Raw genomic sequence first — 57,671 nt, forward strand, 5'->3', positions numbered from 1 at the left:
ACTGAGCTAGTATCGCATTATAAAAGGTCTTTCACCTTTCGATTACCGCTTTCGCCGTAACCTACAAATTGGAGCGATACATCGGGTTCGAACCGATGACCTCAACCTTGGCAAGGTTGCGCTCTACCAACTGAGCTAGTATCGCAATCTGAAAACGTCTTTCTCCGTTCAGGGCTGCGAATTATAAGAGCATTTTTTTGTGATGCAAGTCCTTAATGCAAAATTACGAAACTTTTTACTCAACTGCTGTAAAAGCACACAGATTTGCAAAAAAAACGGCTCTTATGTCCCTGAAAAGTTAGATAAACGTGATCATTTTATTCGACTAGATGTTAATAATCGTTTTTCGGTAGTACTGCAGCTCGGCGATCGACTCTCGAATATCGTCTAACGCAAGGTGACTTCCCGACTTAGAAAAACCATCTAACACTTCAGGTTTCCAACGACGAGTCAGCTCTTTCAGAGTGCTTACGTCAACATAGCGGTAGTGGAAGTACTCTTCTAACTCTGGCATGTGCTTGTATAGGAAACGACGGTCTTGACCAATGCTGTTGCCACAAATTGGTGACTTACCTTTTGGTACCCATTTTTCAAGAAAATCAATGGTTTGTTGGATGGCATCTTGCTCTGAAACCGTGCTTTCTTGAATTCGCTTCACGAGGCCGCTGCCAGTGTGAGTCGTTGTACACCACTCGTCCATCTTGTCCAATTCACTCTGAGGTTGGTGAATAGCCAAAACAGGTCCTTCAGCCAGGATGTTAAGCTCACTATCAGTAACGATAGTAGCAATTTCAATGATTTTATGAGTTTCAGGATCAAGTCCTGTCATCTCTAGATCAACCCAAATAAGGTTCTGATCGCTAAAGGACATAAGGCGTCGCCTATTTGTTTATGTGTAAAAGAGGTACTATACCCAAATAACTATACTCAAACTAGCTTTAGGACCATCGAAATCACGTGGTACCAGCAACATCCTGTTTGAGTCCCCAATCATCAAGTTAGATGTGTTAAGTGAAAAATTGTGGCTAAAAAAAAGAAGTTAACCAAAGGTCAAGTACGTCGTGTACGTAGCAACCAGAACAAGCGACTCAAGAAAGAAGATTCTATCCAATGGGATGAGAACATGCTTGGCGGAACCAAAAGCGGACTCGTGATTACGCGCTTTGGCCAACATGCTGATATCGAAGATCTTGAAACTAACGAAGTTCATCGTTGTAACTTACGCCGTAGTATCGAGACTTTAGTTTCTGGTGACCGAGTGACTTGGCGCGCAGGCTTAGAATCAATGGCCGGTATTTCTGGCGTTGTGGAAGCGGTTGAGCCGAGAACTTCAATGCTGACTCGCCCTGATTACTACGATGGCCTAAAGCCAGTAGCTGCGAACGTCGACCAAATGGTTATCGTATCGGCTGTGCTACCAGAGCTATCACTTAATATTATCGACCGTTACCTAATTGCTTCAGAAACGGTAAACATCGCGCCACTTGTTGTGCTGAATAAGGTCGACCTGCTGACTGATGAGCAGATTGCTGAATACCGTGAAACACTGAAAGAGTACGAGAAGATCGGCTACAAAGTGATGTTCGTGAGTAAAGAGTCTGGCTACGGCATCAAAGAGCTGGAAGCTGAACTTAAAGACCGTATCAACATCTTTGTTGGTCAATCGGGTGTGGGTAAGTCAAGCCTAGTGAATGCATTAATGCCAACGCTAGACATTGAAGAAGGCGAAGTCTCTGAGAACTCAGGTCTTGGTCAGCACACAACCACGGCAGCTCGTTTGTACCACTTCCCTTCTGGTGGTGATCTGATTGATTCACCAGGAGTGCGTGAATTCGGCCTATGGCACCTAGAGGCCGACGAAATCACTGAAGCCTTTATCGAGTTCAAGCCTTACCTTGGCGGTTGTAAGTTCCGTGACTGTAAACACATTGATGACCCAGGCTGCATCCTGCGCGAAGCGGTAGAAAACGGAAAGATCAGTCGATTACGTTTCGACAACTACCACCGCATCATTGAAAGCATGGCGAGTAACAAAGATAACCGTCAGTATTCACGCAACAAAAAAGCCGATCTCTAATCGCGTTTTTGTGAACAAATGTGTGCATTTACTGACAATTGGCGCGAATTTAAGTAACATCTCGCGCCTTAAACCGTCATCGACAGATTTAATTGAAAAACAATTAGCATTGGAAAATTAATACAATGGATAAGATTAAAGTTGGATTGCAGTACTGGATTCCACAACATGGATTAACTCGCCTAGTCGGCAAACTTGCGTCTGCTAAAGCGGGCGGCTTAACGACAGCGATCATCAACTGGTTCATCAAGCAATACAAAGTGAACATGGATGAAGCTCTGCATAGCGATCCAAAACACTTTAAAACATTCAATGAATTCTTCGTGCGTGAATTGAAAGAAGGCATGCGTCCTATCGCTGAAGGTGAGTCTGTTATTGTTCACCCTGCAGATGCACGTGTGAGCCAATTTGGCCCAATTACTGACGGTCAACTGATTCAAGCGAAAGGCCATAACTACTCAGCTCGCGAGCTATTGGGTGGTGATGCTGCGCTAGCGGATGAATTTAAAGACGGTGAATTCGCAACGCTTTACCTGTCTCCAAGTGATTACCACCGCGTGCACATGCCATGCGACGGCACACTGCGCCAGATGATCTACGTTCCAGGTGACCTTTTCTCAGTTAACCCGTTAACGGCAGAAAACGTTCCAAACCTATTCGCACGTAATGAGCGTGTCGTTTGTATCTTCGATACGGAATTTGGCCCAATGGCACAAGTGCTGGTTGGCGCAACGATCGTAGGTAGCATCGAGCAAGTATGGGCAGGTACCATCACCCCACCTCGTGGTAACTCGGTTTACAAATGGGATTACCCTGCACAAGGTGACAAAGCAATCATCTTGAAGAAAGGCGAAGAGATGGGCCGCTTTAAGCTTGGTTCAACCGTTATCAACCTGTTCGCTAAAGATGCGATCAAGTTTGACGACACTATGCAAAATGGCGAGAAAACGGTTCTTGGTACACCTTTCGCGCACATTGCTGGCAAAGAAGCGCAAGCAAATGACGATGTTGTTACCGATTCTGCTGAGAACACTGACCAAGCTTAACAATTTGAGTTAACTCATTTAAGCTTTCAAGGCGCGTTACTTTTTCTATTTCAGAGAAGAACGCGCCTTTTTCTTAACTCTACCGATTCATTTGCTACTCAAGCTCTAACAACTCAATCTTTCAAACCCTGCCCAGCCACCTGATGCTTCTCACTCTTGTCTCTAATTGCCCAGATAAAAGATTGACCAAAAACAAAACAACTGTCGAAACCTTAAACAACTTTTTGATTTTCCAACCCGTCTCCAAGTACCAGAAATCCAGATAACTTACTCTATTTGAAGATATTTTATTTATAGGGTCTTTGTACATGCCTAAACTCAATGTTGGCGTTCTGGTCAAGCTGTTGATTTGTTTTGCGATTCCCTTAGGCGTGTTATTCATGCCGATAGATTCAATACCAATCGATGATCTCACGCTGATTCAACACCGCCTGTTGGCGATATTCTTATTAGCAGCCCTGCTGTGGGTGCTTGAACCTGTTCCGGTATTCGCCACTTCCATTTTGATCATTGCGCTTGAGCTGGTGATGATATCTGACAAAGGTTTACACCTATTTAGAAATCCACCAGCGGGGCACGATCTCGGTGAGTTAATCAAATATACCGACATCTTCGGTGCATTTTCGTCACCGATCATCATCCTTTTCATGGGTGGTTTTGCTCTTGCGATATCCGCATCCAAGTATGAACTCGATAACAACCTAGCTCGAGTGCTACTTAAACCATTTGGTACAGAGCCGCGCTTCATTATGCTCGGCTTAATGCTGATCACCGCCGTGTTCTCAATGTTCATGTCAAATACCGCAACGACGGTAATGATGCTTGCGCTGCTCGGCCCTATCGTGGCATCTGCACCAAAAGGCGATATGGGTATCAAAGCGCTCGTGTTGTGTATTCCAATTGCTGCCAATACTGGCGGTATCGCAACCCCAATCGGTACACCGCCCAATGCCATCGCGCTGCAATACCTAACGGGTGAAAATACCATCGACTTCCTCAGCTGGATGATGATGGGCTTACCCTTTGTGATCATCCAACTCACCATCGCTTGGTTTCTTCTACAAAAACTCTTCCCTTCTAAAGAAAGAAACATGGTGCTCAAGCTTGATGGACAATTTAGAAAGAGCTGGCGAGCGATTGTGGTTTACATCACCTTCGCTGCGACAATCTTATTGTGGATGACCACCAAACTGCACGGCATGAACACCTATGTCGTGTCTATCATTCCACTGGCTGTGTTTACGCTCACTGGCATCATGGGCAAAGAAGAACTCAAGCTGATTAACTGGGATGTGTTGTGGCTGGTCGCAGGTGGTATTGCGATTGGTATTGGCTTAGATAAAACAGGCTTAGCCGCTGCACTCGCACACGCAATTGACTATGAATCGCTGTCACCTGCAGCTGTGGTACTGACATTGTCTATCGTGTGTTGGTTAATGGCGAACTTCATGTCAAACACTGCGACGGCCAACTTGCTGATGCCGATAGCCGCTGCAATTGGTGCTTCCATGGAAAGCCTAGTTGCGATTGGTGGTCTGCAAGGCTTGCTGGTTGTGGTCGCCTTCTCTGCGTCACTTGGCATGATTCTGCCAGTATCGACACCACCAAACTCACTGGCCTACTCGACCGGGCTTATCGAAAGCAAAGACATGGCGAAGATGGGCATCATCTTAGGTATTGTGGGCTTGCTGATGGTTTACCTCGCCCTGTTTATCATCACCTAGCACGTTAATCCCTACTAATGCCCTTCCAGATAGTAATCACGTCTTTGCTATCTGGAAGGTTTAGTGCATATTGAATCCCCCACTTCTACATTTTGACACGGACGTACACTTCAATGGGATTCGAATGGCTGGCTCTTGCTGCCGCTTTTCTTTGGGCTATCGCGAGCCTGATGTCAGTAAAGCCTGCTCAACACTTAGGTTCTTTCGCCTATAGCCGTTGGCGCATGGGTTGCACTGCTATCATCTTATCGATCATGGCTTGGTTTACTGGTGGCTGGTCAACGGTCGAAGCAGACCTAGTCACGCCGATGATGCTGTCTGGGCTAATTGGCATCTTCATTGGTGATACCGCCCTATTTGCCTGTTTGAATCGAATGGGACCGCGCCAAGCAGGTTTGCTGTTCTCTTGTCATGCCGTGTTCTCGGCGATTCTTGGTTACTTCCTGTTTAGCGAAAGCATGACTTCGGTTGAGCTGATTGGCTCAGCGTTGGTGTTCAGTGGTGTATTAACCGCGATATTCTTTGGTCGTCGAGGACAGGCTAACAATCAACTCGAAACCATTAAAGGCACTGTGTGGATTGGTGTTGCACTGGGAATTACAGCTGCGATTTGCCAAGCACTGGGTGGCATCATCGCCAAACCCGTGATGCAAACCAGTATCGACCCAATTGCTGCCTCTGCCATTCGAATGATCACCGCCTTTGTTGCCCATTCCGCATTTCGCTTAACGGGCGCCAAGCTCTCACGCGCAATCAACCCAATGAATGGTCAAATATTTGCGATTACCGCAGTTAACGGGTTTTTAGCGATGGCGGTGGGAATGACGCTGATCTTGTATGCACTGCAAGAAGGAAATGTCGGCATGGTTGCTCTGTTGTCTTCAACCACACCTATCATGTTGTTACCAATACTTTGGCTGTACACCAAACAGAGACCAAATGCCTACGCTTGGATCGGTGCCATTGTTGCCGTTATTGGCACTGGTATCCTAGTAAGATAGTGGCACTGGGATTCTGGTCAGTTAGCCAAACAGTAAGTAAGACTAACTGAATAGAGAGCTAAGAGCGCGGGAAAGGAAAAGCCGTCACGTCATCGATGTGGTCATAACCTAACGCCAGCATGATCAGACGATCAATACCTAAAGCAACACCCGCACAGTCTGGTAAGCCCGCTTTTAATGCCTCAATCAAGTGATGGTCAATCGGTTGAGGCGATAAGCCCATCTCAATACGTTTGGCATTGTCATCTTCAAAGCGCTTGAGCTGCTCTTGTGGTTTATCTAGCTCATGGAAGCCGTTTGCTAACTCGATGCCTTTGAAATACACCTCAAAGCGATCCGCCACTCGCGAATCCTCAGGATTAATCTTAGCCAATGCCGCTTGTGAAGCCGGAAAGTCATAAACAAACGCAGGGACTTGTTGCCCTATTTTGGCTTCAACCCCAATACTAAACAGCAACTGCAGCAAGGTATCACGATCTTCTTCAGGGTCAGCTATATCGCTGAGCCCAAGTTTTGCTGCGGCTTGCTTTAGCGTAGCCATCGAATCTTCCAGGGGACACACACCTAACACGTCAATAAAGGCTTGTTGGTAAGTCATTCGCTCTGCTGAGCCCGATTTAAGTACCTGCTGTAACAGCAAATCCATTTCATCCATCAGGTCATGGTGATCAAAGCCAACGCGATACCACTCCAACATGGTGAACTCAGGGTTGTGGTAACGGCCATTTTCTTCGTTACGGAAAGACTTACAAATTTGGTAAATACAGCCACTGCCCGCCGCTAATAGACGTTTCATATGAAACTCAGGGCTAGTCATAAAGAACAGAGGCTGACCGTGCGCATAACCCGGCCCTACGAATTCAGTTTTGAAAGTATGCAAATGCACGTCCGTCACCGTGGCGTGGCTCATCGCAGGCGTATCCACTTCCATCACGTTTCGCTCAGCAAAGAACTGACGAATTTGATTAAGGATATCAGCACGTTGCTTTAACTGTTTAATGGTTGCGGCCGGTTGCCATGTAGAGTGCATTATTGAGTTCCATATTACTGAATTCTAGGCGACGAAAATTACCACCTTTCATCGCTTTTGTAAGCTTCTATCTTTCTATTCGTGAAAGCAAAATGTTGTTTTAATGAAGCCAGAAAATTACGTTCTACAATACAATTATCAATACAGATTTCACATCAACATTGATAACAAAAATCATACTCAACAAGCCGTTAACACCCGTCCTGTGGGTTAATCGTTATCAACAATTCATTGCCGTGATTGCAGTCACATAACCTATAATTTCTATGCCTCCATATGCATTACCGACCTAAAAACCCAAATGCATCAACTTTTCGAATACCTTCCTCTCTTACACTGAACCTACCACTTAAGGCTTAGGGGTGCTAAATGGTTCCTACAATTTAGAACCTCCTAAATAGGCTTTTTATAATTACAAGCGGAATACTCCGCATCACACTGGAGAATAACTGTGAAGACAATTACCACAGATATCGCAGTCATCGGCGCAGGCGGCGCTGGTCTTCGTACAGCTATTGCTGCGGCTGAAGCTAATCCTGAACTGGAAGTAGCACTGATTTCTAAAGTTTACCCAATGCGTTCGCACACGGTAGCGGCAGAAGGCGGTTCAGCAGCGGTAATTAAAGACGAAGATAGCCTAGATAACCACTTCAACGATACTGTTGGCGGTGGCGACTGGCTATGTGAACAGGATGTTGTTGAATACTTTGTTGAAAACTCGACTCGCGAAATGATCCAAATGGAACAATGGGGCTGCCCATGGAGTCGTAAAGAAAACGGTGAAGTAAACGTACGCCGATTCGGCGGTATGAAGGTAGAGAGAACGTGGTTCGCAGCGGATAAAACCGGCTTCCACATGCTTCATACTCTGTTCCAGACTTCGATGAAGTACGACACAATCAAACGATTTGATGAGTACTTTGTGGTGGATTTGCTCGTTGAAGATGGCGAAGTACAAGGCCTAATCGCGATTCACATGTCTGAAGGTGAGCTTGTTACCATCAAAGCAAAATCTGTTGTTCTAGCAACCGGCGGCGCAGGTCGTGTTTACCACTGTAATACCAACGGCGGCATCGTAACTGGCGACGGTATGGCAATGGCTTATCGCCACGGTGTACCACTGCGTGATATGGAGTTCGTTCAATACCACCCAACAGGCCTACCGGGCACTGGCATCTTGATGACCGAAGGTTGTCGTGGTGAAGGCGGTATCATCGTCAACAAGAACGGCTACCGTTACCTGCAAGATTACGGCATGGGCCCTGAAACTCCAGTGGGCGAGCCGAAAAACAAATACATGGAACTGGGTCCACGTGACAAAGTTTCTCAAGCATTCTGGCACGAGCAGCAGAAAGGCAACACCATCAAGCACCCACTTGGTGATGTCGTACACCTTGACCTTCGCCACCTGGGTGAAGAGTACCTGCAAGAGCGTCTTCCGTTCATCTGTGAGCTTGCAAAAGCGTACGTAAACGTCGACCCAGCAAAAGAGCCAATCCCGATTCGCCCGACCGTTCACTACACCATGGGTGGTATTGAAACTAACGGTACCTGTGAAACTCGCATTAAAGGCCTATTCGCTGTTGGTGAATGTGCTTCAGTTGGTCTGCACGGTGCAAACCGTCTAGGTTCTAACTCTCTGGCTGAGTTCGTAGTGTTTGGCCGCGTAGCCGGTGAACAAGCCGTGAAACGCGCGGCTGAATTCAAAGGCTGGAACGAAGAGTCTATCGCTAAGCAAGTGAAAGCGGTTGAAGATCGCATCGCAGGTCTACTAAACCAAGAAGGCGACGAGAACTGGGCTGACATCCGTACTGAAATGGGTCACACCATGGAAGCGGGTTGTGGTATCTACCGTCAAGAAGACTTGATGCAAAAGACCATCGACAAAATCACTGAACTGAAAGCTCGCTACAAGAAGATCAGCATTAAAGACAAAGGCAAAGTGTTCAACACTGACCTACTTTACGCTATCGAGGTGGGTTACGGCCTTGAAGTTGCAGAAGCGATGGTCCACTCAGCGATTCTTCGTAAAGAGTCTCGCGGTGCGCACCAACGTCTAGACGACAACTGCACAGAACGTGATGACGTGAACTTCCTGAAACACTCTCTATCTTTCTACAACGAAGATGCAGCACCAACCATCGACTACAGCGGCGTTAAGATCACCAAATCTCAACCTAAAGCTCGTCTGTACGGTGAAGCTGCAGAGAAAGCCGCTGCCGCTGAAAAAGCAGCAGAAGAGAATGCGAAGAAGAGCGAAGAGGAGCAAGCATAATGTCAGCGAATCGAATCCAAAAAATTGAAATCCTGCGTTATGATCCTGAGCACGACGCAGAACCTCACTTTCAAACCTTTGAAGTGCCATTTGATGAAACCATGTCAGTACTTGATGCGATCGGTTACATCAAAGACAACCTAGATAAAGACCTGTCTTACCGTTGGTCTTGTCGTATGGCGATTTGTGGTTCTTGCGGCATCATGGTTGATGGCGTGCCAAAACTGGCGTGTAAGAGCTTCTTACGTGACTACCCGAATGGCTTCAAGATTGAGCCTTTAGCTAACTTCCCAATCGAAAAAGATTTGATTGTCGACATGACGCCGTTCATCGAGCGCCTTGAAGCGATCAAGCCTTACATCATTGGTAACGACCGTAAGCCAGAAGACGGCACGAACATCCAAACTCCAGAGCAAATGGCGAAATACAAACAGTTCGCTGGCTGCATCAACTGTGGTTTGTGTTACGCAGCATGTCCTCAGTTTGGTCTAAACCCTGAGTTCATTGGCCCTGCGGCACTTGCTCTTGCTCACCGCTACAACCTAGATAGCCGTGACAATGGTAAAGCCGAACGTATGAAGCTTATCAATGGCGACAACGGCGCTTGGGGCTGTACGTTTGTAGGTTACTGTTCTGACGTTTGTCCGAAGAAAGTAGACCCAGCGGCTGCAGTAAACCAAGGCAAAGTTGAGTCTTCAATGGACTTCGTTATCTCGATGTTCAAGCCTGATGGATCGCAAGTAAAAACAGCAGAGGAGGCATAATATGAGCAATCGTAAGCCTTATGTTCGTGAGATGAAGAGAACGTGGTGGAGCAACCATCCGTTCTACCGCTTCTACATGCTACGTGAAGCGACTGTACTGCCTTTGATTCTATTCACTCTGTTCCTAACCTTCGGTTTGGGTGCACTAGTGAAAGGGCCTGAAGCTTGGGCTGGTTGGTTGAGCTTTATGGCTAACCCTATCGTCGTTGGTATCAACATCGTGGCACTGCTAGGCAGCTTGCTGCACGCTCAAACCTTCTTCAGCATGATGCCTCAAGTAATGCCAATCCGTCTTAAAGGCAAATTGGTTGATAAAAAAATCATCGTACTGACCCAGTGGGCAGCGGTGGCTTTTATTTCTTTAATCGTTCTTGTTGTGGTGTAAGGAGCTTTCGTTATGAACACAAATTACAAAGTAAAACCTGTTAACCACAACCCACAACGCTCTGATGAGCCAATCTGGTGGGGCCTATTTGGCGCTGGCGGTACTTGGTTTGCGATGATCACACCAATCACAGTTCTAGTGTTAGGTATCTTAGTGCCAATGGGCATCATCGATGCGGACGCAATGAGCTACGAGCGTGTGTCTGAATTCGCCACCAGCATTATTGGTGCGCTATTCATCATCGGTACGCTAGCACTGCCAATGTGGCACGCAATGCACCGTCTTCACCACGGCATGCACGACCTTAAGTTCCATGTCGGTGTTGCGGGTAAAGTGGGCTGCTACTTCGTTGCAGGCCTAATCAGCGCATTGTCTGTTATCTTCATTTTTATGATTTAACAGTTAAATAGAAAACGCCTAGGTTTGACCCTAGGCGTTTATTCTATGCTAGATGATAAGTCTATATGCGTTACGGCTATTCAAACCCCACAAATCGCATCACACCTGAGGTTATCTCCGCTTCTCCCTCTGCCGGCGCAGGGTTGCTCCAGGTTGGATCGCTCCAGAAGGATTTAGTCGTAATATACTCTCCATCTTGATCAACCTTATTCCAGGTGTCTTTGGCTCCTATAAATTCCTCTTCGGTTATGGTTAAGGTCACCTCACCATTCAAAATCACCCAATCGAACCCGAACAATCCCTCATCATCGTCAAAGTAGCCAGTACCGTTACTATGGAACACAACCTCTTCTTCAACTACAGCCATGACGGTGCCATTTATCTCCCAAAGATCGATGAGCTCCCAACGAGAACTTTCACTGCCATTACCTGTGAAATCAGACTCTATAAACTGAGCACCACCAACGGTACAGTTGGCGACTGCGCTGTCATAGTCCGAACGAGTGCCAAAGTCAGAGGGTTGGTCCGTAAAATCATCCCACGGTGAATCACCATCCTCACAGACCGTTACTGTTCCCTCGTAGGTAACATTTGTAAGCACCTCCTCTGAACCATCCCTAGAGATAGTTAATTCATCATCAGTTTGTGATAAAAGTACCCATTGCTCGGTTGAGGTATCTTCATAAGTTATCATCATGGTATTAGCTGAAGTTTTCATCCAACTGTTCCCATAGGTCTCAGTGCCATCATTGCCGATATAGCTCATACTGCCGTTATCATGGAAAAAGAGGGTGTTACCATCGTACTCCATCAATACCAAGTTAGTCGGGTCAAACTGCAGAGCGTTTCTATCTTGTTGCACCACGGTATCTGCCCATATCCAACTTTCAGTCACACCGCCTAACGTTTCTTCCTCGAAGAACTTAATTGACCAAGTTTGCTCCATTGACTCTAATAACGCCCAGTAAGTCGTGAAGCTCTCCGATTCATCAGAATAGCTAACCTTAATAAAGCCATCTTCTATGACCCAGTCATCGATATAGTCACCACCCTCACTCTTCAATACATGTACAGTACCATCAGCATTGAACAAGTAATCACGAGTATCTCCATTGCCTTTAACGCGTTGGAAGTTTAGACCCTCGACCATCTCACTGGTAATGTGAGTTCGACCGCCACAATCCGTGATCGCCGTTTCGTAGTCACTCATACTCGGGATAGGTTGCCCCTCAACAGGTTCTGCATCACCGATGTAGCACTCTTCAAGCACAATCGGACGATCTTGTTGAATAATAGTATCCATCCAGATATAGCTACTTGATTGACCGTCCACAACTTCGTTCTCATAGAACTTGATTGACCACGTATCATCCAACGAATCTAACAGTGCCCAGTAAGTCGTGAAGCTCTCCGATTCATCAGAATAGCTGATCTTAACCAAGCCATCTTCTATGACCCAATCGTCAGTATAGTTACCGCCCTCTCCCTTCAATACATGCACTGTGCCATCAGCATTGAACAAGTAGTCACGAGTATTTCCATTGCCTTTAACGCGTTGGAAGTTTAGACCCTCGACCATTTCGCTGGTAATGTGAGTTCGACCGCCACAATCCGTAATCGCAAGCTCATAGTCAGCCATGATTGGGCTTGACTGATCATCGCTATCACCCAAGTAGCAGGTAAATAGGTAATCGCTCAACACTACACCATCTTCTATAGACTGTGCGGCAATACCATTGAAAGCGTACATAGTATCGTCCGACGGTTCAGCACTTGGCGCCTCAATCTCACCTACCGTAAGTTCGCCATTGTACATGCTAAAGATCATGGTAGGCGTATCCCCCTCTCCCATGTAGGACATAGCCTCAACTGGTACGGTAAATTCGACGATATCTTCACCGTGTAATGTGTAACGTAAGTAATCCGCAGTAGCGACGCGACTTGCCGTTCCTGCGTCCCAATCAAAGAAGTAATAATGCGCCGTGCCATCACTCACTAACTCGATATCAAAGTCTAGATGGAGGCCAACAGAGGTAGTAAGATCTGTGGAAACCGACTCACCGACCGACTGCGACACAATAATGTCGTCCAGACTTGTAATAGAGCTACCATCCGTATCATAACCGACGTCAGAGAACCTCACGTACGGACTACCACCCTCCCATAGGAAGTACTGGTTTACGGCTGGAGAGAAGGTAAACATTACCGCTTGTGAGCCTTCAGCGAACCTCGCCTCTTCCATGAAGTCGAACCACTCAAAGTAGACTTCATACAATGCCATACCCGATAGGTTTACCACTTCTGATTCTACTGAATAATAGAAACTGGAATTGTCTTCTGGATAGGCAATAAGTTGCTCTCCAGAGAAGTCTATCGTATAACCTACCGGAGTTTGCCAGCCGTTTTCAGTGAGCTGTACGTCCCCCTCAGCTTCAAGTGGTAGCTGGATAAAGGATTGATCACCACGGTACTGTATGAGTTCCGTAAGGGTTAACGTATCACCGCCATAACTCAAGGTTTCTTTAAACAGAATATCTACGAACGATAGTTCGCTCCAATCGCTGAAGAATCCGTAAAGAGTCCCCTCTTGCTCCGCAAACTCTTGGGCGGTAATAGTCCACTTATTTGGGTCGGTTGGATAAAGGTCTTCACCGTCATAAACGCCGTCTTCATCTGAATCAGCATTATTCGGATCTAAACCTTCGGTTGCATTCTCATGGTTATCGCCTAAACCATCACTATCAGAATCCGCCCACTCTAATGAGTCATAAGGGAAGGCATCGCTATTGTCGCCAACATAGTCACCATCACTATCATCCCATTCATTTGGATCATTAGGGAAAGCATCCTCGTAGTCTTTAAAGCCATCGTCGTCGCTATCTTGATTTAAAAACTCTGCAAGATAATCTTGCGCAGCTGTCTCGTCTAAGAAGAACACTCCTAGACTGTTATGCCAACTAAACGCTTCCTCCGTTAGGTCCATGCTCCAAGTGTCTATGCCCCTGCGATAGTAAGCATTGTGCCAAGGCCAAGGATTCTCAACATCCGGGACCATAAGCACCATATCAACGTCATTCACTCCGGTGAACGAACCAGGAACCACACCACTATCACCAAGATCCAGTGTAACCAATGTTGGAGTACCAGTATCAGTGAACAGATAGTCTTGTGTTACGACGTGCCATTGAATTGCCCCATTGTCATCGTATTGGAAACTGCTTGTAGGTAACAGCGTAGCGTATCGGCTCAGGCCTGGAATGATTTGGTCATCAATAAGCTCCAACTCTGTGCCAGCAACACGGGCATCCTCTACCTGTTGTGGTAGATCCACAACAGCTTGTGTTCCCCACTCATCAAATGAGGTAGCAACCCAAAGGCCATTAGATTGTTTCTGGTAAACGCGATAGGCCTGTCCGACGTTATCTGTGTCAGTCGTAAATGAATAATCAGTTAATGGGTAGTGCTGCCACTCTATGTGTTTATTTTCTTCCACATCACTGACAGAACGAGACACGGCATTCCATTCTTGGAACAAGGTATTGATTGGATCACTATCGACAATGAGTAGTGTGTTCGTTTCCTCGTTTAGAACCGAACGCTCTCCACTTTCAAGAACATCACCATTGATTAGCACCTCTTTGCGGTAATAGTTCCAGTACGAGGTGAGCTCGTCCCACTTACCATCGTTAAAGTTAAAATCGGCGTATTCATGGAACTCACCATCCTCCGGATTCGCCCATACTGGTGTCGAATATTCGTAGACATAGCTGCCATCAAGATGACTTGTAAAGCGAAGTTCAACGTTGATATTGCCGTCTGCATCCCAATCCTGCTTAGACTCCACGAAACTCTGCACGTAATCCTGCGTTACAGTGGTTAAAGTCTGAGCCCATTGAGCTTGATGGGTTTGAACATCGTCGATATCAAAGCCATTTACCGTGTATTCGGTTAACGTTTCGACCGCTTGAACGCCCTCTGCGACGTCCTCAAATTCCACTGATACACTATGTATTGTATCTATTTGAGATAAGTCATTTGGGTGAACTCTAGATGTTAAGGCTACGCCTTGTTCATAGACACGACCATTACCGCCGAAACCGCCCTCAAGAGATGCATCACCCTCATCGATATAGCGCCAATACGTCTCGCTTGTTTCGGTTCTAGTACCAATTTCAAGAGACATGCCTTCGTAACGTGCAGTACCATCGAGGTTATAGTCGTACGCAAAGGTCTGGATACGAGTAAAGTCATCATTTAACAGGTGATCGACACTTTGTGTCGTGCCATATACCACGTCATCAGCAGTGATATATTGAGTAGTTATGGTGGTAACAATCTCTCCGCTATTCAGTGTCTCAACCATTTCTTCGACCTCAATATCCAGTGTAATGATATCGCGATCTGTTATGTTTAAAACTGCTACATCAGTTGCACTAACATTGGCCACAACATCAGCAATTGACTTATTTCCATCCTCTGGATGAACATCGGCATTATTACCAACGCCATCACCGTCCACATCGACCCATTCGGTCGCATCGGTTGGGAATTCATCAACATCATTGTTGTAACTGTCGTTATCCGTATCGTTTGGATACGGGTCATCCTCGTTATCGCCTAAGCCATCATCATCCGTATCTGCCCATTCGGTCGCATCGGTTGGAAATTCATCGGCATTATTACCAACGCCATCACCGTCCGTATCTAAGGACTCGTTGGGATCCGATGGGAATTTATCGGCATTATTACCAACACCATCACCGTCCGTATCTGCCCATTCGGTTGGGTCATTATCAAATACATCTTGATTGTCACCATAGCCATCAGAGTCATTATCAGCCCACTCAGTTGGATCTTGTGGGAAGACATCATCAATACTGTCTACCCCATCCGAATCATGGTCACCAGCACGAGAACGATCCGTTGGAAACGCATCATTGGCATCAGGGTAGATGTCATCTTCTCCGTCCACCGTATCATCATTTAGGTCGGCATTATTACCGATCTCATCACCATCGGAGTCCAGACTTTCATCGGGATCATTCGGAAAGTCATCTAAGTCATTGGGGACGCCGTCATCATCTGTGTCATTAGAAAAATCGACACCCTCTGTCGCACCACCAACATTATCAAATGTCTTATCGCTATCACCTGCAACTTCTTCAATTTTCTTTTTGATTTCATTATTCACAGATGCAGTCACAGAGATAAACTTAGTCCCTTTATCTTCACTTTCAGCAACTTCTTGCAACTCTTGAGGAGATGAAGGCAAAACATTTGAATCAACCAAGTTTTCAGCGGCATAAGCGGCAGCCTCAAAACCTGACTCAACAAAATCACCTAAGATTTCATCTTCATCTAAGCCTAGCTGATCAGCGACTTGCTGAATGGCAGCTTGCTTTGCTGCTTCAACCGCAGCAGCATCGTCAGAATCTGTAGTGTTTTGCTCGATCAATACGTGAACTAGCGTACTCAAAGGGGTGACATCTTTTTCACCTGGAGGGGCTGACATAATATAGTCGTCAGACACCGTAACATCAGGTTCATCTTCATCAATCGTCTGCCCGGAGATCGCTTGCACAACGACAGGGTACTGTTCAGGGTTGTCGACATCGGTGACGTCTAAATCTGCAACTCCGCCATCACCAGAAATAGCATTAGGCTCACCGTCGTCTAAGACGTAGTTACCGTTAAGGTCTAACCAAATTCGAGCATGACGTAAATAACCATCAATTGCAGTCACACTGTATTTAGTCGTTTCAGCTGGGGAGCTGGGAGTCGAGGGAGTCTCACTCGGAGTCGTGGTTGACACGGTTGTATCATCGTCATCACATCCTGAAAGCCCGACGATACTAACCAAACCAAGAGCCAACGTAATTGCATTAAGTCTCATATTAATATCCACATAGTTGCTTAATAACATCGCGTATAAAGCTAGTAGACTCTACTCATTCTAACAATATTGTAATCAGCTTCCCTTCCCACCACACACATTCACAAAATCAATATTAAACAGTCACATATTGAATTGAGAGATTTTTGTTGCGATATATAAACGCCAACAACACCTTGTAAATCTATAAGTTAGATAAAATTTTTGATTTTCATCCAGAATACAACCAAAATATGATGCTGGTCACACAATGTAACCTTGTGACCATTGTGAATCGCATCTGGCTTACTCACTCTTGATTTTCCAGCTCTTCGTATCCCGCATCTCGTATTACTCGTATCTGCTCTTCCCCAATCTTGAGGTACAAAAAAAGGCCGCCTAAGCGACCTTTTTCAGATACTTGAAGTCAATTACTTCACACGACCAACGTATTCGCCAGTACGAGTATCAACTTTAACAACTTCACCGATAGCGATGAATAGAGGTACGCGAACTACCGCGCCTGTTGCTAGAGTTGCAGGCTTACCGCCAGTACCTTGTGTGTCGCCTTTAAGGCCAGGATCGGTTTCTGTTACTGCGATCTCAACAAAGTTTGGTGGAGTTACTGTGATAGGGTTATCATTCCACAACGTTAGAGTACATACGTCGTTTTCAACTAACCATTTAGAAGTCTCGCCTACTGCTTTTGTATCAGCAGCGATTTGCTCGAATGTTTCGTTGTTCATGAAGTGGTAGAATTCGCCATCGCTGTATAGGTAGCCTAGTTCAACGTCTACAACGTCCGCTAGTTCTACTGTATCGCCTGACTTAAATGTTTTCTCTAACACTTTGCCTGACAGCAGTTTACGAAGTTTAACACGGTTAAACGCTTGGCCTTTACCTGGCTTAACGTATTCATTTTCGATAATTGAGCAAGGCTCGTTATCCATCATGAATTTTAAACCGCCTTTGAATTCATTGGTGCTTACTGACGCCATGATTTTCTCTTCCACATCTTTGAGTTAATTTCAATGCCGCATATCATAACCCGAAAAGTCGAATCTGTTGAGCAAAACTGGCTCAAACAACTATCGAATGCGATCTCTGACCCGACAAAACTGCTTGAGGCATTGGAAATAGACCCAACACCATGGCAAGCAGGCTTCGCTGCTCGTGAGTTATTTGCACTTCGGGTACCTCTTAGCTTTGTCGAACGAATGGAAAAAGGCAACCCACACGATCCATTGCTACGACAAATTTTACCGCTAAGCGAAGAGTTTGAGGTACACCAAGGCTATTCCGCCGATCCTTTGGAAGAGCAAGACAACGCCATTCCCGGGCTACTGCATAAATACAAAAACCGCGCACTGATGATTGTAAAAGGGGGGTGCGCTGTAAACTGCCGCTACTGCTTCCGTCGTCACTTCCCTTACCAAGATAACAAGGGCTCGAAGTCTGTTTGGCAAACCAGCCTCGACTATGTGGCGGCTCACCCAGAGATCAACGAAGTTATCTTATCGGGTGGCGACCCTTTGATGGCAAAAGATAGCGAACTCGAATGGCTGATCAATGCCATCGAACAGATTCCACATGTAAAGACCGCTCGAATTCATAGCCGATTACCGGTTGTGATTCCAGCGCGAGTGACTGACGAACTCTGCCAAACATTGACTAACACTCGCCTTAATGTAGTGATGGTCAGCCATATTAACCATGCCAACGAAATTAACTTAGAGCTCAAACAAGCTTTCCACAAGCTTAAGTTAAGTGGTGCTACTCTGCTCAACCAAGGCGTGATGCTTAAAGGCGTAAACAACAGCGCTAACTCATTGAAAGAATTAAGCGAAAAGCTATTCGACGCCGGTATTTTACCTTACTATATGCATGTACTTGATAAGGTTCAGGGCGCAGCGCACTTCTATATTTCAGATGAAGAGGCGAAGCATCACTTTAAAGGATTAATCTCTGAGGTTTCTGGCTACCTAGTACCTAAGTTAACCCGTGAGATTGGCGGACGCAGCAGCAAGACACCGCTCGACCTACACATTGAATAGAGAAGTTGTATCAATGAAACACAATACCTCAGTTGCTCCACCAGCAACCACATCTCAACCAGCGCTTAGGTTCAGCTCAAGAGGTTTCACCATCATCGAGCTGGTCGTGGTGATCGTGATTCTAGGTATTGTGTCGGTCACTGCAGCTTCTAAGTTCCTCAACCTTCAAACCGATGCTCGTATCTCGACATTAAACGGCCTTAAAGGCGGAATGGAGGGCGCAAGTGCTATGCTTTATGGTAAGACATCAGCATTGGGCTTAGATAAAGCAGCTAGCGCATCGATTAATGTTGAGGGTGACGATATATTGGTCGCTTACGGTTACCCTGCAGCGATGAACGATCAAACTTGGTCACAGCTCATCGAATCAACCTTTCTAGATGCTGTTTGGGATACGGGTCGAGCTGACTGGTTCTTTACCAACACAGATGCGAATGATGGCATTATTCTTTATGCGCCTTCTAGCCGAAAAAAACAGGCTGATAACTGCTACCTTGAGTACCAAGAAGCGACAGAGACCACGACACCAGCCTTCACCTTAACAACAAGCGGCTGCTAGGTTTTAAGTAATCTTTATCAATCGTTAAGACAAAAAGTTTTTGTTCGATCGTCCGGTCTATTATTAGCATACTCGGCTCTATTCTAAATTTTTAGGAGGGGTGATATGTCACAATTTATAGAACAAACTCTCAACCTTGCCCCCTTTAGCTGGGCAGGCCTCGCTGCATGCATGCTGTGTGGTTCTTTAATCGGAATCGAAAGGCAAACACGCGGTAAACCCGTCGGAATCCGAACGTCGATTCTGATCATCAGTGGTACCTATTTCTTCCTCACCATGGCGATCAGCCTATCCCCCAACACACTCGATCAAGCTCGTGTGCTTGGTCAGATAATTACGGGTGTTGGATTTCTTGGGGCTGGTGTAATGATGACACTGGATGGCAAGATTCATGGCGTGACTTCAGCCGCAATTATCTGGGTACTCGCAGCATTAGGTATGATGATCGCACTAGGGCATCTTTCCCAATCGGTCATTATCACGCTAATGGCGCTAGTGATTCTGCTTGGTGTCGATAAAGTGGAAAACAGCTTCCAAAGCTTACGTCGTGGCGTTCACCAAAAGTGGATGCGAAAAGGTCGCGTGAAGAAATAGCGCAGCACTTGATAGCCTTAGTGGTAATGCCAATGATACAAAGAAGCCTAGTCAAACGACTAGGCTTCGCATTATTTTGGGAGAACTTAATACACCTGAATGCACACCTGATTCTTACCCGCAGCCTTTGCCTTATAGAGCTGCTCATCAGACGAACGAATACTCTGGTTTTCCCACAAGTGCCCTACGCTGTCGAACTTATACAAAGAGTAAAGCGTCGCGCCACCAGACACTGAGATACTAATCTTGTCACCCGTAGGGCATCGATAACTCTGTAGGCTAATGTCGTTTTGAATTCGCTCAAAGATCGATGAAAGCAACTCAGACGATTCACCCGTAATCGCGACAACAAACTCTTCGCCACCAAATCGAGCCACGATATCTTGCTGTCTAACGCTGTTCAGCATCAACCGAGCAACATGGCAAATCACCTCGTCCCCCACTTTATGGCCATGCTGATCATTAACGACTTTGAAATCATCGATATCAAACACGCCAACACCAATAATCGGCTCTTCATCTTGCGCCAGTAATCGAGCCTCAAAACCACGTCGATTCAGCAAGCCCGTTAATGGGTCGCGCATTGCTAGCTCATTTAAACGCTGGTGCTCTTGTCTTGTATAGAAGCGCCATAGCCATAAAACCGAGAGCAGATACAAAACCAACAGTATCGAAAGCTGAATCTTCTCCATCTCCAATACATGCAGAAAGTGCTCGCTCTTATCTTCTTCAATACTCAGATATAGCTGGGTGTTAATGTCATCAACATACAGAGGCTTGGAATACGTAAAATCCATAAACCCGTATTTGTTTGCGCCTCGAGTACTGGTGACTTTATAGCCATGGGTAGGGTTCGATACTAGGTTCGAGACATAACCATCGACACCCAACACCCCTTTAAACTCACCATTAACGTAGATTCCTTTGGTTAAGGTCACCACTTTCTGACCTGTCAGGTAGTCATCATATTGGCCGGTATACACCACTTGGTCTTGCCCTTGAGCTAAGCCAAAGCGAATCGTGTTCACCCAATAAGGCCTGCTATTCACAACCGAATCAAAGGTGTCGCCCTTAATGTAACTGGCAAAATCAGAAGGCGAAGAGATAATGAATTTCTCTTTTGAAATGAAATAAATCGCAGAGATGGTATCAATGGTATTGGCAAAATAAGCCATGGTCGGCGCGATGAACAGGCGCTTACCCGCTTCGGTATAAAGGTCCGATTCCGGGTTGCACATCTCGCGAGGGCCAGAGAACATAAAATCAAAACGAGGGGCATGTTGCTCCTCACTGGTGAAGTAACACGTCTCACCCTCGATCTTTTTGTCATGCGAGAATACGTAGGTATCCCCATGCAGTGGATAAAGCGCAGTGATGTTGTACTCAAGCGCATTTATGATCTGTGTGAGCTCCGCTAAAGAGCGTGTTACGCCTTGGTTTTCCATTCCATACTGTTTATCTGATTCTTCCGCTGAATCAACGAGCAACAAGCTCAAAACTACTAAAAAACTGGCGGTCAGGCCTAAGAAAGCCTTTTTAAAATCAACGGTATGGTGGTTAATCAAAGCATATAAATCATCATTAGGAGTTTATCGCACATTGTACTCATAAGTAAAAATACTGCAATAGAAAATATAAAACAATATGCTTATCTATTTTGGAGGGGCGTTTGGATATCTATAAGAAAATGTTGAGTTGCAATAACGCCTAAGTCAGATGCACTTAGGCGTTATGAATCACTATAGTAACACTAAGCCTTACTTAGCAAAGTTTACAATCGGGAAGCACGGGAAGAAACCGTTGTCAGCACAGTTGATCAGACCAACTTGTACGCCTTCGATTTTGTTGGTTTTGTTGAAGATACCAACCTGAACCGTAGACACTTCTGAAAGGTTCGCTGCACCAACATCAACCATAGTGTTACCTTCTGAGTAGTTTACAAAACTCACGTTCGCGCCTTTCACATCATTAGTAATGTTCACAGCACCCAGGTTAACACCGGTTGTTTTACCCGTATTCCAGTTGAAGAAACCCAGAGATGCACCGGTCATTTCTTGGTTCACTTTTGATGCACCAAAAATACCAAGGTTCACACCTGTGGTCGTTTGCGTCTCAGACATACCAACAACGGCAAGATCGACACCTTTAAGGTCGTTTACTTGTCCGTGAAGCAGAGCCAAACGCACACCGCCAACCGCATCTGAATCAGGTGCGTTGAAACCGTTAATCGTTGAAAACATAACAGGCGAAGAAGCAAATGCTGCCGGTGCCATTACTGCTGCCGACACAGCAAGTACTGAAAGTAGTTTTTTCATTGGGGAGTCTCCACTGACTTATTGTTAACTTGATTAATCCATTTTTAATCAAGCATTTATTGTCCTTTATTCAACAGCTACCCATGTTAAATCAATGTAATAACTGTACTGTTGAATATAAGCCGCTAAATCATAAAGAGCAATGGTTAAGAGCAGATGCGGGATTCGAGTGAACGAGATGCGAAAAGCAAAAAAAACAGAGACCGAAACCTCCGCTCTAACGCTTATTATTCCAAACAAAAATCTAGGCGAGAAAATCAACATGTTTCACAAGCTTATAGCCCACACACTTATTGCCGCATCTAAAGCGATGTCATCCTAAAAAATTTATTGATAAAAGCTCAACAGACCTCAGGTATTCAAAAACTAATGTTCGTAAAATTCTGAAAATAAACTAAATTCTAATATAGGAATAGAACGATATGAAACAGCGGGAATAGCATGATTAAGGAACCTACGAATAAACAGACCATTAAAGCGATTATTTCGCGTGGTTTTTTGGCTATCGTGTTATTTTTAGGCCTCTATATCTATGTTAGCCATGCTCTGAAGAACAAAGAGCAGGACATGATTAATCTCCAGCTCAGTCTTTCTGAAGCTTATAGCGTTATGCTCTCTGTCAGACGACAAGAGCAGCAGTTTGTTTCCACAAGGCAACCAGAGATTCAAGAACAACTCAATATAAAGCGAAGTCAGCTGATCGAAAAGCTGGCTGAGATCGATGGGAAAATCGTACGAAGCGACCTCAATATTTCTTTTAATTATGCCAAAGTTGTCGAGTATCTCGACGAGTACCACACAGCCTTTTCATTATTAGCCCTTGAGTTAGCCAGCATACATGGTCAAGGGGACCAAATTGGGCTCATTGAGAAACTTAAAAACGCAGCGTTGACACTTGAGCGCTTCGTACATGAAGCCAATAATAAGCAGCTTGAAGAACTGTTTATCGGTACGCAAGATCTCATGTATCAGTTTTTTACTGGTTTTGAGCAGAAAACATTAGATCAGATAGTCGATTCACTATACAAGATCCAATACGAAGTCGAAGAGAATACCCGAACGATTACTGCACTGGCTTCGTTTAATAATTTCAAACGCCATTTTTGGCGATTACAGCGCGGGTTAAAGAGTGTCGGGTACAGCTCTGACAGCGGTTTGAAAGGAGAACTCACGAGCAGCATTTATCATGTTGAAGATGAACTCAATTTGCTGTTCACCGAAACTCCTAAGCGAATCGCAGAGAACTTGATACAGGTAAAGTGGTACCGCTATATATCAACAGCCGCATTAGGAGGGGTGACGTTACTGGTGCTGCTTTATGTTGTGTGGCGTGCCAGTCAACTTGAAACTCAATTGATTGTTTCACAAGAGAAAGCACGACAAGCAAACCGCGCAAAAAGTGCCTTTCTTGCCAATATGTCTCATGAGATACGGACACCGCTTAATGGCGTGATTGGTATGTCAGAAATACTGGCAGAAACCAAACTATCCGCAGAACAAAAAGACTGCCTTGGGACTATCTATACCTCTTCTCAAACCTTACTTATGTTGATCAACGATGTTCTCGATCTGTCCAAAATTGAATCGGGTAAACTGGAAATTAATCCACATACGACAGACTTAAGAGAGCTGCTGTTTGATAGCGTGACTCTGATTTCTTCTAAAGCTTATCAAAAGCAGATTAAGTTGGAAGTTGAAATTGATGGCGAGCTCCCAGAGTACATTCATGTTGATGGGAATAAAATTCGCCAAGTGTTGATGAATTTAGCCTCAAATGCGATCAAATTTACAGAACAAGGCTCTATCGTATTCACCGCTAAACGGCTTCCATCATTGGAAACAGAGTGTGTGGTCGAGTTTTCTGTTCGAGATACGGGTATTGGTATCGCAGCAGACCAACAAGAGCACATTTTCAAAGCGTTTTGCCAAGAAGATACCAACATCACCTCCAATATTGCGGGGACCGGATTAGGGCTTAGTATTTCGTCACGTATGGTGGAAATGATGGGAGGCTCGATAAACGTTGAGTCAGAGAAGGACGTGGGCAGTTGCTTTCATTTCCAATTAACCGTAGTGCCATCAGATCATTCTGAACATAAAAATCGTAAACAAACCGTTGTCTATTATTCAGATGCGCCATCGAAACTTTTACTCGATGACTTGTTCCGCCTTGGTTACTCACCACAACTAAAATCAATCGAAACAAACTTGGCGGCAACTGACCTCCCAGAGATCGCTTTGATGGAAGATATTAACCAAGCCAAAACACTGCATCGCTTAGCACCAGAGGTGAAAATCATCATAGTGAAAGATAATCTTAGTGATCCTATGAGTGAGTGTCATTTTATCTCAGGCTATGTGACTCTTCCTATGCTCGGTTCCCGCTTAAGTAGCATGTTGAACTCCGTGCTTGAAAGGTCACAGCCACAACCCCCTCAACATCAACCTGAGCCGATAGAAGCGACTGTACGTCAAAAAGTCCTCATAGTTGAAGATAACCGCGTAAATCAGAAGGTGGTATGTATCAATTTAGATAAGTTAGGGATTGAATATTGGGTTGCCAATGATGGACAAGAAGCGATTGATTTATATAAAGAGCATCATCAAGACATCGGCCTTATCTTGATGGACTGCATGATGCCGAATGTAGATGGCTTTGAGGCAACAGAGCGAATCAGGCGCTATGAAGAAAACCTGCAACTTCAGGCAACACATATCCTCGCTTTAACGGCATCCGTGCTCGATGATGATATTAAACATTGCTTCGAGTGTGGAATGAACGATTATCTTCCAAAACCATTTAAGCGTGACATGATGCTGCAAAAAATTGATGAACAACAGTTTACGCACAAAGCAGGCTGACCAAGGAGCTTTGGAAAAAAAGAGTGATGGTGAAGCTGAAATACAGATACGGGATGCGAATAAATAAGGCTTAAGAGCAAAAAAACGGAGACCGAAGTCTCCGTTTTCTAAAGCTTATGTGTGACTTTCTCTGCTATAGAGAAAGGGGGATGATTACATCATGCCGCCCATGCCACCCATACCGCCCATGCCACCCATATCAGGCATTGCAGGGCCAGAATCTTGTGGCTTATCAGTGATCATCGCTTCTGTTGTGATCATAAGACCAGCAACTGACGCTGCGAACTGAAGTGCAGAGCGAGTTACCTTAGTTGGATCTAGGATACCCATTGCAATCATGTCGCCGTATTCGCCAGTCGCCGCGTTGTAACCGTAGTTACCTTCGCCAGCACGAACGTTGTTAGCAACAACAGATTCTTCATCACCTGCGTTCTTAGTGATTTGACGGATAGGCGCTTCCATTGCACGTAGTGCAACACGGATACCGACGTTTTGCTCTTCGTTGTCGCCTTCAAGGCCAGCAACTTTAGATGCAGCGCGGATAAGTGCAACACCACCACCAGCAACCACACCTTCTTCAACGGCAGCGCGAGTTGCGTGAAGTGCATCTTCAACGCGGTCTTTCTTCTCTTTCATCTCAACTTCAGTTGCAGCGCCTACTTTGATTACTGCAACACCGCCAGCTAGCTTAGCTACGCGCTCTTGAAGTTTCTCTTTGTCGTAGTCAGACGTTGCATCTTCGATTTGTTGACGGATTTGAGAAACACGACCTTGGATCATTGTTTCTTCGCCCGCGCCATCGATGATGGTTGAGTTTTCTTTAGTGATAGTTACACGCTTAGCTTGACCTAGGTCTTCTAGCGTTACTTTCTCTAGGTCTAGGCCGATCTCTTCAGAGATAACCGTACCGCCAGTTAGGATAGCGATGTCTTGCAGCATAGACTTACGACGGTCACCGAAACCAGGCGCTTTAACAGCAGCCACTTTAACGATGCCACGCATGTTGTTCACAACTAGAGTTGCAAGCGCTTCGCCTTCTACATCTTCAGCGATGATAAGAAGTGGACGAGATGCCTTAGCAACTGCTTCTAGAGTCGGAAGAAGTTCACGGATGTTCGAAACTTTCTTGTCGATAAGAAGAATGAATGGGCTTTCTAGATCAACAGAACCCGCTTCTTGGTTGTTGATGAAGTAAGGAGATAGGTAACCACGGTCGAACTGCATACCTTCAACTACGTCTAGCTCGTCTTGTAGAGCCTGACCTTCTTCAACCGTGATTACGCCATCACGACCTACTTTTTCCATCGCTTCAGCAATGATGTTACCTACTGTCGAATCAGAGTTCGCAGAGATAGTACCTACTTGCGCGATAGCTTTTGTATCTGCACATGGAACAGAAAGGCCTTTTAGCTCTTCAACTGCAGCGATAACTGCTTTGTCGATACCGCGCTTAAGATCCATTGGATTCATGCCAGCAGCAACGGCTTTTAAGCCTTCAGTGATGATTGCTTGAGCAAGAACTGTTGCTGTAGTCGTACCGTCGCCCGCCGCGTCATTCGCTTGCGAAGCCACTTCTTTAACCATTTGCGCGCCCATGTTTTGGAACTTGTCTTCAAGTTCGATTTCACGTGCAACTGAAACACCATCTTTAGTGATCGTTGGTGCGCCAAATGATTTGTCTAAAACAACGTTACGGCCTTTAGGACCTAGTGTTACTTTTACTGCGTCAGCCAGAACGTTTACACCTTCTAGCATTTTAATACGTGCGTCATTACCAAATTTAACGTCTTTAGCAGCCATCTTAATTTCCTTTCAAATTCTTTGTTTCGGGGCGTCTCAGCGTTATCGCGTCATTCTGAACAGTGAGGGACGAACGTGATTCAGAATCTACTCAAATCGCACTCTGTTTAGATTCCAGATAATTCGTTCCTCATTTCTGGAATGACGATATGAATCATCCAATACTGGCTCTGATAACTTTTACTGAGAGTTAAATGAAAAATAGATTACTCGACGATCGCCATGATGTCGTTTTCAGACATAATCAGAACTTCTTTGCCGTCGATTTTTTCAGTTTTCGTGCCGTAACCTTCAGCAAAGATAACGGTATCGCCAACTTTTACGTCCAACGGTTGCACTGAACCGTTTTCTAGAATGCGGCCTTTGCCGACAGCTAGAATGATACCGCGAGTCGATTTTTCTGCGGCAGAACCAGTTAGAACGATGCCACCAGCAGATTTAGATTCAACTTCTTGGCGCTCAACGATAACTCGGTCATGTAGAGGACGGATATTCATCGGTCTTATCTCCTGATAATTTCCATTTAAATTTTGATAGTTGCCACGATTAGCGTGGGTCAAACAATATGTTGGGGGCGATGTGAAAGATCCCAAGGGGGGAACGAAAAAATTGTGAGCTAAAGTGCAGATTCTCACCCCTCATCTTTCCCTGCTTTTCGTTTACTCGTATCCCGCATCTGTTTATCCTACGCTTTTGGTTTCTATCGGCGTTTTGCATGCAAGATAAGCACGGGCTATTAACTGCCCCAATTGAGAGTACATTGCGTACCATGACCATACCGACCATATTCGGTATGGTGGCGATCTTGATGTTTAACTTGGTCGATACCTTCTTTATCTCACTGCTCGGCACACAAGCACTTGCAGCAGTGAGCTTTACCTTTCCAGTCACCTTTGCCATCAACTGCATCACCATGGGGATTGGTATTGGCTTATCGACATGTATCGGTCGATTGCTTGGCCAAGGCAGCGCACAAAATGCAGCACGCTTTACCTGCCATGGATTATTACTCGCGCTACTTCTGGTCTGCTGCGCTTCCGCTGTTGGCATTATCTCACTCGACCCCTTATTTACTTTATTGGGTGCCGAAGCGGAGTTACTGCCTCTGATCTCTGAGTACATGCTGATCTGGTATATCACCATTCCCCTATTAGTGATCCCAATGGCAGGCAACAGCGCTATTCGTGCCAGTGGCGATACCAAAACGCCTGCTAAAATCATGATGCTGGCAGGGTTAATCAACGGCGTTCTCGACCCTTTGCTTATTTTTGGATACGGCCCCTTCCCTGAACTAGGGATTCAAGGTGCTGCAATTGCAAGTGGTTTCAGTTGGTTTGGCGCTTTGTGTTGCTCGCTGTACATCTTGATTAAACGAGAAAAGCTTCTGGCTTTACCGAATATCAAAAACATCCTTAGCGATTGGTATCAAATACTGACTATCGGCACTCCTGCGGCACTGTCCAATGCGCTCAATCCATTAGCGGGTGCCATCATAATGATGATGTTGGCCAAACAGGGAACCGAAGCCGTTGCTGCTTATGGTGCTGCTCAGCGTATTGAATCCATTCTTATCATTGTGTTGATGTCTCTGACTTCAGCCCTTACGCCTTTCATGGCGCAGAACTTTGGCGCAAACAACTCTCAACGCAGCTTTAAGGCATTGTTTCTCAGTATGCGTTTTGCTGTGATGTTCCAAGGTTTGATTTTCTTAATGATGGTGCCGTTGAGCATCCCCTTAGCTGCCCTGTTCTCTCAAGAAGAATCCGTACGAGGCATTTTGTGGCATTACTTGTTGGTCGTCCCCTTTAGCTATGGATTCCAAGGTATTGTGATGATGCTGATCAGTGGAATGAATGCCATGCATCAACCACTCAAAGCCTTTCAATGGAGCTTCATGCGTTTGTTTGTGTTTACCTTGCCCTTTGCGTGGATAGGCAGCCAAATTGATGGTGTCGAAGGGTTGTTTATTGGTTTAGCCTTGGGGAACATCATGGGTGGTATTTCAGGGTATTGCTTTGCACTTCGTGTGAGGGCTAAAGCAGATGCGGGATACGAAGAGGGATAGTACAAACCAAAAACTGAAAGACAAACGCTGACTACGCAGCGCTTAGTCCATCTTCGTTATATTTATGTCGCTAGAGCAAAGTTGATCGTATTTACCTTCGCTAGATTAACGTTCTGTTTTGCTTGCCACAGATCATAGTGATCCTGCATTGTTAACCAACTCTCCGGGGTTCTACCCAGTGACTTAGAAAGACGTAAAGCCATTTCAGGAGAAACTGCACTTTGGCCTTTAAGAACACGATTCAGCGTAGAAGGGGATACATCAAGCTGCTTTGCAACAAAACGACAGCTATAACCAAACGGTTCCATATATAGGTCATAAATAAACTCACCTGGGTGAGGAGGGTTGTGCATACTCATTAGTGATAATCCTCATAATTTAAAATATAGGCATTACCATCAATAAATTCGAAAGTAATACGCCAATTACCATTTACTGTGATTGACCAAATACCATCTCTATCCCCTTTTAATGGGTGAAGCTTAAAGCCAGGTAGATCAACATCATCAATAATGGTTGCAGTATCTATAGCTGCCAACTGCATCCTAAGCTTACGCTCATGCTTAACTTGAATACCGGCTTTACTGCCAGTCTCAAAAAACTTTTTGAGACCTTTATGCTTGAATGTTTTAATCATACAGAGAGTGTAGCGTGTTGCGCATCATGAATCAAATTTCAAGCAGCTTAAGAGCAGATGCGAGATTCGGGTAAACGGGATGCGAAGAGCCTCAAAAACAGATACGAGATTCGAAGAGCTTGAGAGCAGAAAAAGACTAAAAGAAGGAAGATGACATGGAAGACACCACTTACAAAATGTTCTATGACGCACCAATTGGCAAGATGATCATTGTTAGCAATGGTGTGTCGCTTATTGAAATTGACCATGTAAATCACGAAGAGCGAATGATTAGCAATCCAGATGACCTTTGCCAACTGGCAGCGAAACAGTTAGATGAGTACTTCGCAGGTCATCGAATAGAATTCGATTTGCCATTAAGAGCGATAAAAGGCACTGACTTTCAAAAAGTAGCTTGGCAGGCTTTAACAACCATTCCTTATGGCGAAACCATCAGTTACGGTGAACAAGCGAAAATAATGGATAACCCAAAAGCCGTAAGAGCTGTGGGTGGTGCAAATGGCAAGAACCCATTTAGTATTGTTGTGCCTTGCCATAGAGTCATCGGCGCGAATGGAACATTAACCGGCTACACCGGCGGTATGAATCGCAAAGAGTGGTTGTTAGATTTTGAGCGTTCGATCTTAAATAAAAAGAAGTAAACCTTATCTCACTAGATCAATGATATAAAATTTCGCCATCAAGAAGCGCCATTATCACCAGACAACACATAGTCTATATTTAAAATTTCATACAAAGAGGTGATAGTAATGTCCACTGATACGATTGAATCTTATGAAGATCGAAAGCGTAGAGATGGAGCTATAGCGCTAATGAAACTATTATCGTTTTCTATTGATGATAAAAAAAATGACCGAGTCAATTCAGGTACTCAGATTCGAGATAAACTGGCAAAACGTAAACAATCGGTTCAAGAATCAACATCACCGTTACGCTGATAATAATACGTTCGGTTACTTTAGTTTAATCCCATAAGTGTCAATATGGGCAAGTAACTCGCTTGATGTAATTCTATGCTTAACGAGCAAGTCAACCTTGAATGGAAGCGACGACTGTTCTAAACGATCTTGCAAGCCTGCGACGACACTTAACGAAATCCCGTGCCCCTCGATAACAATATCGATGTCGGAGTTATCTTTATAAGTTCCAAGGGCTCTAGAACCGAATACCCAGGCATGAATGACTGCGGCATGACTCAAAACAATATCCTCAATCAGCTGATACTGATGAGGCTTAAGGCCGACCGAGTCTGGTTTACCCAAATAACTATCGATCACATTTAACCTCTTGTTCGCATTGACCCTCTTGATCACATTTAAGCTTTAAATAGAGTGTGACTTGCCCTATCACTGGTGAAAATGACTCTAAGATCAGTGACTGAGCTTCAAGGACATTTTCCTCATCATAGGTGTAGGACAATAAATTTCGTTTTATGAGTGCTTCAAGCATAATCTCACACTGCTCCGAAGACAGGTGCTTAGCTTCTAAGGCCGTACGAAAAACGCTCCTCGGCGAAGCCACATCAAACCCTTCAAACTCAAGTAAGTCTTTAAGGGTCTTCCATGTCAGTTCGAAAGAAAATTCAAAAGTTTGTACTAACCCAGCGAGCTCTAACTCATTGTAGCTATCTTGTGAGCACGCTCTCTCAAGCCTTTGCTGCGCTTTCATTAAGTTTTGCAGTCGTTGCTTCCAGCGGCCTGGGTTTGAGTTCATATAAACAGCCTAGAGATAAGGTAAAAGATAAGTATAGTATGAGCCTTAAGCTACCTAATCATTCAAGCAATGTCACTCTTTCGATATTCATCAAGACTGTTCTTTTCGTCTTTTGTTTAAGGTCGTGCCCTTATGTTCTCCCCCTGCATGTTTTTCTTACCCAATACCTGTCCTTAAGCTCTTCGCTACTCGTTTACTCGCATCTCGTTTACTCGTATCCCGTATCTATACTCAAATTCCAGATACAAAAAAACGGCCACACTCGCGTGCAGCCGTTCTAGTATTCGATGAAAGTTAAAAACTATTTATCTAAAACAGTAATTACTTAACGATCACATCACCTGACATTTCAGCCGGGATTGCGATACCAGACAGAGAAAGCATCGTTGGTGCTAAGTCAGACAGCTTGCCGCCCTCTTTGAATTCAACGTCTTTGCTGCCCACGTAGATAAGTGGCACTGGTAGGTTAGTGTGCGCCGTGTGGATGCCGCCCGTTTCTGGGTTTACCATCATTTCCGCGTTACCGTGGTCTGCGGTGATAAGCAGTTGGCCATCGGCTTCTTTAATTGCTTCAACCACTTTACCCAGACATTCGTCTAGCGACTCTACCGCTTTAACCGCTGCATCGTAAACGCCAGTGTGGCCAACCATGTCACAGTTAGGGAAGTTACAAACGATAGCGTCGTATTTGCCGCCTTTGATTGCTGCAACTAACTTTTCAGTTAGCTCTGGTGCGCTCATTTCTGGCTGTAGGTCGTAAGTTGCTACTTTTGGAGAAGCAACAAGTTGACGCTCTTCGCCTTCGAACTCGTCTTCGATACCGCCATTGAAGAAGAAAGTCACGTGCGCGTATTTCTCTGTTTCAGAGATACGTAGCTGCGTTTTACCTTGCTTCGATAGCCATTCACCGTAAGTGTTCTCTAGAGAAGCCGGTGGGAATGCACATAGAAGCGGGATGTCTGCTGCGTATTGAGTCAGCATCACGAAATCGATCGCTGGGAATACGTTACGAGCAAAACCATCGAAATCAGGAACGAATGCACGTGTAATTTCACGAGCACGGTCAGCACGGTAGTTCATGAAGATTACCGCATCGCCATCAACGATAGCGGCAGACTCTTCGCCTTCTGCTTTGATTTCAGTCGCTTTTACAAACTCATCGTTTTCATCACGAGCGTAAGCCGCTTCTAGGCCAGCAACCGCTGTATCAAACGTGAATTCTGCTTTTGCTTGAGTCAGCAGGTCGTAAGACTCTTGAACGCGATCCCAGTTGTTATCACGGTCCATTGCGTAGTAACGACCAATAAGCGAAGCCACACGGCCTTTACCTAGCTTAGCGAACAGTTCTTGGAAGCGTGCTAGTGTGTTTTCTGCGCTACGTGGCGGCGTATCACGGCCGTCTAGGAATGCGTGTAGGTAGATTTTCTCTGCGCCACGTTCTGCTGCCATTTCAACAGCTGCGTAGATGTGATCTTCATGAGAGTGAACGCCACCTGGAGACATAAGGCCCATGATGTGAACCGCTTTCTCAGCTTTCACCGCTTTATCGATAGCGTTCACTAGCGTTTCAGTTTGGCCGAACTCACCATCTGAAATTGACTTAGTAATACGAGTAAGATCTTGGTATACCACGCGACCCGCACCAATGTTGGTGTGACCCACTTCAGAGTTACCCATTTGGCCATCAGGTAGGCCTACATCTAAGCCAGAAGCCGAGATTAGCGTGTTAGGTTGGTTAGCAATAAGACCGTCTAAAACTGGAGTCTTAGCGTTCGCGATAGCGTTGTCTTGGTTGTCTTCACGGTAACCGTAACCGTCAAGGATCACTAGAGCCATTGGCTTCTTAGCTGACATAGGACTGACCTCGTTCAATTCAAAATAAATCGGTATAAAAACAAATTAGCGTAATTTTACTACAGTTTACAGTCAAAACTGTAGTGGAAGATCAAGAAAGGGCGCAGGTAGGATGATCGAATGTGAAAAAAAGCGTCATTTTGTGTTTAAGGGTCGCATAAACCTTGAGCAACAGTATTTAGGGAAATATCGCTGTCGTCATTCTGTATTAACACTGAGTTACATACTAAAACCAAATGTCACATTCAAAATGCACAGAACAAAACATACTCAACCAGGTGTACATATTGATGGTTTTAGCGTAAGATACACGCAAATAAACTCCTACAAAAAATTGGCTAGAGTTCATTATGTTATTAGAGCTATCATTTGTTGGCTTCTTCTCCTTTTCCTCACTCTTTTTGATGAGAAAAGTGGCAAAATCCATTGGCTTAGTGGATAAACCGAATGAGAGAAAGTTACACACTGGTGCGATCCCATTGGTCGGTGGTATTGCGATCAGCTTAACCATTGGCCAATTCATCGTTACCCATCCAGACGTCATCCCGCATAGCCCACTCTTTTTAGCTTCTGTTATTGCTCTTATTATTATCGGGGCGCTTGATGACAAATTCGACATTAGCTTCAAAATACGACTGGTGGTGCAAGCAATTCTCTCCATCGGCATGATGTATTTCGCCGACATTCGATTAGATAACATTGGTAACCTGTTTGGTACTGGCGACCTGCATTTAGGCTTCCTGAGCCCTGTAGTAACCATACTCGCAGTGATTGGCGCGATTAACGCGTTCAATATGGTCGACGGCATTGATGGATTGTTAGGTGGGCTTGCTATTGTAACTTTTGGCGGTATCGCCGTTTTACTTCAAGTCGACAGCCAACATGGCTTAGCGTATTTATGCGTGGTGTTCATTGTCGCAACCATCCCTTATATCTTAATGAACTTAGGCATTCTTGGGCGTGAGCGTAAGGTTTTCATGGGAGATGCTGGCAGCATGATGATTGGATTTACTGTAATTTGGTTACTGCTGGGCGCAAGCCAAGATCCATCAGAAGCTATGATGAGACCAATAACTGCACTGTGGTTAATTGCTGTTCCGCTGATGGACATGGCTGCCATCATGTTCAGACGCGTACGCCGCGGTGACTCCCCTTTCAAGCCCGACCGTGAACACCTACACCACATCTTCCAACGCCTTGGTTTTACATCGCGACAAACCCTGGCCATCATTTGTGCTATCGCAAGTAGCTTCGCTGGCTTCGGTATCTACGGAGAGTTCCTAGAAATTGCTGAATCGACCATGTTCATCCTGTTTATGATTTGTTTTGCTTCATACACTGTAGCTATGAGCTATGTTTGGCGCATCACCAGCTGGATTAGAAGTTTGCGCAACCTTCCAGAAAAAGTCTACTAGTGATTAACAGTGTATTAATGGCTTAGGTTTTCAAGTGAAGATGATTAATAGCAAAAGCACTCAAGTCTAAAACTTCTCAAGCTAAACGCAAAAGAGCCCAATCTCGATATAAGATTGGGCTCTTTTTCTATATTTGTCTTAGTTTGAGCTATTGTAACTTAACTGCTTTAACTCTCTAATTTACCCAGCTAAGCACTGCGATAGTAGACTTGTCCGTTAACGACACATCAAACTATTTCGCTTCTAACTTCTTCCACTTTCTTACTATCTTCGCCATTTTAAACGAGTGTGTCATCGCGTAGGTGTGGAGGAAGAAACACACAACAATGGTGTAGAACATGATGTATTCTGGCACTTGGAAGTATTCGCCCAATAACCCCAACGTTGAGTACAGCAACTGCACCAAACAGATCACCACTAACGACTCACGAGGGGTAAAGCCGATACGCTGCATAATGTGGTGAAAATGCTCGCGGTCAGGTTGGAACGGAGAGTGCCCTTTTCGAATACGACGGATCATAATGGCCATCATATCAATCAAAGGCACCGCAATTAACCACAATGCCGTCACCGGACGAATCGTATAGTGACCGTGTTCAGGTTGAGTACCTCGGATTAAAATCCAAATCACAAGGAAGCCGATCATCATGCTACCGGCATCGCCCATGAACACTTTTCGCAGCTTGCCAAAATAGCCCAAATTAAACAGCACAAAAGGTAATAAAATCACCACCATCACGGCCATAAAGAAGGTGTAGAACTCAAGCCCATGAGCATAGAACAGCACACCTAACGAGGCAAACACCACTATGCTTAAACCACCCAATAGCCCGTCAATACCATCAACCATGTTAAAAGCGTTAATTGCACCGATCACAGCTAATATGGTAACAACATAATCGATGGCAACCGGAAAGTCCCAAACACCAAACCCAAACGCATTACCAACATGAGAAAGCGTTAGCCCGGTATAATGCATTACGATCAGCGTCAAGACAGCTTGCACACCCATGCGAAGTTTAAAACTGATATCGAAGCGGTCATCTGCCACACCGATCAGCACCAGTATCGTTAAGCACGTGGCGATTACCTCTATGTTATTGATTTCTGACGCACTCACGTAGAAGAAGTACAACAAGGTAATACAAAGGGAAATACCGCCCACCAAAGGAACCACACCCTCATGATGTTTTCTAGCATTCGGTTTATCAACTAAGCCAATGGCGTAGCCCACTTTGCGCATGCAGTACAACACCGCCAACGAAAGGAAGAAGAACAGAGAAAGTTCGACAAAGTATTCAAACAATGACATTAATTTAAGCCTTGGGGTTTGTTATTAAATAGTATTTTTATTGCGTTTTTTACAAATAAACCAAGATCCCCACCTATTGGGGAGGAGCAAGCTCGAAGTAAAACTGTCTCAATTCCGTCTCAGCACTGAGACACTCATCAGACTAAGTGATGGTTTTTATAATGAAAAAGAGGATCACAAAGGATCCTCTCTAATAGGTGAGACGACTGGGACACAATCTCCATTTCAAAATGCAATACCGACCCCGTTGTCTTAGTAAAGACATATTGAGAAAATGCACCAAAAACAAACATCGTCATTCTGGCAAATGCCAGAATCTTAGAGGGCACAAACTTAGCCAGTACTAAATCAATCCCTAACAAAAGTCACTCAAACGCTAACCAAACCCGTCATCCCCGAGCGCTTTTCTCGGCCAGCACACTGGTCCGGGAGCGAGGACTCTATCACAAGCAAAATCCCCTACTAAAAACTGTAGGGAATGACACCTACTCTCCCCCTATCACTAACAATGAATTCAGTACCGGTATAAAGAAGAACTCTCAATAGATTGTACAAACTAGCAATTCAACTTAGTCAACCCTTGCATAACCGGCAAATACGCTGCACCAAGCACCCCACTAGAATCCCCATGCATTGCTTTCACAATAGGTGTTGAAGCCTTACCACCAAAGGTATATTGAGCTAATTTAGCTTGAATAATAGGATACAAAACATCTTGGTTCGACATACCACCACCAAGCACTATCACTTCGGGGTCGATAATATTAACTATGGTGCCCAGCGCACGCGCCAGTTGATCACAATAGTGTTCAATATGCTGAATACAGGATTGCTCTCCTAAATGAGCTTTAGCAAAAATATCAGGTGCTGACAAAGGTGAATGCTTTAAAGCCCACGTTCTTTCAAAGCCTGTACCCGAAAGAAACAGTTCATTGCAGTTCCATGCACCGCAGTAGCACTGAGTAGCAGGCCCATCTACATCTTCTGAGAAGTAAGGCAAAGGATTGTGGCCAATCTCGCCCCCCAATCCATGCTGGCCATCGACAATAGAACCATTAATAATGACCCCACCACCACAACCGGTACCCAAAATCACCGCCAAACAGGAGTTAGACGCCTGCTTTGCAGCACCGGTTTCGTACTCAGAAATCGCTAGGCAATTTGCATCATTAGTTAAGGCGATAGGAATCTGGGGATAGGCTACTTTTAGATCGCTCAAGAAGTCTTCACCGTTAAGGCAAACAATATTCGCGCCTTGCATCAGCCCTGTTTGACGATTAACCGACCCAGGACTGCCAACGCCAATCGACTGTATGGATTCACGTGATAACAACTCATCGATAACCAATCTGACTGAGGTAAAAAAGCCCGGATAATTGCTCTTTACTGTTGGCTTTCTCAAGCGATGAACAACGTTATTAGTCGAGGGAGAGACGATCACTCCCTCAATTTTTGTACCACCAATATCAAGCCCTAGCAACACAATATTTCCCTATGTCCTTTGTAATTATCTAGCATTAATTATTCACTCTAGCCAAAAGGCCAGTGCCACAGTATTGGTACTGTGCCGTATCAAAAGGAATAAATACCGATTCACCCGCTTTCAAGGTTAATTGCTTGTTTGCACACTCAAGGTGTACCTCACCCTCTATACAAAACACTATTTCAGCACTTCGAACGTAAACGCTTCGCTTCGTTTGTTTTGCCTCTAACACATCGAACCTAAAATCATCTACTGGCACTGGAAAATGAAGGTGACCTTCTCGCACCATCGGTTCCGTTAACAGTTCGCCTTCAAGAATAGGCTCAAAGCGAACGTTGGAAACTAGCTCTTCTACATCAATATGCTTGGGTGTGAGACCCGCGCGTAGCACGTTATCAGAGCTCGCCATCACCTCTAAAGCAGTACCTTGAACATAGGCATGGGGCGTTTCTGCATGCAAGAACATCGCCTCACCCGGTTGCAACTCGACAACATTCAGAAATAAAGGAGCGAATAATCCGTTGTCGTTCGGATACAGTTTGCAAAAGTGTTCACTATAATCCAGCGCTTGCTTCGCTTTATCCGACAGGTTTGGCTTACCAAAATTCGCTTTAAGCTGAGCCAAGGCCTGTTTCTGCTTATCTCCTGCCAATGTAAGCAAGGTAGTAAACAGTGTTTTTAGTCCTAACGCATTGGGAGAAGCCTTGAACGCATTCACATCTTCAGCTAGAGCTTCAATGTTCACCTCATCAAATAAGGCAATAATGGTTTCAAACTCTCGAAACCCATTCATCGCCTTATACTCTGTAATGGCGTACACCAATTCAGGCTTATGGCTTGGATCTTTGTAGTTGCGGTTGGCCGCCGTAAACTCAATGCCTTGCGCGTTTTCACGCTCAAAACCTAGCTCAGAGTTGCGCTTGTTAGGGTGCACCTGAATCGAAAGTGGCGTCTGCGCAGCCAATACTTTAAACAAATAAGGCAATTGTCCGTAGCGATTAGCGCTATAGTCACCCAACACATTTTTGGCATCGTTTGTAATATAATCAGCCAGAGAAGTGTCTAACTCATCTAATCGAGAGCAGCCATTTGGATGTGCCCCCATCCATAATTCTGCCTGAGGCTCATTGTCCGGGTTATCAAACCCAAATAAAGTACTGAGCGAGGTATGACTACCCCACGCATAGTTTTGAATAACATTATTTAATTTAAACATCATAATATTCGAACTAGCTTAATTTTCGTTCAAAGAAAATAACCTTTGGTATGTTGATGCACCACTTCCGAATCTAGCAATTCCTCAACACTCCACCATTGATACGCACAGTGTTGTTCTACTGGTAAATCATTTATATCGATATCTACAGTAAGTTCATAACCCAAAACAACATAATGAGTACTAAAATCCGTTCCCGAAAAATTATCAGTGTAAAAATGTTGGTATGGACCTAAAAATGTCGCACTGGCAATTGAGTATTCCTGCCCTAACTCAACTGACGTTAGTCTTAAAAATGCTTGTTCAAAATTTTCATCTTTAAGAATACGACCACCAGGGACAAACCAATACCCCTTCGCAGGGCGATTAGTACGCTCTCCAAGAAGCACCTGCCCTTGTTCATTTTTAATGATGAGATCGATAGAGACTAAGGGAGTAGAGGCCACAACCGTTTTGAAGGATTCTAATTCCAGTTTCATGTGAAGTAGTCCCTAATACACAGAGATTGGAGAGTAAAGGCCACTCGCCTTGCTTTAAGCCCTTACCCTTTATAACTACAGCGTTTGCACTTTGGCTAATACAGAACTCACAATGTCACTTGCTTGTTTCATAGTGTCAGATTCCGCATAGCAGCGAAGCTCTGGCGCGTTGCCCGAAGGGCGTAAGTGAACAATATCACCGCTACTCAATGTGATGCGCAAGCCATCAGTGGTGTTTACACAGTCAACAGATTCATTGAAACCGAGCTCTTCGATAAGCTCTTGAGGGTTTGCTTTACCCTTGGCCAAAATCGCTAAACTGTTTTCAGTAGCAAAGTTTTGAATTCGGTCACTATGACTAAAACGTTGTGGTAGCTCATTAACAAGCTTGGCAATGCCTACCTCTTTACCAGCCGACAACAGCATCAATGCAGGCAGTACCGCATCTCGAGTTGGCAATGCTTTTAACGTTTGTCCGTTTATCTCAGTATCACTGCCTAACAAAAAGCCGCCATTTGCCTCAAAACCGGCAATGCAGTTGTACTTTTTAGAGAGCGCTTCAAATTCGGCAATTACATAAGGTGAGCCAATCTTCGTTTTTGATATGGCTTTAAATGCACTTGATTGCTCAATAATGGTGTTACAACTTACTGGAATAGCCAGCGCTTCTATTCCCATCTCTTGAGCACATAACAGACCAAGGATATCTCCACGTAACCACTCGCCATTTTCATATGCAACCAATGGCCTATCACCATCACCGTCAGTAGAGAAAATAAAGTCAAGGTTGTGTTCAGAAGACCAGGCTCTTGCTTTTGCTTTGTCCACTTCAGCCACTGCTTCGGTATCGATAGGCACAAACTCATCGGTACGCTCTAGAGAAACAACCTCTGCACCTAATGCTTCAAATAGGCCTTGGTATAGATCGCGACCCGCACTCGAATGCTCATAGATACCAATGCGTTTACCGGATAACAATTGTGCATCAAACAGGTCAGTGTAGCGACGAACGTACTGCTTTGCCGCCTTATCTGATACTTTTAATTCGCTCAATTTAGGCTCTTCAAAAGCAACCTCAGCATTCAATATTGCTTGTTCGTCCGCCTTTGTGATCTCACCGTCTGGACGATAAAACTTTATGCCATTGCGATCAAATGGAATATGACTACCGGTGATCATTATGCAAGGAATACCATCCTGCATTGCAGAGAATGCCAACGCAGGTGTAGGGATCACGCCATAGTAAACAGCGTCCAATCCCATTGCCTCAATAGCCGAAATAGTGGCCTGAGCCATAGCAGGACTACTTGGGCGATTATCTATGGCAACAGCAACGATATTAAAATCAAAATGTGATTTAATCCCATCGATAAAAGAGTGAGCAAAAGCGGCACATGCAGCAGGGGTAAACTGCTCTACTAAGCCTCTAGCGCCACTAGTGCCAAACTGGATACCGGACTCTGCAATAACTTGATTGGAAACTAGCATGTCTACCTCTTAAAAAATTGTGGGATTTTCGAAACATTCTTAATAAACAGCGCGCTAGGCCAAAATAGCTGGTTATCTTTTAGCGCTTGAATGTCTTCTTTGGTTTTTTCAATGATGTTCGCTAGGCTACGATTACTCGCACCACCGACACGCATCTTGGTAACTACCTTAGGAAGGTAAGACGCAGTAACATTATTTACCCATAAGTAACGCAGAATAGAATCATAATCAGCAGCAATCTTATAATCTAAGTTAAACAGGCCGTACTTTAGATATAAGTCTCTCTTCATGAAAAAAGTAGGGTGCGGAGGCATCCAGCCAGAACGTAGCTTTTGCTGCTCATACTGCCCTGAAGTCCACTTACGAACCACCTTAGTAGTATCTTCTTTAGATACATACTCAAGGTCAGCGTAAACGGCTTCCGAGTTATCTTGTTTAAGGGTTTCAACAAGGTCACTGACAGCTTCTGGATACGCAAGTAAATCATCTGAGTGTAAAAACCCAACAATATCACCTGTCGCATACTGTATACCTTTATTCAAAGCATCATAAATGCCTTTATCTGGCTCTGAAATAAGCTTACTTACTCGAGTACTCGTTGATTTAACAACCTCTAAGGTAGAGTCTTGAGACGCACCATCGATAATAATATACTCAATATTTGGATAGCTCTGGCTTTCAAGAGAAAGTAAAGTATCTCGTATAGTGCCTTCACTATTGAAAGTCGCAGTTATTATTGAAACATTCATTTATTTATCCAATATACCTTTAATTATTTTCGCTAAAAATTTTTGGCCTTCATCATTATAATGGATACGATCTCGATAATAGTCTTCCGAGACACCATTATCTAACTCTAAGGTGTATTCAACGCCATTACCTTCCAAAAAATCAATTATTTTCTGACCAAAATAATTATATTCCCCAGAGATCACCTCGTCTTTATCGGGGTGAAGTACAACATGTAATGGAATTTTCAACTCTCGTGCATAATTAATAATATCGAGCCATCCAGAACTTAATTCTAGTTGTTGTTCAAGCTCATCCAACTTGCCTTTGCCAGTATTATTTACTAATTTAGATTTTAATAATGGAATGAAGTATTTAAAAAAACCATCTGTTATAGCTGACATTGGTTGCTTACAAGGGTAATTCAATGTACATACTACATTTTTCCCCTCGATATAGTCATAATAATCATGACTGCTAAAAACCAGAATAACTTTTTTAAAGTGTAAATCTGAATTATCTTTCCAGTATTCAAAAGCATTTTCTGGACCCCAAGAACCTGCTGATATATTTAACGTACTAAACTCAGGAAATAAAATGGTTGTTGCTAAACTATTATGATCAGTTAAGACACCTCCATTAACAATAGAGTCCCCCATAATTGCTATATATTCTTCACCGTTAATTAACTCCTCACTCCTCATGCTAAAGCTGTTGGTAGTAATCTCATTTTTAAAACGAGTTACATTAATATTTGGCGAATATATATACTCATATTTATCACTAAATACATATGTAGGAACCTCGCCTAAACCAATATATTCCCTAGCAATAAACTCAACAACAGCAATAAAAATTAAAATGAGAAGAGCAAACAACTTCCAGTTTAATAAAGCCCTCATCAATAACCTACACCATATTCTTCTAAACGAAAAATATCATCTTCTTCCAGATAATTACCAGTGCGAACTTCTATTAAGTGAAGATCAACTTTTCCGGGATTTTCTATCTTGTGTGGTGATCCTATTGCGACATAGGTAGATTCGTTTTCACTCAAAATATAGGACTTCTCGCCATTAAGTACTTTTGCCGTTCCCTGAACCACAACCCAATGCTCAGCACGATGGTAATGCATCTGTGTTGCGGTAGACTCACCAGGTTTCACAATCAAGTGCTTAACATGAAAACGCTCGCCATCGGCTATCTCATCGTGAGATCCCCACGGGCGATAAACCTCGCGATGTTGTTTACATTCATTACGATTCTGTTTTTTCAGCTCGTTGACAATGGACTTCACATCTTGAACTTTATCTTTATGAGCAACTAAAACGGCATCTTTGGTTTCAACCACAACTAAGTCATCTACGCCTACAGTAGATACAAGCTTATTTTGAGAGTAAATAAAGCTGTTTTGTGTGCCCGTAGTGATCACATCACCATGTGCAACATTACCGTTTTGGTCTTTATCCGCCACTTCCCAAAGAGAACTGAAAGAACCTACATCGCTCCACTGTGCGTCCAAAGGGACCACGACGGCATCGCTGGTTTTTTCCATTACCGCGTAATCCACTGAATCGCCAGGGCATGCTTTAAACGCCTCTTCATCCAGTCGAATAAAGTCTAAGTCAGACGAGCATCCTGCAATAGATTTCTTACAAGCTTCAAGAATATCAGGCCTATGTGCTCCAAGCTCCTCTAGGTAACGGGATGCTTTGAACAGGAACATACCGCTATTCCAGAGGTATTCTTCTGAAGCCACATACTCTTTCGCAGTCTCTAAGTTTGGCTTTTCAACAAAGCGCTCAACATCATAGCCAGTGCTACCTGCGCTGTTACCCAGCTTAATATAACCATAACCTGTCTCTGGGCCTGTCGGTACAATACCAAAAGTAACGAGCTTCCCATCTATGGCGTGCACCTTCGCTTGCTCTACAGCATCAGCAAATTTCACTTCGTTTTTAATAACATGATCTGCAGCCAAAACCAAAAGCAATGGATCATCACCATCATTAACCGCTTGAAGCGCAGCCAAGGCGATTGCCGGCGCTGTATTGCGACCAACAGGCTCTAGCACTATGCCACTATGAGCAATACTATTATTACGAAGCTGCTCAGCGACGATAAATCGATGTTCTTCATTACAAATCAGAAACGGAGATTTATGTTCAATCCCATCTAATCGTTTAATCGTCTCCTGAAGCATAGTGTCATCACTAGTCAAGCTAATAAATTGCTTAGGATAATGAGTTCGAGACAGTGGCCATAAACGACTACCAGAGCCGCCAGCCATTATTACAGGTAAAAGCATATGATAAACCTAGCTGATATCTTGTTTGTTGTATTTATTATAAATCTAACAGGTTAATTAAAACCAAAATAGAAAATCTTTTATATATGAAAGGAAAACTAAGAGAAGCGTCATGCCCGAAGTCTTTTCTGGGTCAGCACTCTGGTCGGGCATCTAAAGTCGACCAAGGTCCTTGGCCCTGGGCCCTAGGTTCTAGGTTCTAGGCCCTAGAACCCAGCACCCAGAACCTTTTCATCATCCCCTAAAACTATCCTGATTCTCCAAGAACCACTGATAAGTAGTCGACAAACCTTGTTCTAAACTAACGCTATAATTCCAACCAAGGCTAGCAAGCCTAGACACATCCATCAACTTACGAGGCGTACCATCTGGCTTAGTAGTATCAAAAACAATCTCCCCCTCAAAGCCAACCACCTTAGCCATCGTCTCCGCCATTTCACGAATGGTGCAATCTACACCCGTACCCACATTAATGTGAGACAGCATAGGCTCAGTGTTCGCCTGATAAGTAGCATCATCAAGTTCCATAACATGGATTGATGCTGCTGCCATGTCATCAACGTAGAGAAACTCGCGCATTGGAGTGCCTGTACCCCACACAACGACTTCTTTATCGCCATTTAACTTCGCTTCATGGAAGCGACGCATAATCGCAGGGATTACATGTGAGTTTGCCGGGTGGAAGTTATCATTCAAACCATAAAGGTTGGTTGGCATCACCGAGCGGTAGTTGCGGCCATACTGACGGTTATAGGACTCACACAGTTTAATGCCTGCAATCTTCGCAATCGCATAAGGCTCATTCGTCTCTTCAAGCACACCGGTCAGCAGAGCGGTTTCTGTCATCGGCTGCTCAGCAAACTTTGGATAGATGCAAGAAGAGCCCAAGAAAAGCAGGTTTTGAACATCGTTGATGTGCGCAGCATGGATGATATTGCTTTCAATCATCAGGTTCTGATAAATAAACTCTGCTGGGTATGTGTTGTTGGCGTAGATTCCGCCAACCTTTGCTGCTGCAAGGTAAACTTCATCGATGTTTTGCTCTGCAAAGAACCCATTCACTGCAGCCTGGTCAGTTAAGTCCAGCCCTGAGGAAGTACGAACAATCAATTCAACATCATCACGCACTTCTAGTTGACGAACGATAGCCGAGCCAACCATACCACGATGACCAGCTACAAAGACTCGCTTCTTGTTCAAAGTAGTCATTCCAATTAGCTCTCTACCGAAATAGACACATCAAAACCGTTCGCTTTCAATAGTGCGTGTTGTTTCGCTTTATTCACATCCGCTTGAACCATCTCAGCACACATCTCTTCAACGGTAATCTCAGGAACCCAACCTAGTTTCTCTTTTGCTTTAGTAGGGTCACCAAGCAAGGTCTCCACCTCAGCAGGACGGAAGAACTTAGGGTGTACTTTAACAATCACATCACCCACCGATACCGCAGGCGCTTTTTCAGAATCAACCGCCGTTACTGTCGCTATCTCATCCACACCAGTACCCGTGAATTCAAGCTCAATGCCCGCTTGAGCTGCAGACATGCGCACAAACTCACGCACAGAGATTTGCTTACCCGTCGCAATCACAAAATCATCCGCAACATCTTGTTGCAGCATCATCCACTGCATACGAACGTAATCTTTTGCATGACCCCAATCACGCAGTGCATCCATATTACCCAGTTGCAGGCATGGCTCTAACCCTTGAGAAATGTTCGCGATAGTACGAGTAATCTTACGGGTTACAAACGTTTCACCACGACGAGGAGATTCATGATTAAACAAAATACCGTTACAGGCATACATGCCGTACGACTCGCGATAGTTCACTGTGATCCAATAGGCATACATCTTAGCCACTGCATACGGAGAGCGCGGATAGAAAGGCGTTGTCTCACGCTGAGGTATTTCACGAACCTCACCATAAAGCTCTGAAGTCGAGGCTTGATAAAAACGAGTTTTTTTCTCCAAGCCATTAATACGAATCGCTTCAAGAAGCCGAATGGTGCCCATGGCATCAACATCCGCGGCGTACTCTGGAGATTCAAACGACACCGCCACGTGAGACATGGCACCCAGGTTATAAACCTCATCTGGCTCAATCTCTTTGACCAAACGGATAAGGTTTGAGGAATCGGTCAAATCACCATAGTGAAGATGTATTTGATCGCTATTTTCGATGGCGTTGTCAATACGCTCAGTGTTAAAAGAGGAGGCACGGCGAATAATGCCGTGAACTTCATAGCCTTTCTCTACCAGAAGTTCAGCCAAATACGAACCATCTTGGCCCGTGATACCCGTAATTAGTGCTTTTTTCATTTGATAACTCGTTTTTTAACTTTTTGAGCAGGATTGCCTTGGTAAATACCAAAAGCCTCTGTGTTGTTTGTAAGTACCGACCCAACCGATAAGACAGTACCTTGACTCAAGGTCAATCCAGGACAGACTGTCGACTGAGCCCCGACCCAAGAGCCTTCCTCAATGACGATACCCTTCGCCATTAAATCAAAAGTAGCCGAAGTATAGTCATGATTACCCGTCAACAGATAACAGCCTTGAGACAAACAACAATTCGCGCCAATTGACACTTGCGCCAAATTGTCTATCCATGCCTTCTCACCAATCCAAGTATGGTTTCCTACAGACAATTTCCAAGGATACTTTATATTGACGTTAGGCTTAATAACCACCCCTTCTCCTACTTGAGCACCAAAAAGTCGCAATAATGCGACTTTAAAGCGAATGGGGAACGGTAAACCCGTTTGAAACACGGCACAACTGACTAACATCCATATTGCAATCTTCACGGGATGACCCGGTTTGTAATCCAAGGTCTGATATCGACTCAGGTCCACGGGTGAATGCTTAGGCGAGTCCAATTACAAATCGCCCTCAAACAGGTCTCGCGTATAGACCTTATCTGCAACGTCAGCCAGCTCCGCGGCCATGCGATTTGATACAATCACATCACTGCGCGATTTCAGCTCTTCAATATCAGTAATCACTTCAGAGTGAAAAAACTCGTCCGTTTCTAAAAGTGGCTCATACACAATCACTGAAACGCCTTTGGCCTTCAGTCGTTTCATAATGCCCTGAATCGACGATGCACGGTAGTTATCCGAACCGGATTTCATAATCAGACGGTAGATACCCACGGTTTTAGGGGCAAGCTTCAAAATGCTGTCACTGATAAAATCTTTACGTGTGCGGTTTGCATCCACAATCGCTCCAATGATGCTGTTTGGTACATCCTGATAGTTGGCCAGAAGCTGCTTGGTGTCTTTCGGTAAGCAGTAACCACCATAACCAAAGCTTGGGTTGTTATAGTGAGTGCCAATGCGAGGGTCCAAGCCAACACCCTCGATGATTTGCTTGCTGTTTAGGCCATGCAACTCAGCATAAGTATCCAGCTCATTAAAGTACGAAACACGCATCGCAAGATAAGTGTTGGAGAACAGCTTAATCGCTTCGGCTTCCGTGCTGTCCGTGAACAGCACGTCGATATTCTCTTTCTCTGCACCCTTACACAATAAGTCAGCAAACACCTTAGCACGTGCTGAACGTTCACCCACAATCACACGGCTTGGATTCAGGTTATCGTAAAGAGCAGAACCCTCACGCAAAAATTCAGGACTGAAGATGATGTTCTCAGTGTTGAACTTTTCTCTTACTGATTTAGTGTAACCTACAGGCACAGTAGACTTAATCACCATGGTCGCATCTGGGTTCACTTCCAGTACGTTTGCAATCACCGCTTCAATCGATTTTGTATTGAAGTAGTTAGTGTCAGGATCGTAATCGGTTGGCGTGGCGATAATAATAAAATCGGCACCTTGATAAGCAAACTCAAAGTCCGCCGTTGCCACCAAATCCAACTCTTTTTGCTCTAAGAATTCGGAAATCTTTTCATCGACAATCGGTGATTTTTTATTGTTAATCTGGTCGACTTTGTCTTGCAGTAGGTCCAATGCCACAACAGTATTGTGCTGCGCAAGCAACACCGCATTAGAAAGACCGACGTAGCCCGTACCTGCGATTGTGATTTTCATGCTTAAATTACCCCTTTAAAATATTCGATCGTTTTCACTAGGCCTTCATTCAAAGGAACTTTCGGCTCCCAGCCCAATTTCTCTTTTGCCAATGAGATAACAGGTTGACGCTGCAGTGGGTCATCTTGAGGCAAGTCTTGGAACACCAATTCTGAGCTTGAACCGGTAATATCGAGCACCTGCTGAGCCAGTTCTAACATGGTGAACTCTTTCGGGTTACCAATGTTCACTGGACCTGTAAAGCCGTCTTCTGAATTCATCAAACGGATCATTCCGTCAATCAAATCATCCACGTAACAGAAGCTACGAGTTTGCTGACCATCACCGAAAATGGTGATGTTCTCACCTTTGAGCGCTTGAACAATAAAGTTAGACACCACACGGCCGTCATTTGGATTCATGTACGGACCATAAGTATTGAAGATACGCATTACTTTAATATCGACGTTGTGCTGGCGATAGTAATCAAAGAACAGGGTCTCTGCGCAACGTTTACCTTCATCGTAACACGCGCGAATACCGGTTGTACTTACACAGCCGCGGTAAGATTCAGGTTGAGGATGCACTTCTGGGTCACCATAAACTTCACTAGTTGAAGCTTGAAGAATTTTAGCACCCGTGCGCTTGGCCAAACCCAACATGTTAATCGCACCCATTACTGACGTCTTGGTGGTTTGTACTGGGTCATATTGATAATGCACAGGAGATGCTGGACATGCTAGGTTATAGATTTCATCTACTTCTACATATAGAGGGAACGTAACATCGTGGCGAATTAATTCAAAGTACGGATTACTCAGTAAGCGCTCAACATTAGCTTTGTCGCCTGTGAAGAAGTTATCAACGACAATCACGTCATTACCTTCATTCAATAGACGCTCTGCGAGATGACTACCTAAGAAACCAGCACCGCCTGTGATTAATATTCTTTTTTTCATAAGTTATTTACACTCAGTTAAATTATAGTTGGAGTTAGTAACCAACCGTTTATAAGTCGCATTATGAACTATCGGCAGACAAGTCATTGCAATAATAGTTTTGAATCTGCAACTAGAAAGTCATCTATAAAATCTAATTGCCAAAGACGATTTAGATTGGAAAACGTAGCAATTTATTACCGATTCCAATAATATTAATCTAATCACTATCTTCTAATATTCTTTTGATCGTTTCTGAGAGAAACCTCTGACCATTATCATTATAGTATATGGAGTCTCTATAGTAACTTTCAGACACTCCTTCATTCAGTTCCAATGTATACTTAACATCATTCTCTTTTAAAAAAACTTATAATTCCCCTTCCAAAGTAATTATAATTACCAGAGAGCACTTCTTGCTTATCAGGATGCAGGATAACATGTAAAGGAATATTTTTTTGTTGAGCGTAATCAATCATCTCTATCCAACCTGAACTTAATGTTAGGTCAGCATTTGATTTATTCAACTTTTCTAAGTTATCACTTGAAGTGAGTCGAGAATTTAGCATGGGAATAAAGTAATTATAAAAGCCATCTGTTATTGCCAGTGATGGTCGTTTTTTTGGATAGTTTAATGTTCCGACTACATTAATGCCTGTTATGTAATCATAGTAATCGTGACTACTAAAAACCATAATTAACTTTTTTATATTAATATCTGAATTTTCTTGCCAATACTTGATAGCATTTTCTGGACCCCAGGACCCAGATGATATATTGATGGTTTTATATTCAGAAAACAATATACTAGTTGCAAGATTCTCGTGGTCGGTTAATGAGCCACCATTAATAATAAAATCTCCCATGATTGCAACATACTTTTCGTCCTCGATTAATTGTGGACTACGCATACTACGTGAATTGGTTATGATTTTATTACCTAATCTTTTAACATTCATATTGGGTGAATATATATATTCATATTCATCACTATATATATGTAGGAACTTGACCTAATCCTAGATAGAACCTAGAAAGCAATTCGATGCAAATTGTGATTACGATCGAACTAACAAATGTAAACTTCCACTTTCTAAGGAACATTATTAAAACTCTTGTCAAGTCTGAAACTAAAACTAGAATTAAACTTTATTATCAGAAGCAAGCGAAAAGTAAAAACATCAATTATCGCTTGATAAAAAATTTACGGTATCAGGAGCTGTCCCCCCATGCACGCACCACTGGTATACTGCTTCCATTTTCTTTGCCACTGACTCGATAGAAAACTGCTCAGTAACAACTCTACGCCCATTTAACCCCATCTGATATAACTCAGACGATTCTTTCGACAACGCATCATGCAGTACCTGCGTTAATGCACTACTCCCCACGTTAATCCACCACCCTGAGTTGGATTCCTCTAAAATTTCCCACGGAGTGCCCTTAGTCGTGATTACTGGAGTTCCACAAGATAGAGCTTCCGCAATTACCATTCCAAAATTTTCAGACAATGTCGGTAAAACGAAAATTTCAGCTCTCTGGTAGGCTTTTAATTTTTCGTCGTTGAACAACGGCCCGACAAAACATAATGATGAACTTTGATCAAACTCTTTACTCCAATTAAGACCAAGAGTTGACGCATAATTTTGTAAATTATTTTCATGATTGTTTTCATCGTTTCCAGCAATTATTAGTTGCCATTCGGAGTGATAAACAGCAAGTTGAGCCCAAGCTTCTAATAAGAATTTCAACCCTTTTTTGGGGTGGATTCGGCTCAAAAACAAAACTTGTCTTTTGACTTTCACACCAGAGCTCCCGATCGTTTGACTAGCCTCTACTTCTGAAACATCCTTTAAAGGATACTCGCTCACATCAATACCATTTGGTACAACCGCTATTGGGTTAGTTAAGCCTAGAGCACGACAATTATTTGCCTCCATTTCTGAGGTGACATGTATACAACTAGCTATTTCCAAATCTCTTCGTTGCCACAATAACCAAGCTAACTTTTTCTTCCAAGCCGATATATTCAAAGCTTCTGGCTCGAGCATTCCCCTAGGGGTAACAATAACTGGCTTTCGATTCTTTATTGCTGCATGTACCGCGTAGTGTGTAGACATTTGCCAAAGGCCATGACAATCAAATATATCAGCATCGTCACTATACAATCTATCCTTAAGGCCTTTAGAATTTCCTATTGGTGTCCAGCTTACATTCTTGCTATAACTATAGACATCGACGCCAGGAGGAGGAGCCACATCATTATCACTTTTAAGTGCGAATAGGTTAACAGTTGCATTTTTTGAAAGCTCTCTACATAGTAGCGGAACACTCCTTGCAGGTCCTCCACTATCAACTGACAATGTATCTATTACATGGCTTATCTTCATTAATTGACTACCCTCTTAAAAAACCACCAAGTTTAACCGGTCTTATCATTTAGTTTCCATTCGATTCATCGCCATAGCAAACATTGACCAGTACAACCATGCGTAAGCATTTCCCGCAGAAGTTAACCAAGGTTCAGTATACGCCGCCAAAAGCCCACTAATTAGAATAGCTCCGTAGACAACACGATCATCTTTATAAATGACGCCATTTATCAGTGTTCTAACTGAAAATACTAACAACACTAGAATAAACAGCGTCGTTAATACCCAACCAAATTGAAACAATAAGCCATAATAAGAACTTCCAGTTCCATGCATTCTATAACCTAGTTCAATGTTGTACAAATCCCAAATATAACCATCAGTTCCAAACCCGTGGCCTAACCATGGACTATTTGATATCTTTTCTTCAACGACTTCCCAAGCCCACGCTCTATTGGATAACAAGTTTTCTGTACCCGATTTCAAAAAATAAGCCTGAATCTTATTTAATAAAAATGGAATGCCAACCAACGCACAAACGGCACCTAATGAGTTATAGAGTTTCTTGTAACGTGATTCTTGAAAAATAAAAACGAGTGCAGAAGAGAACAAAAATAGAATCGTTCCTGTACGTCCGCCACTCAACAAAACAGAAATAAAAGCAGATAAGAAAAACAAGGCACGTATAAATGTAAATTGCTTAAACAATTGTCTGCAAAAAATAGCTGAACAAAATCCGCAAACAATTGCCAATTGATTTGGGTTAGCAAATACTCCTCGGAATAAGCCGCCAAACCAAGAATTTGGAAAACCGACTAGACCTATTACTAGATTACCTAGCACATAAGAGCCGATAAGTTTTTCTATTTGAGAAAAGAACTCTTCATTACCATAAATATCTATCCAGCATCGAACCCCCCCAAAACAACAAACGAACAACAAAACTACACTGATAGATCTAAAAATTGAATAAGCCGGCATCCAAGACCATATACTAGACAAAAAACAAACGACGACAAAAAACCATGCATATAAGTTTTTTAGAAAATAGTCGTTGTTATTTGTACGCCAAGCTAATGCCCCCCAGGCACCAACTAGCATTAAAACCCAGCGACCAATCTCGCCTATCTTGGTTATTAACCCTAGCTGGCTAGCCGCAAGTAAAGCCGTCAAACCCAACGCTGCGGGAAAGAATCGCATAGAAATTTGCATATTTTCTCACTCTATCACTTACTTGCTACTTTATTGCTATTCAATGCCAGCATGGGCTAGGAGCGATCCAATACCTTCGATTAAACTCTGCGACCAGCGACTCGGAGTATATTGTTCACCCAGTTTTTTGGAGTTAGCCCCTAGTTCTTTATGCCTTTCTTCCGTTTGTTCATGAATCCAGATCATAGACTCAACTAACTCGTCCACACTTTCACTATGAAATGAACGTCCATTCCAACGATCTCGCAATAAATGAACACTCGCGCCACATTTATCAGATATTATTAGCGGTAGCCCTGTACAAGCCGCTTCCTGTACCACTACACCCCAGGGCTCAAAACGACTTGGCAAAATAAAACATTTGGATTTAGCCATCATAGCCGGTAATTCACTTGGCTGAATGAAGCCTACCATGTTTGCACCAGCTGCTTCTAAAGGAGCCGACTCAGGGCCTGCACCAATAACGTTTAAACCCCAAGGTTCACTGACGCGTTCTCTGTAAATAGAATACGCTTTGGCTAACGTATCTAACCCTTTTACCGGAACTAACCTGCCTACAGTAATAAAACCTGAACGTTCTTCAAAATTTACAGCATTACCAGCTGTCACAAAATTGTTATAGTCGCATGCATAGTATCCGTCCCAACACTTGTGACCTTCAAACCCTAAATTCTTGGCAAATTGCCTCTGTCTTTCACCAGACACCCAAATAGCATCAAATATCTGCTGTACATGAAGAGGTGAAATAAATGATGCAATCTTTTGCCTTAAAGAGCCTTTCCACTGTGTATCGCTACCAGCAATAATCGGTATACCTGTACCTTTTATCGCTTTACACACTTTGACATAATCTTTATCTATCCAACCACTTGTCAAAATGGCATCAGGTTTAAACTCGTTAATTTTTGCTAAAAGTGTTTCTGATGTTTCTTCTCTACGATCAAGAAGTTGACCAATACCCGTAAATCCAGACTCATCAAAAGGTGCATCATGCTGATTTGGCCATATACATGCGACAATATCAACGTTATGAGCTTGAGCTAGCTCACGCCAGCACGCTGCCATATAGCCTGATAAACGAGAGTGAAGGATAAATATTTTCATTAGGATTCAATTCCCTTTATAATTTGTTTAAGATTTTGTTGAATAACTTCATTCCAAACAAACTTCTGATTAACTCGCTCAATAGAACTCTTCTTCATTTTAACCAATGTACTATCATCAAGTTTAATTAGGTTTACTATTGCGTCTGAAAGTTGTACTTTATTTCCTGGTTTAATAAGGATGCCGTTAGCGTCATCTACCTGTTCAGAAACTGCACCTACATCGGAGGCAATAATTGCACACCCAGATGCCATTGCTTCTAAGATTACCGTTGGCATGCCTTCTGAATAACTAGGACAAACAAGCACATCACTATTCCTCAGCAAATCCTTAATTTTAGACTCATCTTTGACTAACCCATGGTAGTAAACCTTTTCAGAAGCAATCTGTTTATCCTCTTCTATTGGTCCAATAAAGTGAAAATCAAAATCAAGTGGAAGTTGAGATAGCACAGCGCTCAATTCTTCTATCCCCTTTCGCCTCTCATATCGACCTAAAAAAACAAAGCTGCGTTTCGATTTTTTCATGCTTTCATGGGATAAAGAAAGCCAATCTTCACCAATCCCAATAGGTGTTTCAATAATAGTTGAGTGGCCATTGGTAACTTGCTGGAGGATTGGCGTAAGTTGACCACCAAGAGAGCAATTCACATCACTTCTTAACGAAACTGCTTTCACGGCTCTTTTAAACAATAGTTGCTTTAATTTTTCTTTAAATGAGGCGGCCTTTTGGAACATCTCCAAACCGTGAAAGTTTGTGATTAATGGTGGTAATTTTTTATCTTTTTTTCGCATTAATCCGTAATACCAGCCAGTAAACCCTTGTGCATAAACAAAGTCGTACTGGTATGGGTTATTCATTGAACTGAAAATATCTCGAGAAAACACATAAGACTCTCGAATATAATGCCCTGGGTATCGTCTACTAGTTTTTTTATCCACAAAATTCGAGTTAATCGACGATGATTCAAACTCCAACTTATCGTCCAAGGAAGTTGAACGAGTATAAATATCCACCCTATAGTTTAATTCAGAAAGGTACTTAGCAAAATAAAATGAATGCTTCTGAATCCCACCAGTTACGCTAGGGAAAACTCCATCTGTTAATAATGCTATTTTCATTTGAAATTTTCCAAACATTTTCTGTAAATTTCTAGCAGCTGCTTTACATGTACCTCTGGAGAAAAGTTTTCGATCGCCATCTTCCTTCCTGCATCTCCCATCCTCTCGCAAAGCAATGGGTCACCTAATAGTTTATTTAACTTCCTCGCAAAAGATTCTGTATCTTTCACTTTAACAGCATAACCATTTACGCCATCTTTCAACCAATCCGTCACACCACCCACATCAAATCCAACCACAGGCTTTCCACGCATCATTGCCTCTATTCCCGAAATACCAAATGCTTCAGGATATATAGAAGGAAAAGCTACCACTGAAGCCTGAGATATTACGTGATCAATGGTTTTACGATCTACCCATCCATGGAATTGTACAGAATCCTGTAAGCCTAACTCTTTTGCTTGTTTATGGAAGTTGATTTCATCATGACCACTGCCTAAAATATCCAGCTTGGCATTTGGAATATGTGACACGACCCCCTTCATCGCTTCTAGCAAAAAGTGCACGCCTTTGGTACGCGAAAGACGTCCTGCAAATGCGATACGCGGCTCAACCTGCAACTTCCATTCTGGTTCTTGACTCATCGGCGTGAAATTAGGTAATCGTCGTAATCTTTCTATAGGAAAACCAACCGTAATTGCTTCCTCCTGTAAATACGAACTATTAACGATAACTTGAGCATAGTGATGAGCCGCATTACTGGCTTCAAATTGCGTATTAATATACTGCGCGAATAAGCGTTTGGGATGTCGATTACAACAACGTTTGCTATAAGCATCTATCAAACAATGCATACCAAATGGCTTGGTGCAAATTTCTTCCTTAGCAACAAAAAATTTACCTTGGCCAGGACAAACCATTCTAGGCTCATGCATATGCCGCACGACAGGCGCTAGATTAAATAGTTGTTGTAACAACTTCGGCTCAGAGAGACTATGCACGTGCAATACCGTAGAACTGTCTATCCATTCTCCCATCGGCGATTGAGCCAAATCATTGACAGAACCTGTCCAATTCCATTGTTCATCTTTTGATTGAAGATGCACTCGCTCCCCATTTCGTGTTAACGAAACCCAATGAGTTTCAACCCCTTCTGAGTGCAAAGCATCGACCACGAGGTCAATATAAACTTCGACCCCCCCAAAAAGAGTCAATTTATCGTTGATATGCAATACTTTCATTTTCATATCAAGACTTTTTTGAGATGGCATCTACCACATCAGACACAGCCATTTTCCAAGAGTAGCGATTGCGTATAACATCTTGAAATTTTTGTCCCATAAAAGCTACCCGTTCAAAGCTGTCCAATACCAACCCAAAACACGCTAAAACAGAATCAATATTCCCTGATTCAAATCGATAACCAGTTTTACCTTGTACGATTAATTCATCAAAGGCAGGGTAATTTGGAACAATAACAGGGAGTTTGTTGGCTCCGTACTGTAGAACTTTAATTGGACTAAGGTTTCTCTCACAATCAGGTACTATCGCAATATCGCATATATTTAATGTGGCATTCAAGGAATCCGAACCTAGCATCCCTGTAAAAAGAACATTACTTAAGTTATTTGTCTTTGAATACTCAAAACATTCTAACTGATTACCACCTTCTCCACATAAAATAAAACCGATCTCGGGATATTTAATCTGGGCACTTCCAATTATTTTCATAAGAAACTCTGGCCCTTGGTATGATGCGAATGTTCCGACAAAGACTACTAAGCAAGAATATCGTTTTCGCAATTCAAATACCTGCTTTGGTACAATCTCTTTTGAAAGTTGATTCCGAATTGGGATATCTTGACCTATTGGTTTAGCAATGGCAGGTACTTTCAACTTAAATTTATTTACCACAGGTATTACACTCGCCGACGATTGCGTTATAACAGCGTGCGCTAGATTTAATTTACGGCCTTCTAGCCAATTAGAAAATCGTATAGAAAATAATCCATACGTTTCTTCAAAAATTTCACTCTCACAGCCAGAGGTTTCTAACAGATGGAAGCATTTCAACTCTTGTGCCAACCTTACACCCGCATCAGAAAAGATAGAAGATCGTTCATAAATTACATCTGGTTCAAACGCTTTCAACTCAGAAACTAGGGTTTCTGGCAGTTTACGTAAATTCCAACGTCTACGCAATTCAGAAATTAATAGGCGCACACCCTTAGCTTTGTTTGCCCCCTTTTTTACTTGGTTTGTACTTTTAGAAACACTTTGTGATGGCTCCATCAACTTGTAGTCACCAGCCAAAAATACTTTAACCTCATACCCATGACTCTGAAACCCTTGAACAGAACCTTTAATATGTGAAGATGGTCCACCGGGTTTATCTAAATCGATACTAAAATCGCTCACAAGATATGCTAATCGCATTTTATTGGTCTCTATAATTTCATGTTAGTTCGCTACATTAAAATTTTCCAAATATAACTGGAATACATATTTAACGATATTAATATTTTTTATTTAATGATAAGGATATTACCAGATGCCTTTCGTATCGATAATAAATGAATCATTCAACTTGATCTTTTTAAATTGTTTATGATCGACTAGCATCACATGTATGTCTGCTTTAGTCAATGACTCATCAATTGTCACTAATTTTAGATTTTCGATGTCGATTGATTCGATATTAGGTTCAATTGCTAGCACTTGTCCTGGGTGCTTGGATGCGATTGATTTTGCAATATTCAAGGCTGGGCTTTCGCGCAAATCGTCGATGTCTGGTTTGAAGGCTAAGCCATAACAAGCAATCGTGACATCTTTTGCTGTTCTAGTAGGATTAGCCTGCAAAAATTCAGCGATAATCAACTTAACTTTATTAATCACCCATTCCGGTTTCGCATCGTTTACTTCGCGCGCAGTTTTAATTAATTTTGCTTCTTCCGGTGTTTTAGAAACAATAAACCAAGGGTCGACAGCAATACAATGGCCACCTACGCCAGGACCTGGTTGTAAGATATTGATGCGAGGATGACGATTAGCTAAAGAGATTAACTCTCTTACATCGATATCTAATTTATCGCAAATCACTGATAGTTCATTGGCAAAAGCTATTTGTACGTCGCGGCAACTGTTTTCTGTTAATTTTGCCATCTCGGCTGTACGTGCGTTCGTTTTAACACATTCACCCATTACGAAGGTTTTGTATAATGCGACGGAGCGCTCAGAGCAACGTGACGACATACCACCAATCACACGATCATTCGCAACTAATTCGCGAACAACATGTCCCGGTAATACTCGTTCAGGGCAATGTGCAATAGATACGTCTGCATTGTTACTCGCTTGTTGCGGGAAGGTCAAATCCGGACGAGCTTTGGCCATCCATTCAGCCATTTGCTCAGTTGTACCAACAGGTGAGGTAGATTCAAGGATTACTAAATCACCTTTTTTAAGTACGGGAGCAATCGCTTCACTTGCTGTTTGAAT

The 57,671-nt window shown here is 43.5% G+C and carries 50 protein-coding genes and 1 tRNA gene (1 of these 51 running past the window's edge); 16 read left to right on the forward strand and 35 right to left on the reverse strand.

The genetic code is table 11. The features are described from left to right. Nucleotides 1-69 precede the first annotated feature (69 nt). Nucleotides 70-145: transfer RNA gene (locus AB4375_RS11075), tRNA-Gly, on the reverse strand. A gap of 180 nt (nt 146-325) precedes the next feature. Continuing rightward, nucleotides 326-871, reverse strand: a complete 546-nt coding sequence (gene orn, locus AB4375_RS11080) for an oligoribonuclease (protein ID WP_372051573.1) — start codon at nt 869-871, stop codon at nt 326-328. A gap of 150 nt (nt 872-1,021) precedes the next feature. Between orn and rsgA the strand changes: the two genes are divergently transcribed. The 4 genes from rsgA (at nt 1,022) to AB4375_RS11100 (ending at nt 5,848) form a co-directional block, all read left to right on the forward strand. Then, a complete protein-coding gene (gene rsgA / locus AB4375_RS11085; RefSeq protein WP_017061306.1) occupies nt 1,022-2,077 on the forward strand; it encodes a small ribosomal subunit biogenesis GTPase RsgA in 1,056 nt (351 codons plus the stop codon). Between the two features lie 125 nt (nt 2,078-2,202). Continuing rightward, the gene (gene asd, locus AB4375_RS11090) at nt 2,203-3,123 is read left to right on the forward strand and encodes an archaetidylserine decarboxylase (RefSeq protein ID WP_017063172.1); all 921 of its coding nucleotides are present in this window, start codon (nt 2,203-2,205) and stop codon (nt 3,121-3,123) included. Between the two features lie 308 nt (nt 3,124-3,431). Beyond that, nucleotides 3,432-4,847: a DASS family sodium-coupled anion symporter gene (locus AB4375_RS11095; RefSeq protein WP_017061303.1), complete on the forward strand. Its 1,416-nt coding sequence runs from the start codon at nt 3,432-3,434 to the stop codon at nt 4,845-4,847. A gap of 113 nt (nt 4,848-4,960) precedes the next feature. Next, the gene (locus tag AB4375_RS11100) at nt 4,961-5,848 is read left to right on the forward strand and encodes a DMT family transporter (RefSeq protein ID WP_372051575.1); all 888 of its coding nucleotides are present in this window, start codon (nt 4,961-4,963) and stop codon (nt 5,846-5,848) included. A gap of 58 nt (nt 5,849-5,906) precedes the next feature. Here the strand turns inward: AB4375_RS11100 and epmA are convergent, their stop codons facing one another. Then, nucleotides 5,907-6,878, reverse strand: a complete 972-nt coding sequence (gene epmA, locus AB4375_RS11105; protein WP_017071212.1) for an elongation factor P--(R)-beta-lysine ligase — start codon at nt 6,876-6,878, stop codon at nt 5,907-5,909. A 451-nt stretch (nt 6,879-7,329) separates the two neighbouring features. Here epmA and frdA point away from each other — a divergent pair, with 451 nt between their 5' ends. From frdA to frdD, 4 genes are read left to right on the forward strand one after another with little or no spacing between them, the layout of a single operon-like run. Further along, nucleotides 7,330-9,153 carry a fumarate reductase (quinol) flavoprotein subunit gene (frdA, locus tag AB4375_RS11110; RefSeq protein ID WP_017071211.1) on the forward strand — a complete coding sequence of 608 codons (1,824 nt, stop codon included), beginning with the start codon at nt 7,330-7,332 and terminating at the stop codon, nt 9,151-9,153. After that, on the forward strand, nt 9,153-9,917 hold the full coding sequence (locus AB4375_RS11115; RefSeq protein WP_009847917.1) for a succinate dehydrogenase/fumarate reductase iron-sulfur subunit: 765 nt from the start codon (nt 9,153-9,155) through the stop codon (nt 9,915-9,917). Before frdA ends, AB4375_RS11115 begins: the two co-directional genes overlap by 1 nt. Before the next feature lies 1 nt (nt 9,918). Beyond that, nucleotides 9,919-10,302, forward strand: coding sequence for a fumarate reductase subunit FrdC (frdC, locus tag AB4375_RS11120; protein ID WP_017061300.1), 384 nt, complete (start codon nt 9,919-9,921; stop codon nt 10,300-10,302). A gap of 12 nt (nt 10,303-10,314) precedes the next feature. Further along, nucleotides 10,315-10,701 (forward strand): fumarate reductase subunit FrdD, encoded by a 387-nt coding sequence (frdD, locus tag AB4375_RS11125; protein WP_017063167.1) that lies wholly within the window; start codon nt 10,315-10,317, stop codon nt 10,699-10,701. A gap of 76 nt (nt 10,702-10,777) precedes the next feature. On the opposite strand, the gene AB4375_RS11130 is transcribed toward frdD, so the two are convergent. Both AB4375_RS11130 and efp read right to left on the reverse strand, forming a co-directional pair. After that, entirely contained in the window at nt 10,778-16,594 is a 5,817-nt protein-coding gene (locus AB4375_RS11130; protein ID WP_372051576.1) for a hypothetical protein, read from the reverse strand. Between the two features lie 410 nt (nt 16,595-17,004). After that, a complete protein-coding gene (efp, locus tag AB4375_RS11135) occupies nt 17,005-17,571 on the reverse strand; it encodes an elongation factor P (RefSeq protein ID WP_372051577.1) in 567 nt (188 codons plus the stop codon). Between the two features lie 33 nt (nt 17,572-17,604). Between efp and epmB the strand changes: the two genes are divergently transcribed. The 3 genes from epmB to AB4375_RS11150 all read left to right on the forward strand — a co-directional run bounded on the left by epmB (nt 17,605) and on the right by AB4375_RS11150 (nt 19,780). Then, nucleotides 17,605-18,627 carry an EF-P beta-lysylation protein EpmB gene (epmB, locus tag AB4375_RS11140; RefSeq protein WP_372051578.1) on the forward strand — a complete coding sequence of 341 codons (1,023 nt, stop codon included), beginning with the start codon at nt 17,605-17,607 and terminating at the stop codon, nt 18,625-18,627. 13 nt (nt 18,628-18,640) lie between these two features. After that, entirely contained in the window at nt 18,641-19,186 is a 546-nt protein-coding gene (locus AB4375_RS11145; protein ID WP_372051579.1) for a prepilin-type N-terminal cleavage/methylation domain-containing protein, read from the forward strand. 105 nt (nt 19,187-19,291) lie between these two features. Then, nucleotides 19,292-19,780 carry an MgtC/SapB family protein gene (locus AB4375_RS11150; protein ID WP_004733333.1) on the forward strand — a complete coding sequence of 163 codons (489 nt, stop codon included), beginning with the start codon at nt 19,292-19,294 and terminating at the stop codon, nt 19,778-19,780. A gap of 86 nt (nt 19,781-19,866) precedes the next feature. Here the strand turns inward: AB4375_RS11150 and AB4375_RS11155 are convergent, their stop codons facing one another. Beyond that, a complete protein-coding gene (locus AB4375_RS11155) occupies nt 19,867-21,345 on the reverse strand; it encodes a diguanylate cyclase (protein ID WP_017063163.1) in 1,479 nt (492 codons plus the stop codon). A 192-nt stretch (nt 21,346-21,537) separates the two neighbouring features. Beyond that, on the reverse strand, nt 21,538-22,095 hold the full coding sequence (locus tag AB4375_RS11160) for a VC2662 family protein (RefSeq protein WP_017068001.1): 558 nt from the start codon (nt 22,093-22,095) through the stop codon (nt 21,538-21,540). A 441-nt stretch (nt 22,096-22,536) separates the two neighbouring features. Between AB4375_RS11160 and AB4375_RS11165 the strand changes: the two genes are divergently transcribed. Further along, a complete protein-coding gene (locus AB4375_RS11165; protein ID WP_372051580.1) occupies nt 22,537-24,957 on the forward strand; it encodes an ATP-binding protein in 2,421 nt (806 codons plus the stop codon). 153 nt (nt 24,958-25,110) lie between these two features. Here the strand turns inward: AB4375_RS11165 and groL are convergent, their stop codons facing one another. Continuing rightward, the gene (gene groL, locus AB4375_RS11170) at nt 25,111-26,757 is read right to left on the reverse strand and encodes a chaperonin GroEL (RefSeq protein WP_017061290.1); all 1,647 of its coding nucleotides are present in this window, start codon (nt 26,755-26,757) and stop codon (nt 25,111-25,113) included. Nucleotides 26,758-26,963: 206 nt separating this feature from the next. After that, nucleotides 26,964-27,254: a co-chaperone GroES gene (locus tag AB4375_RS11175; protein WP_010433998.1), complete on the reverse strand. Its 291-nt coding sequence runs from the start codon at nt 27,252-27,254 to the stop codon at nt 26,964-26,966. Between the two features lie 218 nt (nt 27,255-27,472). Here AB4375_RS11175 and AB4375_RS11180 point away from each other — a divergent pair, with 218 nt between their 5' ends. Continuing rightward, nucleotides 27,473-28,822, forward strand: a complete 1,350-nt coding sequence (locus AB4375_RS11180; protein ID WP_017067999.1) for an MATE family efflux transporter — start codon at nt 27,473-27,475, stop codon at nt 28,820-28,822. Between the two features lie 62 nt (nt 28,823-28,884). On the opposite strand, the gene AB4375_RS11185 is transcribed toward AB4375_RS11180, so the two are convergent. Both AB4375_RS11185 and AB4375_RS11190 read right to left on the reverse strand, forming a co-directional pair. Beyond that, a complete protein-coding gene (locus AB4375_RS11185) occupies nt 28,885-29,181 on the reverse strand; it encodes a HigA family addiction module antitoxin (RefSeq protein ID WP_017067998.1) in 297 nt (98 codons plus the stop codon). Continuing rightward, nucleotides 29,181-29,459 carry a type II toxin-antitoxin system RelE/ParE family toxin gene (locus AB4375_RS11190; RefSeq protein WP_372051581.1) on the reverse strand — a complete coding sequence of 93 codons (279 nt, stop codon included), beginning with the start codon at nt 29,457-29,459 and terminating at the stop codon, nt 29,181-29,183. Before AB4375_RS11190 ends, AB4375_RS11185 begins: the two co-directional genes overlap by 1 nt. Nucleotides 29,460-29,614: 155 nt before the next feature. Here AB4375_RS11190 and AB4375_RS11195 point away from each other — a divergent pair, with 155 nt between their 5' ends. Then, on the forward strand, nt 29,615-30,100 hold the full coding sequence (locus AB4375_RS11195; RefSeq protein ID WP_372051582.1) for a methylated-DNA--[protein]-cysteine S-methyltransferase: 486 nt from the start codon (nt 29,615-29,617) through the stop codon (nt 30,098-30,100). 108 nt (nt 30,101-30,208) lie between these two features. After that, the gene (locus AB4375_RS11200) at nt 30,209-30,397 is read left to right on the forward strand and encodes a prevent-host-death protein (RefSeq protein ID WP_372051583.1); all 189 of its coding nucleotides are present in this window, start codon (nt 30,209-30,211) and stop codon (nt 30,395-30,397) included. 15 nt (nt 30,398-30,412) lie between these two features. On the opposite strand, the gene AB4375_RS11205 is transcribed toward AB4375_RS11200, so the two are convergent. From AB4375_RS11205 to gpmM, 3 genes are all read right to left on the reverse strand, one after another. Beyond that, entirely contained in the window at nt 30,413-30,736 is a 324-nt protein-coding gene (locus AB4375_RS11205) for a nucleotidyltransferase family protein (RefSeq protein ID WP_372051584.1), read from the reverse strand. Then, nucleotides 30,726-31,172 (reverse strand): HI0074 family nucleotidyltransferase substrate-binding subunit, encoded by a 447-nt coding sequence (locus AB4375_RS11210; RefSeq protein ID WP_372051585.1) that lies wholly within the window; start codon nt 31,170-31,172, stop codon nt 30,726-30,728. Before AB4375_RS11210 ends, AB4375_RS11205 begins: the two co-directional genes overlap by 11 nt. Before the next feature lie 321 nt (nt 31,173-31,493). Further along, nucleotides 31,494-33,026: a 2,3-bisphosphoglycerate-independent phosphoglycerate mutase gene (gene gpmM, locus AB4375_RS11215; protein ID WP_017067994.1), complete on the reverse strand. Its 1,533-nt coding sequence runs from the start codon at nt 33,024-33,026 to the stop codon at nt 31,494-31,496. A 350-nt stretch (nt 33,027-33,376) separates the two neighbouring features. Between gpmM and wecA (AB4375_RS11220) the strand changes: the two genes are divergently transcribed. Further along, nucleotides 33,377-34,441 (forward strand): UDP-N-acetylglucosamine--undecaprenyl-phosphate N-acetylglucosaminephosphotransferase, encoded by a 1,065-nt coding sequence (wecA, locus tag AB4375_RS11220; RefSeq protein WP_372051586.1) that lies wholly within the window; start codon nt 33,377-33,379, stop codon nt 34,439-34,441. A 232-nt stretch (nt 34,442-34,673) separates the two neighbouring features. Here the strand turns inward: wecA (AB4375_RS11220) and wecA (AB4375_RS11225) are convergent, their stop codons facing one another. The 21 genes from wecA (AB4375_RS11225) to wecC all read right to left on the reverse strand — a co-directional run. Beyond that, entirely contained in the window at nt 34,674-35,753 is a 1,080-nt protein-coding gene (gene wecA, locus AB4375_RS11225; protein WP_372051587.1) for a UDP-N-acetylglucosamine--undecaprenyl-phosphate N-acetylglucosaminephosphotransferase, read from the reverse strand. A gap of 556 nt (nt 35,754-36,309) precedes the next feature. Continuing rightward, nucleotides 36,310-37,236, reverse strand: coding sequence for an ROK family protein (locus AB4375_RS11230; RefSeq protein ID WP_372051589.1), 927 nt, complete (start codon nt 37,234-37,236; stop codon nt 36,310-36,312). A gap of 34 nt (nt 37,237-37,270) precedes the next feature. Then, entirely contained in the window at nt 37,271-38,458 is a 1,188-nt protein-coding gene (gene manA, locus AB4375_RS11235; protein ID WP_372051617.1) for a mannose-6-phosphate isomerase, class I, read from the reverse strand. A gap of 23 nt (nt 38,459-38,481) precedes the next feature. Then, nucleotides 38,482-38,931, reverse strand: a complete 450-nt coding sequence (locus AB4375_RS11240; protein ID WP_372051590.1) for a GDP-mannose mannosyl hydrolase — start codon at nt 38,929-38,931, stop codon at nt 38,482-38,484. A gap of 75 nt (nt 38,932-39,006) precedes the next feature. Next, entirely contained in the window at nt 39,007-40,419 is a 1,413-nt protein-coding gene (locus AB4375_RS11245) for a phosphomannomutase (RefSeq protein ID WP_372051591.1), read from the reverse strand. 2 nt (nt 40,420-40,421) lie between these two features. Continuing rightward, nucleotides 40,422-41,168 (reverse strand): glycosyltransferase family 2 protein, encoded by a 747-nt coding sequence (locus tag AB4375_RS11250; protein ID WP_372051592.1) that lies wholly within the window; start codon nt 41,166-41,168, stop codon nt 40,422-40,424. Then, nucleotides 41,169-42,050: a hypothetical protein gene (locus AB4375_RS11255; protein ID WP_372051594.1), complete on the reverse strand. Its 882-nt coding sequence runs from the start codon at nt 42,048-42,050 to the stop codon at nt 41,169-41,171. After that, the gene (locus tag AB4375_RS11260; RefSeq protein ID WP_372051595.1) at nt 42,050-43,456 is read right to left on the reverse strand and encodes a mannose-1-phosphate guanylyltransferase/mannose-6-phosphate isomerase; all 1,407 of its coding nucleotides are present in this window, start codon (nt 43,454-43,456) and stop codon (nt 42,050-42,052) included. The genes AB4375_RS11255 and AB4375_RS11260 overlap by 1 nt, the downstream gene beginning before the upstream one ends. 234 nt (nt 43,457-43,690) lie before the next feature. Beyond that, nucleotides 43,691-44,665: a GDP-L-fucose synthase family protein gene (locus tag AB4375_RS11265; protein ID WP_372051596.1), complete on the reverse strand. Its 975-nt coding sequence runs from the start codon at nt 44,663-44,665 to the stop codon at nt 43,691-43,693. A 5-nt stretch (nt 44,666-44,670) separates the two neighbouring features. Next, nucleotides 44,671-45,777 carry a GDP-mannose 4,6-dehydratase gene (gene gmd, locus AB4375_RS11270; RefSeq protein WP_372051597.1) on the reverse strand — a complete coding sequence of 369 codons (1,107 nt, stop codon included), beginning with the start codon at nt 45,775-45,777 and terminating at the stop codon, nt 44,671-44,673. Further along, a complete protein-coding gene (locus AB4375_RS11275; protein ID WP_372051598.1) occupies nt 45,774-46,265 on the reverse strand; it encodes a WcaF family extracellular polysaccharide biosynthesis acetyltransferase in 492 nt (163 codons plus the stop codon). Before AB4375_RS11275 ends, gmd begins: the two co-directional genes overlap by 4 nt. A 72-nt stretch (nt 46,266-46,337) precedes the next feature. Then, nucleotides 46,338-47,507, reverse strand: a complete 1,170-nt coding sequence (locus tag AB4375_RS11280; protein ID WP_372051599.1) for a nucleotide sugar dehydrogenase — start codon at nt 47,505-47,507, stop codon at nt 46,338-46,340. A 2-nt stretch (nt 47,508-47,509) separates the two neighbouring features. Further along, a complete protein-coding gene (locus AB4375_RS11285) occupies nt 47,510-48,445 on the reverse strand; it encodes a UDP-glucuronic acid decarboxylase family protein (RefSeq protein WP_372051601.1) in 936 nt (311 codons plus the stop codon). 329 nt (nt 48,446-48,774) lie between these two features. Beyond that, nucleotides 48,775-49,290, reverse strand: coding sequence for a hypothetical protein (locus tag AB4375_RS11290; protein ID WP_372051602.1), 516 nt, complete (start codon nt 49,288-49,290; stop codon nt 48,775-48,777). A 315-nt stretch (nt 49,291-49,605) separates the two neighbouring features. After that, nucleotides 49,606-50,814, reverse strand: a complete 1,209-nt coding sequence (locus AB4375_RS11295) for a glycosyltransferase (protein ID WP_372051603.1) — start codon at nt 50,812-50,814, stop codon at nt 49,606-49,608. Nucleotides 50,815-50,859: 45 nt separating this feature from the next. Next, nucleotides 50,860-52,008 carry an O-antigen ligase family protein gene (locus tag AB4375_RS11300; protein WP_372051605.1) on the reverse strand — a complete coding sequence of 383 codons (1,149 nt, stop codon included), beginning with the start codon at nt 52,006-52,008 and terminating at the stop codon, nt 50,860-50,862. A 36-nt stretch (nt 52,009-52,044) separates the two neighbouring features. After that, a complete protein-coding gene (locus AB4375_RS11305) occupies nt 52,045-53,112 on the reverse strand; it encodes a glycosyltransferase family 4 protein (RefSeq protein WP_372051606.1) in 1,068 nt (355 codons plus the stop codon). Next, on the reverse strand, nt 53,112-54,233 hold the full coding sequence (locus AB4375_RS11310; RefSeq protein WP_372051607.1) for a glycosyltransferase family 4 protein: 1,122 nt from the start codon (nt 54,231-54,233) through the stop codon (nt 53,112-53,114). The genes AB4375_RS11305 and AB4375_RS11310 overlap by 1 nt, the downstream gene beginning before the upstream one ends. Then, nucleotides 54,230-55,420 carry a glycosyltransferase family 4 protein gene (locus AB4375_RS11315; RefSeq protein WP_372051608.1) on the reverse strand — a complete coding sequence of 397 codons (1,191 nt, stop codon included), beginning with the start codon at nt 55,418-55,420 and terminating at the stop codon, nt 54,230-54,232. Before AB4375_RS11315 ends, AB4375_RS11310 begins: the two co-directional genes overlap by 4 nt. A gap of 1 nt (nt 55,421) precedes the next feature. Next, complete coding sequence (locus tag AB4375_RS11320; RefSeq protein ID WP_372051609.1) at nt 55,422-56,609, reverse strand: glycosyltransferase family 4 protein; 1,188 nt, start codon at nt 56,607-56,609, stop codon at nt 55,422-55,424. A gap of 108 nt (nt 56,610-56,717) precedes the next feature. Next, nucleotides 56,718-57,671, reverse strand: the 3' portion of a protein-coding gene (wecC, locus tag AB4375_RS11325; protein WP_372051611.1) for a UDP-N-acetyl-D-mannosamine dehydrogenase. The gene runs 306 nt beyond the window's last position; the window shows 954 of its 1,260 coding nt (coding positions 307-1,260); the start codon falls outside the window, past its right edge; the stop codon is at nt 56,718-56,720.

The organism is Vibrio sp. 10N.261.51.C6, from assembly GCF_041471785.1.
GTDB lineage: Bacteria > Pseudomonadota > Gammaproteobacteria > Enterobacterales > Vibrionaceae > Vibrio > Vibrio crassostreae_C.

Bases quoted from the DNA above. Each gene is read 5' to 3' on its own strand.
- orn (WP_372051573.1), bottom strand. From the start codon at position 871: ATGTCCTTTAGCGATCAGAACCTTATTTGGGTTGATCTAGAGATGACA.
- asd (WP_017063172.1), top strand. From the start codon at position 2,203: ATGGATAAGATTAAAGTTGGATTGCAGTACTGGATTCCACAACATGGA.
- AB4375_RS11095 (WP_017061303.1), top strand. From the start codon at position 3,432: ATGCCTAAACTCAATGTTGGCGTTCTGGTCAAGCTGTTGATTTGTTTT.
- AB4375_RS11100 (WP_372051575.1), top strand. From the start codon at position 4,961: ATGGGATTCGAATGGCTGGCTCTTGCTGCCGCTTTTCTTTGGGCTATC.
- epmA (WP_017071212.1), bottom strand. From the start codon at position 6,878: ATGCACTCTACATGGCAACCGGCCGCAACCATTAAACAGTTAAAGCAA.
- AB4375_RS11115 (WP_009847917.1), top strand. From the start codon at position 9,153: ATGTCAGCGAATCGAATCCAAAAAATTGAAATCCTGCGTTATGATCCT.
- frdC (WP_017061300.1), top strand. From the start codon at position 9,919: ATGAGCAATCGTAAGCCTTATGTTCGTGAGATGAAGAGAACGTGGTGG.
- frdD (WP_017063167.1), top strand. From the start codon at position 10,315: ATGAACACAAATTACAAAGTAAAACCTGTTAACCACAACCCACAACGC.
- AB4375_RS11130 (WP_372051576.1), bottom strand. From the start codon at position 16,594: ATGAGACTTAATGCAATTACGTTGGCTCTTGGTTTGGTTAGTATCGTC.
- efp (WP_372051577.1), bottom strand. From the start codon at position 17,571: ATGGCGTCAGTAAGCACCAATGAATTCAAAGGCGGTTTAAAATTCATG.
- epmB (WP_372051578.1), top strand. From the start codon at position 17,605: ATGCCGCATATCATAACCCGAAAAGTCGAATCTGTTGAGCAAAACTGG.
- AB4375_RS11145 (WP_372051579.1), top strand. From the start codon at position 18,641: ATGAAACACAATACCTCAGTTGCTCCACCAGCAACCACATCTCAACCA.
- AB4375_RS11150 (WP_004733333.1), top strand. From the start codon at position 19,292: ATGTCACAATTTATAGAACAAACTCTCAACCTTGCCCCCTTTAGCTGG.
- AB4375_RS11160 (WP_017068001.1), bottom strand. From the start codon at position 22,095: ATGAAAAAACTACTTTCAGTACTTGCTGTGTCGGCAGCAGTAATGGCA.
- AB4375_RS11165 (WP_372051580.1), top strand. From the start codon at position 22,537: ATGATTAAGGAACCTACGAATAAACAGACCATTAAAGCGATTATTTCG.
- groL (WP_017061290.1), bottom strand. From the start codon at position 26,757: ATGGCTGCTAAAGACGTTAAATTTGGTAATGACGCACGTATTAAAATG.
- AB4375_RS11175 (WP_010433998.1), bottom strand. From the start codon at position 27,254: ATGAATATCCGTCCTCTACATGACCGAGTTATCGTTGAGCGCCAAGAA.
- AB4375_RS11180 (WP_017067999.1), top strand. From the start codon at position 27,473: ATGCAAGATAAGCACGGGCTATTAACTGCCCCAATTGAGAGTACATTG.
- AB4375_RS11185 (WP_017067998.1), bottom strand. From the start codon at position 29,181: ATGAGTATGCACAACCCTCCTCACCCAGGTGAGTTTATTTATGACCTA.
- AB4375_RS11190 (WP_372051581.1), bottom strand. From the start codon at position 29,459: ATGATTAAAACATTCAAGCATAAAGGTCTCAAAAAGTTTTTTGAGACT.
- AB4375_RS11195 (WP_372051582.1), top strand. From the start codon at position 29,615: ATGGAAGACACCACTTACAAAATGTTCTATGACGCACCAATTGGCAAG.
- AB4375_RS11200 (WP_372051583.1), top strand. From the start codon at position 30,209: ATGTCCACTGATACGATTGAATCTTATGAAGATCGAAAGCGTAGAGAT.
- AB4375_RS11210 (WP_372051585.1), bottom strand. From the start codon at position 31,172: ATGAACTCAAACCCAGGCCGCTGGAAGCAACGACTGCAAAACTTAATG.
- gpmM (WP_017067994.1), bottom strand. From the start codon at position 33,026: ATGTCAGCTAAGAAGCCAATGGCTCTAGTGATCCTTGACGGTTACGGT.
- wecA (WP_372051586.1), top strand. From the start codon at position 33,377: ATGTTATTAGAGCTATCATTTGTTGGCTTCTTCTCCTTTTCCTCACTC.
- wecA (WP_372051587.1), bottom strand. From the start codon at position 35,753: ATGTCATTGTTTGAATACTTTGTCGAACTTTCTCTGTTCTTCTTCCTT.
- AB4375_RS11240 (WP_372051590.1), bottom strand. From the start codon at position 38,931: ATGAAACTGGAATTAGAATCCTTCAAAACGGTTGTGGCCTCTACTCCC.
- AB4375_RS11245 (WP_372051591.1), bottom strand. From the start codon at position 40,419: ATGCTAGTTTCCAATCAAGTTATTGCAGAGTCCGGTATCCAGTTTGGC.
- AB4375_RS11250 (WP_372051592.1), bottom strand. From the start codon at position 41,168: ATGAATGTTTCAATAATAACTGCGACTTTCAATAGTGAAGGCACTATA.
- AB4375_RS11255 (WP_372051594.1), bottom strand. From the start codon at position 42,050: ATGAGGGCTTTATTAAACTGGAAGTTGTTTGCTCTTCTCATTTTAATT.
- AB4375_RS11260 (WP_372051595.1), bottom strand. From the start codon at position 43,456: ATGCTTTTACCTGTAATAATGGCTGGCGGCTCTGGTAGTCGTTTATGG.
- AB4375_RS11265 (WP_372051596.1), bottom strand. From the start codon at position 44,665: ATGACTACTTTGAACAAGAAGCGAGTCTTTGTAGCTGGTCATCGTGGT.
- gmd (WP_372051597.1), bottom strand. From the start codon at position 45,777: ATGAAAAAAGCACTAATTACGGGTATCACGGGCCAAGATGGTTCGTAT.
- AB4375_RS11280 (WP_372051599.1), bottom strand. From the start codon at position 47,507: ATGAAAATCACAATCGCAGGTACGGGCTACGTCGGTCTTTCTAATGCG.
- AB4375_RS11285 (WP_372051601.1), bottom strand. From the start codon at position 48,445: ATGAAAAAAAGAATATTAATCACAGGCGGTGCTGGTTTCTTAGGTAGT.
- AB4375_RS11290 (WP_372051602.1), bottom strand. From the start codon at position 49,290: ATGGGAGATTTTATTATTAATGGTGGCTCATTAACCGACCACGAGAAT.
- AB4375_RS11295 (WP_372051603.1), bottom strand. From the start codon at position 50,814: ATGAAGATAAGCCATGTAATAGATACATTGTCAGTTGATAGTGGAGGA.
- AB4375_RS11300 (WP_372051605.1), bottom strand. From the start codon at position 52,008: ATGCAAATTTCTATGCGATTCTTTCCCGCAGCGTTGGGTTTGACGGCT.
- AB4375_RS11305 (WP_372051606.1), bottom strand. From the start codon at position 53,112: ATGAAAATATTTATCCTTCACTCTCGTTTATCAGGCTATATGGCAGCG.
- AB4375_RS11310 (WP_372051607.1), bottom strand. From the start codon at position 54,233: ATGAAAATAGCATTATTAACAGATGGAGTTTTCCCTAGCGTAACTGGT.
- AB4375_RS11315 (WP_372051608.1), bottom strand. From the start codon at position 55,420: ATGAAAATGAAAGTATTGCATATCAACGATAAATTGACTCTTTTTGGG.
- AB4375_RS11320 (WP_372051609.1), bottom strand. From the start codon at position 56,609: ATGCGATTAGCATATCTTGTGAGCGATTTTAGTATCGATTTAGATAAA.